The following is a 56,113-nucleotide window of genomic DNA, read 5'->3' as shown; positions in this document are numbered from 1 at the left end:
GACAAACTTGTATGCATTTCAATTGATAGCTATTAATTTTTAATTAGTTATTGATTAACTCACTGCATAAAATATGCATAAGGGTTTTCTCACCTCAACTTTTAAAATAAAAAAATTATAAAATTTAATTTAGAGAATTTTTTTCATGCCGATGTATTTAATATGCGAACGAAATACGCATTACATATTGCAAAGTGATTGCATTATTATCCATCAATACATGAGGAAGAAATTTCATGGCACAAGTCATTAATACCAACTCCCTGAGCCTGGTAGCGCAGAATAACCTGAATAAATCTCAGTCTGCACTGGGTACTGCAATTGAGCGTCTGTCTTCAGGTGTTCGTATTAACAGCGCTAAAGATGATGCCGCTGGTCAGGCAATCAGCAACCGCTTCACCGCGAACATCACCGGCCTGACTCAGGCTTCACGTAACGCCAATGACGGTATCTCCATTGCGCAGACCACTGAAGGTGCTCTGAACGAAGTTAATGATAACTTGCAGAATATCCGTCGCTTGACCGTGCAGGCGCAGAATGGCACTAACTCCGAATCTGACCGTCAGTCGATTCAGGATGAGATCGACGCACGTCTGGCAGAGATCAACCGTATCTCTGAACAGACCGAGTTTAACGGCGTAAAAGTACTGAGCAAAGAGCAGACGTTGAGCATTCAGGTGGGTTCTAACGATGGCCAGACCATTGATATCAACCTGAGCCAGATGAATGCTGAAACGCTGGGGATGCTGGATTTTGCAGTTGTCGGCGGGGAAGGCGCTGAGGTCGTGACGGTGAAACAAGTCGCTGCCGGTATGACGCTAAGCGGTACAGACAGTGGTGACGACGTTGATGTCGTACTAACCGCTGCAGACATTACCGCTATGGAAACTGAAGCATTTGGCGCTGGTGGCTCCGGTAAAGTGCATATGATTACTGCCGAGGATGGCACGACCTCATTTGTGGCTATCGGTAAAAAGGCTGATGGCACTGAAGTCAGCAATGTCTTAACTGCTGCTTTCACTGCTGAAGATACAGGTGCAGGTGATCCAGCCGAAGTCGCATTTACATTGGGTGGCGCAGCATCTGACACGCAACTGGAGCAAATAAATGGTGCAGCTGGTCAGTTGGGTACGGTTGATGACGCATTAGCTATGGTTGATAAACTGCGTTCCAGCCTGGGTGCTTCGCAGAACCGTTTTGACTCGGTTATCAGCAACCTGAACAGCACAGTCAACAACCTGACTGAATCCCGTTCACGTATTCTGGATGCCGACTTCGCTTCTGAAGTGTCTAACATGAGCCGTGCAAACATCCTGCAATCAGCCGGTATCACCGTGTTGGCTCAGGCGAACCAGGTACCACAGAACGTACTGTCTCTGCTGCGCTAATTAGCCTTAATACCCTCCAGGTTCTGTGTATGTAGTGAACCTTTTAATCCCCCCAACCTTTATCGGCTGGGGGGATTTTTATTTTGTCGGTGACCATCAAGCTAATCTCTTACTCTATTTCATAACGCCATGCGACTTGCCTATTATTTATTAATAATACTGTATAACCCTCGCTATTAAATGTATAATTTTTACACGCAGATGCTGTAAAATGATATTAATCCATTTTTATGACTAAGGTATTAAAACAACCATCGGTCTATTTACATCAAAGATAAATACAGTCTGGCGGCCAAACTCTCGCTATTGATAAAATAAGCAGCAGTGACTTATGTCACCCACCCCCTATCTCGGTAGGGAAAGACAATATCGTTTTATCCAAAACGAAACAGGCAACTATATTTAACAATCAAAGAGGAAGTCTAATGAAGGAAATAACAGATGAAAGCAAAGCCTTGCTTTATGATGTCATGACCGAGATTAAAGAAGATATCAAAACTATCGTCAATCGCTATACCGGTGAAGAACCCTGTATCGAGCTAATATTAAATAGTGAATGCGCAGCATTCCAGTTCTTGCTTGATAATAAGATTGAAATGAAAGTGACACTTTCACCCGCGCTGACTATTCTCTCACCAACGCCAACCGCTTAATGCTGCAAACCACCCAGGAATTATTGGTAGATATAAGTGAAGTGCTAGAAGTTAGCAGCCAGAACTATTAATGATTGGCAGAGGTAAATAATCAGCAGTGGATAGATATAATAAAAAGCGGCAGAAAAGTCTGCCGCTAATACTATTCCCTGATGTGGCTAACAATGGTTATCTATCGCAGGTTCGATTTAGGCCGGTTCGCGCGACTCCTCAATTTGAAACACTGACATCATCTCTTCCATGATGGCCGTCTGCTCATTCATCACTGAGGTGATGGTCGCCGACTCTTCAACTAATGCCGAGTTCTGTTGTGTCACCACATCCATTTGATTAATCGCCACCGCCACCTGGCGGATCCCCATCGTCTGCTCCTCAGAAGCCTGGGTGATATCCTGCATAATGTCGCTGACCTTGCTCACCATCGCCACAATTTCCGTCATGGTATTTTTAGCGCTATCCACACGTTTGCTACCGGCCTGAGTATCCAGCACCGAGCGCTCAATCAGATTTCTGATCTCTTTCGCGGCATCAGAACTGCGCTGTGCCAGATTGCGCACCTCGGTTGCGACTACCGCAAAACCACGCCCTTGCTCACCGGCGCGCGCCGCTTCCACCGCAGCATTCAGTGCCAGAATATTGGTCTGACCGGCAATACCGTCTATCACTTTAATAATATTGGAAATTTGGTTGGCATGGCTGGCAATGGTATCCATCGAATGCACCACATCAACCATGATAACGGAGCCACTATCGGCCATCGCTTTGGTGTCTGTCGCCAGTTTATTGGCTTCATGAGCATGGGAGGTATTATTTTCAACCGTGGTTTTAATTTGTTCCATACTGGCGGCAGTTTCCTGCAACGCACTGGCTTGCTCTTCAGTACGTGAAGACAAATCATTATTACCTTCGGCTATCTCAACCGAGCTATGCTTGATATTAATGGCTATCTCTTTAACGTCCGCAATCGTTTTCGCGAGTGAACAACGCATACTCTCAATCGCGGCAAATAACTTTCCTATTTCATTAGTTCCGCATTGTGACACTTTGCGAGAAAGTTGCCCTTTGCTGATGGCGGAAAAAATCTGCGCAGCTTCAGAAAGGCGATTGAGGATATTCTTAGTGATATATCGAATAAATGAGAGGTAGAGCAAGATATAGAGTGCAGTAATAATGACCAGAGCAATTACCAATGTGTAATGCAAATAGTCTGCTTTAACATCAAATTCTTGCATCAGATTATCAGCAATCGACGAGTACTCGGCAATTAAGGTTTCCAATTGCACGATAAGCGCATCGGCATCATCAATAACGGAGGTATTTTGTTGCAGGTTTTCAAGATAAACCATGTAATTATCCAGAACCTTGATAAAGATGGCTCCAGTTCTTTCTGACAACTCCTGAGAATAGGTTGCCATTTTTGGCTCTTTGATCCATTGCGAGACAATGCTTCGGATCTCTTTATTATTGTTATTGATAGAGTTAATGACTTGCTGATTTGGCACCTGATTGGTTAACATCGCGGTTTTCATAAAGAGAACATCACCACGCGTCTCCATCAGTTTATACAGTGCCTTATTCACCAAAGCAGAACGGTTGTGTAATTTAATGGTGTTATCAAAATTATCTCGCGAGATATCAGAGGTTCTTAAACTTAACCCTGCCAGAATAATAAAGAAAAGCACAATGACGTAAAGGTGGAATTTCACCACCTTTTTAACACTGATAGATGGGAACAAAATTATTATCCTTCTTAACTTATTATTTTAATAAAAACACCTCACAAATTATTTTCTGTATTCTGACAAATCCAACGGTAGACAGAGAAATGCCATGGATACTAAAACCCATTATGCTTGGTGTTTCATTATTTTTATATTAGTAGTATCCTTGCCCGTTACATATTACGGATACTTTATCCTTGCCACACATTTTGAAATGATGTTACTCGTAGACAGCCTCAGCAACTTGCTCAACAATCTCCATCTCTTCGCTATTGAGTAATTTCTCTATATCCACCAGGATAAGCATACGTTCATTCAGTGTACCTAAACCTAGCAAGTATTTGGTTGAAAGTGTGGTAGAAAAATCCGGTGCAGGTTTAATTTGTTCAGCATTTAATGACAGCACATCTGATACCCCGTCAACAACAATACCGACAATACGATTAGCCAGATTTAATACAATAATGACGGTATTATCATTTATATCCGCAGAGGGCAGTTGAAATTTAACCCGAAGATCAATAATAGGAACGATAACACCGCGAAGATTGGTCACCCCGGTAATAAAGTCAGGTGTATTAGCAATTCGGGTTACACGGTCATAGCCCCGAATTTCCTGAACCTTGAGGATTTCAATGCCATACTCCTCATTTCCTAAGGTGAAGACCAAATACTCCTGACCGACATTTTGATCACCAAATTGTTTTTCTATTCCCGAGAAGTTCATCAAATTACCTCATTCAATCGCTACAAATTAATGTTGTTTTTCTGCTGCGGTTTTATTTTTGCAAAGAGTGACTAACGCAACCACATCAAGAATTAATGCCACGCTGCCATCACCCAGAATTGTCGCGGCTGAGATACCCGGAACTTTGCGGTAATTAAGTTCAAGGTTCTTCACCACAACCTGATGCTGACCAATTAATTGATCGACAAGTAATGCATAGCGACAGCCAGCACTTTGCAAAATAACGGCAATACCGTCATTGGCTAGTGTGAAATCGCTCTTAATATCGAAAATCTGATGCAACTCAACCAGGGGCATATATTCTCCCCGGACTTGTAACATCAATTCATCGCCCGCCATCCGAAACAGTGCATTTTCGGAGGGCTTGAGTGACTCCATGACAGTTCCGAGTGGTAGAACATAGATCTCATCGCCGACACGCACCGACATTCCATCTAAAATAGCCAATGTGAGTGGCAAAATAATGCGGATGGTAGTGCCTTTATCTTGTTCGGAATAAATTTCAACATGACCGCCCATTGCCAGGATATTTCTGCGCACCACATCCATACCCACACCGCGTCCTGAAACATCGGTGACTTTTTCTGCCGTGGAGAAACCGGCGGCAAAAATAAGCATCCAGATATCTTCATCACTCCAGTTTTCGTTAATCGCAATCCCTTGAGATTGAGCGCGTGCCAATATTTTTTCGCGATTTAAACCTGCGCCGTCATCAATCACTTCGATAACAATACTGCCACCATGATGCTCCGCCGAAAGCGTCAAATTGCCTTTGGCGGGTTTACCTTTTGCCAAACGTGCGTCAATAGACTCAATGCCATGATCCAGACTATTGCGAACCAGGTGAGTCAGGGGATCAATAATTCGTTCAATCAGACTTTTATCAAGTTCAGCTGATCCGCCTTTTAACGTCAGCTCAACCTCTTTATCCAGTTTGCCACTCAGATCATGAACCAAACGCGGGAAGCGACTAAACACATATTCCATCGGCATCATTCGGATGGACATCACTGATTCCTGCAAATCACGCGCGTTACGCTCCATCTGACCAATACTGCTGATCAAGGTGTCATGTAAGGCGGGGTCCAGCACACCAGAAAGCTGGGAAAGCATGGCTTGAGTAATGATCAGTTCACCGACCTGATTAATAATCTGATCGACTTTTTCTACCGCAACCCGAAGACTACCTGACTCCGCAGCTGGCGCTTTTGCCGCAGGTTTTGGCCTGGCTACCGGAGTATTGGCTGATGTTTTTTGCTGATGCTGATGCTCATTCTCTCCTCTGGCAAGCTCTTCACGTATTGGCGCGATGGCGTCAACCGGTGCTGTTGGTGCATCCAGCACGGCGTTGAGCTTTGGCTCACAGGCCTTTATGGTTATCTGTTCCGGTTCGAGTATGAAACATAATACGGCGAGGATATCGTCTGCAGATGTCGTGGTCTGTAACTGGACATGTAACACATCAGCCTCTTGTTGCTGGCTGACTACCTCACCCAGATTGGCCAACTCTTCGAGTAAAACCGCTTTATCGCCCGCAGGAACCGCGCTTATCGATACCCTAAGCTGACACTGAGAAGACTCGGGTAATGGCGTGACTTGTCGCTCAGATTGAGCGACTACCGCTACGCTATTTTGTTTATCTTCTTGCGCAATTTGGCGCAAAGCATCACAAATATATTGGAAACTGTCCTGGTCAGGCTCCTGCGAGGATTTATACGCATCAAGCTGATCTTGCATAATATCTTTACTCTCCAGAAACAGATTAATGATGTTGCTATTTAGCGTCAGTTCCCCACGCCGGGCGTCATCCAGCAAGTTTTCCAGTATGTGCGTCGTTTCTTGCAATACCGTAAAACCAAAGGTCCCCGCTCCCCCCTTTATCGAGTGAGCAGCGCGAAATATCGCGTTCAGCATTTCCTTATCCGGCGAAATGAAATCAAGCTCTAAAAGATGCCTTTCCATATCAGCCAGTAATTCATCAGCTTCATCAAAAAAGGTTTGGTAAAAATCACTCACGTCCATCTTGTTCAACCTTTTCCTGTATAGAATTAGCAGGAACTGTTTCCGCCGGCGCCACCTCAATTGGTGCTATTTCACTGGCCGACATCTTTTTCAGTTCTGTTATTATTTTCTCACTACCTTGATTATCAGACGCATTCTGCAAAACTGTATCTTCTTGCAAAATGGACTTTTCCTTATCCTTGCTCAGGACCAAAATACTGATCCGCCGGTTGATAGGGTCATCCGGTTTAATATTTTCCAGGTTCATCATGTCCGCTGTGCCAATAACGCGCAGGAACTTATTATCCGCCAATCCTCCAGCGACCAAGGTACGGCGTGATGCATTGGCGCGGTCAGATGACAGCTCCCAGTTGCTATACCCCACCTCACCCCTGGCGTAAGGTAATGAATCTGTATGGCCTGTCAGACTGATTCTGTTGGGAAGATCATTAAGCACCGGAACCAATGCCTGGAGAATGCCCTGCATATAAGGCTCCAGCTCCTTGCTACCCACTTTAAACATCGGCCGCTCTTGGCTATCAATTATCTGAATAAGCAGCCCGTCATCGGTGAGGGAAAGTCGAAGATTCGATTGGAAATGACTTAAACGAGGATCGTTATTGATCAAACTTTCGAGTTTCTGGTGAGCACGCTTTAAATTGACCGTACTCTTTTGCTTATCCAGCTTATTCAACGTCTGCTTGAGAACTTCCCCATCTTGCTGGGTATAATCATCGCCGCCACCTGGAATCGGGCTGCTGCTTAAACTGTTTTTATCACCTTGTGCCACTGATAATTTCAGTGGCATTTTAAAGTAGTCCGCAATTTGCTCACGTTGCAGAGGCGTGGAAGAAGAGAGCAGCCACATCACCAGAAAGAAAGCCATCATCGCAGTCATAAAATCCGCATAAGCAATCTTCCAGGAGCCACCGTGGTGGCCGTGTTTATGTCGCTTGCGTTTACGAACGATAATTACAGGTTGCCGCTGGTTACTCATGACGGGCTATCCGTTGCGCTGCTGTTTGCCGAGGATTTCACCTCTCTGACATGTTCTTCCAGTTCAACAAAGGTTGGACGCTCAGAGGAGAAGAGTGTTTTACGACCGAATTCAACCGCGATCTGAGGTGCATAGCCATTCATACTCGACAACAAGGTAACGCGAATACATTGCAGCATTTTGAGCTGCTCACTGCTCTTTTGGCGTAGCAACGTTGCCAGTGGCAAGATAAATCCATAAGCCAGCAAAATACCCAGGAAGGTTCCCACCATGGCGTGAGCAATCAGCTCACCTAATTCAGCAGCCGGGCGATCTGCGGAAGCCAATGCATTCACCACCCCCATCACTGCGGCAACAATACCAAAAGCAGGTAAGGCATCACCGATAGCATTTAAGCTATTAGCGGGCACTTCATGTTCATGCTCACAGGTTTCAATTTCCTCATCCATTAATGCTTCTATTTCGAAAGCATTCATGCTGCCACTTATCATTAGGCGTAAATAATCAATGATAAACGTCATTAATTCACGATCTGCAAGCAAGCGTGGATAAGCGGTAAAGATAGCGCTGTTCTGCGGGTCTTCAATATCATTTTCCAGCGTCATAAGGCCATTCTGCCGACCTTTAGTCAGCAGCAAATACATCATTGCCAGAACGTCCATATAAAGCGCTTTGGTATAGTGCGAACCTCTGAATAAATGTGGCAGTGACTGCAATGTGGCTTTTATTGATTTGCCATTATTACCGACAATAAAAGCCCCTACTCCTGCGCCCCCAATAATCAAAAGCTCACTTGGTTGGTAAAGTGCACCTAGTTGCCCCCCCGCGAGACTGAATCCACCGAAAACAGTCAAAATGACAACCAAATAACCAATAATGACTAGCACATACACTCCTTAATAATTAAATACTCAAACCACACCTAAATGCTTGTAAATGCTTGGTTGTCATAAATTTTAGAAACGGGGCAGCCGTACCAAATAAAATTGATACTATTGTTTATGACTAAAATCTATTTAACGACTTATCGTTTATACGATAAGGGGGTTCTCTTCTGGTGAATCAGGCGTTTTACATTTCTTAATTGCACGAGAAGGTGGGCTGCATAAACTACAGGTAAAAGGATTTTTTGAATGTTCACTCGTTACCACAAATCCCCCACCACAAATACAACACTCTTTATGTTCTATAATTCCACAATTGATGAATCTTAATAGTGTCCACGCACGAGTTAAGCCAAGAACTTGCTTTTCACCTGGTTGAGGTGGGCATTGTTCCAGATATAATCGATAGGCTTTTACAGTTGCTTCTATAGGTCTACAAGGCTCAGTCTTTTGCAGATAAAGATGGATATTATAAAACATAGATGAGTGAATATTTTGTTCCCATGCCATAAACCAGTCTTCTGAGAAAGGTAGCATTCCTTTAGGCGGCGGGCATCCTCTGAGCTCTTTGTACAAGCGTAATAATCTTCTACGGCTCAAACTCGTTTCGCTTTCCAACATTTGCATACGAGCACCAAAAGAAATTAGCTCCATTGCAATTTGTACTTCTTTAATTTCCTGCAATATACTTTTTTCAGTCATAATCACTAACCCCGTTAAGTTGGTGTGATGCTTTGCTCAGAAAGCGAATTAAGCAGATTGGTGGACAAAATGATGCCCGTATGGATCTGCTGCAAAGCCTCAATACGAGAGTCTTTAGTCAAGTTATCAATAACAATTTCGTTATCAACACGAAGACGACAAATCAACTGGTTGGTTGATGCCAGTTTTATCAACTGAGGGAGTGACAATTCTTTTAGCGTATCAATAGTCGCTTCCGTCAATCCCAGGCGAAAGCCCGCCGCAAATTTATCTTCTCTAATTAATTGTTGAGCCAATAACAAATAGGACAAATTGATGTCATGGATTCTCTGTAACTGCTGATCGACAGCTCCTACATTACTTCCTAAAATCATTTTCGGTTACCATATTCATTTCACCGACAGCATGAATGAATGTTAATTAATCTGCTGAAATTTGATAAATAAATTAAACCTACAGTTAGAGTATCGATCACGTTAGATATAATCTTTTTAACAATAGGATAATCTTTATCGCCTTATTGGTTATATACATCATGAAAGTAAAACATGACTCTGTATCGCCACGCTCATTTATCATGTTGAAATCAAATATTGCTCTACCAGACCCTCGTCAGACTCAATACATTAATATGCCAAAAAGCAGAGACCGTTCATCGTACCTAATATTTCAAAGCAAAAGACGGTGAGAGGAACACTGTTTCAATATAATAACCACTTTATTCGGCAAGCTCAACTTTTAATTATCATGCACTCTAACAAATGAATATTTCATTGAAATAAACCCCTAATTAAACCAAGCCTTTTTATTAAACTCTGTTCTTGGTTTAATAATGATTTAAATCAATAAAAATATTATATCATTATAAATTCATTGACTTAGAGCATCTAATCTTGCGCGCAATCGTTTAATTGCCTGACTATGTAGCTGACTAACTCTCGTTTCCGTAATATCTAAAAGCACACTTATTTCTTTCATATTCAACTCTTGTTGATAATAGAGATTCAAAAGAAGTTGTTCTCTTTCTGGCAGTGCTTTTATTTCTCGACTAATTTGCTTAGTTAAATTTCCTTTCATTATTTCATGCAAGGGATTCAACATTTCATTCTGAATATCTGGCTGCTCTACACTGTCTGAGAATTCCTCTTGTAATTCATCCAGAGAATAGAGCTGACTGGTGTTAGTGTCAGCCAACATTTGTTGATATTCACGTAACGTCACCCCCATACTTGCAGCAACTTCAGCTTCGGTTGCTACCTGACCACTTTCTTGTTCTATACGTTGAATAGTGGCAGCAATTTCACGTCCATTACTACGAACCCGGCGCGGCACCCAATCACGCTCCCGCAGTTCATCTAACATCGCCCAGCGAATGCGCTGAGTAATGTAAGTGCTTAATCCTATTCCCTTCTTAGGGTCAAAATGGTCGATCGTAGTCAGTAGCCCTATGGCCCCAGCTTGAATAAGATCATCAAGCTCTACACTGGCGGGTAAACGAGCCTGTAAACGTAGAGCTTCATGCCGAACCAAAAAACCATATTTGGGCCACAACTCTTCCTTCTGCACGACACCATCATGGGTATAAATACCATTCACAATTACATTATCCAGCCTACAAAAAACGTACGATATTATTAAGGATAAATCTGAGATCAAATAGCCTGATAAGGCGATACAATATTGCGCAATCCGGAACTTAAATTTTGTCTTTATCGCGCAATATCCAACATTAATGAAATTATCACCTGCGATACTGATTAACACCGCTAAATGAAACTACCGTCTCATTTAGAAGGTTTCCCACTGCCCTTCCGCTGTATTTTTGTTCATTTCAGGTTCATTTTTAGTGGATGTAGAACTAAAACGTGGGGCCTTTGTTTCGCGTTCCCGTTCCACTCGTTTTTCAGCGGTAGATTGGTGGATAATAAATTTAGACACAATGCCATCCAGCGCTTCTGACTGCACTTCCAGATTATTGGCTGCCATTGCGGCCTCTTCAACCATCGCAGCATTTTGTTGCGTCACCTGGTCCATCTCATTTACGGCTTGAGCAATCTGATTAATACCGGCGCTTTGCTCATCAGAGGCTGAGGTTATTTCACCCATAATATCAGTTACTTGAGTTACAGAATTCACAATATCCTTCATCACCATTCCCGCCTGATCAACCTGCTGAGAACCGGTGCTGATATTGGATACGCTGGTGGTGATGAGCTGGTTAATTTCTTTGGCTGCATCAGCACTGCGTTTCGCCAGATTGCGAACTTCTTCTGCGACAACGGCAAACCCGCGACCTTGCTCACCCGCTCTGGCAGCTTCAACTGCTGCATTCAACGCCAGAATATTCGTCTGATTTGCGATACTGTCGATGACACTGTTGATATCAGCAATCTGACGCGAACTCTGGGTGATTTGCTGCATAATATTTTCGAGGTTAGTCATGACATTGCCGCCATTACCCGCATTAAGACTGGCGCTTTCTGCTAACTGACGTGCGGTATGGGCATTATCGGCATTCTGGCGCACCGTTGTTTTTAACTCTTCCATGCTGGCTGCAGTTTGCTGCAATGCCGAGGCTTGTTCTTCTGTTCGTGCTGACAGGTCAGTATTACCCTGTGCTATTTCCTGCGCATTGCTATAAATACGGGTCACGCCATCACGGATACCCGCAACAGTGCCAGTCAGCGATACACGCATTTTTTCCAGTTCAATTAACATCAGGCCGAGTTCATTTTCGTCCCCAACATCAATAGCTTCACTCAAATCGCCACTGGCGATCTTTTTGATAGATTGCGACGTTTGTACCATGCGCATAACCAGGGCGCGCTTTAACCAAAGACGAACCAGCAGCAATAAGATAATTGAGGTGATCGGCACCACTACCGCCATGAAGATCATCTCGTGGTAATCTTCTTCTGCCTGATTGGTAAATTGGTTGTTCAGTTTATTGGCAGCAACTTCAAAAATATCTATTTTCTCTCGTAGGACAACGCGTTCATGCATTTCGCTATCCAGGGTGTCCGGCATACTGCTGGGATTGGCAATGTAATTCAGTTTTTCAATTGAGAAATTTAATACTTTCGCAAACTGTTGATTCAACTCGGCAGCGGCATGTTCAGTTTCAGACGAATTAAACGGCGTTGACATAAATGTCGCCATTGCCTCTTTGGATCTGGCGAGAATACTTTTAGCATTCTCAATCGATGCTGGCTCAACAACTCGGTTAAGATTTGTTTGTAGCATCAAGGCATTAACATGCGCTAACCCACTATAAAGGTTAAAAACAGAGTCACGCATACCGTTCATATTATCTGCTGCGATAAAAGTACGATTAAAGTTATCTTTACTCGAAATAGAATTCAGCAAACTGTATGCCGTTACCAGCATCAAGAACACAACGAAGACACTAAGAATACAAGTAATACCTGTCGATATTTTCAATTTTTTAAACATGATTAACCTTAATCACAACAGATAACTGCTGCTGACATTTCGCAGAGATAAAGAATCAGTAAATTATTACAACAATAACCTTCACAAATAAGTTAAATAATAAGAACAATAATTTTAACAATGTAAAGTTTTGAAAATTAATATCACATATTAAATATCGACATTTTTTGCATGCTCTGAAATACCATAAAGGAAGAGCTAAGAGCGAATTCAGTCATTTTAGATTGGGATATTAGTGTAATAATTGAATCGTAATCTGAACCCACGGTTTCTTGCAGCCGTGACTCCAGATTAATTTTTTGTGTCGCCGAGCTAAGATCAAGAGAATCTATTTGTTGGAGACTGGTCCCCACTTGTGCCTGCACCTTACCGAGATTATCAATCCCTTTCTTGATAGAAATATTGACGCTATCCAGAGTTTGTTGCAGCGCTTCACGATCAGCATCAGTGTCTACAGGTGTATTCAATGCCGCGATGGCTTTATCTAACTGAACAAACAGATCGTCAGCAGACCCACTCATAAAGACGTCACGCCCGGTATGCCCGACTTGCATTTCAGTGCTATCAGCCACAATTTGGGTCATGGGTGAGTCACCACCGACATAGGAACCATCTGGCAGGAAAGGCCGGGTTCCGGTATTAAAGCCGGCAAAAATAAAGCGGCCGCTACTGTTGGTACTGTTAGCCAAATCCAACATGTTATCGCGAATGCCCTGTAATTCTGTCGCCAGCGCCTGCCGGTCAGCATCAGAATGGACACCGTTGCCACCCGCAACAATTTTTTCACTCAAATTTTTGGTTAAAATATTGCCCAAAGAAGTGAGAACATTATCTTCGAGTTGCAACGCATCTTTAGCATAAAGACGAGCGGTATCGAATTGATTCATATTTGACAGCGCATTTTGATAAATGACAGCCTGAGAAGCCCCAGCGGGATCATCAGAAGGCGTCAATAAATTTCGCTGGGCGGATAAGCGCATATAAATATCATTGCCGCTTGTCATCGCCTTCGACAAACTATCGATATTATGCTGATACATATACTGGGTGCTAAGACGCATCGAAATTTCCTTAATCTATTATCAAACTACTCGTGCCGCAGTAAACAATGAGGGGCTACCTAATACTCAATAGTGTGTCGAAGAGCGTTGTCGCCGTCTGGAGCACTTGCGCATTCGCCTGATAATATTGGGTATACAGTTGTAAATTCATGTATTCCTCATTCAGGTCAACGCCAGAAACGGATTGCTGCTGAAGAATAACAGCGTCTAAAACTTTCCCTGTCGTTGCCGCATCTGCTTTAAGTGCCGTCATTGATGAACCAACTGAACTCACCAAACTGGCATAAGCCTCGGTCAAAGTTGCATTGCCAACCAAGTTTTCACTTTTGATGGCAATCATATCTTTGATATTTTCGTTATTACTTTGCTCATCAGGATCGGATGAACTTGAGGCCGCTATTTTATCCACATCAGTAATAGCAACGCTAAGTGACCCTGCGACACCCGCTACCGGGTTTAAAACAAAGCTATCATTAGGTTCTGGTGTTCCCTGAGGCATAATGGAAATACCATCAAACTCTAATTCACCATTGGCACCAATAGTTGGCGTAATCGTTCTGCCAGCGCTGGTTTGTACTTCCCAATCATTCGCGCCGGGGCCTTTATAGGTTAAGGTATAGTCCTCAGCCTTCACCTGACTGATATCGGTAAAGCTGACGTCTAATGTGGAATCACTGGTATTATTTCGGTTCGCAATGGCAACAGGGTCAGCAATATTAAAGAGATCTCCGCCCGGCAGCCCTTCGCGATCAAAACCTGCCGCATTAACCTCGTTGAATTTATTGGCCATCTGCAATGCCAGTTGGTTTAACTGGTTGCGGGCATCAACTAAGTCCTCATTACGGAATTTAAACAACCCACCCAATCTGCCGGAGCTCATTTGCTCCTCGTCCAGTTGCATCTTATTACCCGATGCATCTACATATGAGACGATAGTTTTAGATGGGTCTTCTGGCGAAGCTGATGCTTCAAGCTGATAAGAGCGATCACCATTAACCAATGGCATGCCATTCGCCATAGTGACATCAACCCGGCCAGTGGTTGGATTCTCATTGACCCGAATCCCCACCTGCGCACTGATTTGCTCCAACACTAAATCACGCTGGTCAAGTAAATCAGCGGGTAGCTCACCAGTCTGACCGTAGATCTTAGCAATCTCTTCATTCAGTTTTGCGAGCTGTTTTGCCCCGGCATTGATGTCAGATACACTTTGGCTAATCTGCGTATTGGTGCTTTTTTCCAATCCGTTAAGAGTATTGCTATTGCTATTAAACTGATAAGAAATGGCTTTGAATTGGGATAATACGCCTTGGCGGGCAGCCTGGCTTACCGGGTCACTACTCACTTTCTCCAGCGCGCCAAAGATATTATTCATGGTGACTGAGATATTATTCGTATCATCTCCCAGCATGTTATCAATTTGGCTAAGCTGCTGGTAACGCCCATTTAATGCAGAAAATTCTGTGGTCGCGCTTCGTAATTGATTATTGATAAATCCATCATAAGCACGCCGAACACCGTCAACCTGAACACCATAGCCAAAGAAGCCAGCATTCGTGGTTTTGCCACCGGCCTGGCCTAGCATAATACTTTGTCGGCTATACCCTACTGTTACAGCATTATTCAAGTTATTGCCGACGACATTAAGTGCCGCTTGTGCTGAACTAAGCCCACTCTGGGCCAAATTAATAAGATTCATAAATCACCGACATTGTATTCTCTGCAAATTCTTTAGCGAGTTTCACCAGGATTATTCCGTAGGAAAATTCGCACCTATATAATCTATCGGTTGTTCAAAAATAAACTAAACCTTCATTTGCTAAAATAATGAAGAAAGATCGGTTTTATAGGCATTCAGGCCCTGATCAATATTCCCTTTCACTTGCTGAATGATACTTATTAATTTCTTGGCATAACTTGGATCGGTGGCATATCCCCCAGACTGTAATGCCCGAGCAGCATGTTCTGGTGAAGCAGATTGTGCAACATTTTGATAACGGGGATTATTCATTAACAGCGAGGTATAATCTGACAGAGCTTCAGAATAAGATGGATATACTCTAAATGCCGCTTTCACCTTTTGTGGCGCGCCATTTATATATTCTGTTGTCATTATTTCCGTGGTATCCCCTTTCCAATCCGGCGTCGCTTTTATGCCAAATAAGTTATGACTAGGTTTACCACTTGTTGTTGCAATTTCCTTATTTCCCCAACCAGATTCAAGTGCTGCCTGAGCAATAATAAGCTGGTGAGGAATCCCGCTTTTTTGTGCTGCGGCAATAGCTGGGCCTAACATGCGGGAAATAAAACTGGTATTTTTCTCGCCTTTACCCGTATAGCGTATCGCTTCACCTTCATCTTGCGACTGAGCCGGTGGCGATGGCGCTGCATATTGCCGCTTGAGTAAATCCAGGTTCAGGCTATAAGGAGCCGGGGAGGCGCCGGGCGTATTATGTACCGCTGTCGTTTCCCCCCCCATTTGCTTAACCATCAAGTCAGCAAATCCCATCTTACTTTGATCGGCAATATTTTGTGATATCTGTTGATCGTACATCGAGGTAAACATATCCGATGCCTGACTATGTAGCAGACCATCTTTAAAAGAAGCATCTCGCATACTTTTGAGCATCATCTGAATAAACATGCCCTCCATTTGCTTCGCCGCTTCTTTTATTCCTTCCGAAGAGTTGCTTTTTACCTCGCGTTTCAGAGCATCCAAGCTGCGAACATCAAACGCCGCCCCTGAAGAGAGTGCTGAACTGCTCATCAGTTAGTCTCCAGTTTGGCGCGCAGGCAACCGGCACTTTTCATTGATTGCAGGATCGACATCAGATCATTTGGTGTTGCGCCCAGGCTATTAAGCGCTCGCACTACGCTATTCAGATCCGCACTGGTATTCACGCGTTGCAGATGACCATTTTGCTCACGAATTGATATCTGCGTGTTTGGTGTCACGACAGTTTGTCCACCGGCCAATGGGGTGTCTGGCTGACTGACCTCATTGGTCTGGGAGACTTCCACGGTTAAATCCCCCTGCGCCACGGCGCAAGCATCCAGAGAAACATAGCGGTTCATCACCACAGAACCGGTGCGGGAGTTAACAATCACTTTGGCGTCCATCACCCCAATTCGAACCGGAATATCTTGTACTGCGGCCAAAAAGCGCACTTTTGCCGCACTGTCCGTGGGCGTGAACAGCTTGATGGTACGAGAGTCTTCAGCAATGGCGGCCCCGCTGAAACGCCGGTTTATCTCATCACTCATTTGCTGAGCAACAGAAAAATCCTCTTCGTTAAGCTGTAATCTCAGGATGCTCTCGTTAGCAAAACTAACCGGCACTTCGCGTTCAACAGTCGCACCACCACTGATCCGCGCTCCGTTTAGCTGATTCACTTGCACCCGGCTACCGCCACTTTGCGCACCTGCGCCAGATACCAGCAAGTTCCCCTGAGCCAGCGCATAAATTTGGTTATCCACCCCTTTCATCGGCGTCATCAGTAAGGTACCGCCGCGTAGGCTCTTCGCATTCCCCAGCGAAGAGACAACAACGTCGATTTTCTCACCTGGCCGGGCAAACGGAGGCAAATCGGTAGTGACCATCACCGCCGCCACATTCTTTAGCTGCATATTGGTACCGGCAGGTACCGTGATCCCTAACTGGGACAACATGTTATTCAGGCTTTGTGTGGTGAACGGCGTTTGCATGGTCTGATCCCCGGTGCCATCCAGTCCAACCACCAGCCCGTAGCCCATCAGAGAATTGCTTCGAATCCCCTGAATAGACGTTAAATCGCGAATGCGCTCTGCCTGAGCGTTGTGTGGCATCCAAACAATCAAGCCCGTACAAAATAGGCTCAAACATAATGTGAGAAATGAAGTTTTCATTAGCTGTTCATTAATAAGGAGAAAGGTTGAGGAACAGACGTTGCAACCAACCCATCTGTTGCGCTTCGTTGATGTATCCATTACCGACATATTCGATACGCGCATCGGATACTTGGGTAGAAATGACCGAGTTGCTGCTACTGATGGTTCGGGGGTTTACCACCCCAGAGAAACGGATGAATTCAGTCCCCTGATTGATGGCAATCTGCTTCTCGCCCACCACTTTGAGGTTGCCGTTTTCCAGCAGTTGCTGCACGGTAACAGTGATGGTTCCACTAAAGGTATTTCTCGCGGCGGCACCGCCCTTACCTGAGAAATCATTGCTGCCACTGATAGCCGCATTGGCTTTATCACCGCCAAATAACCCGTTCAACGCATGAGGCACGGTATCGAATGAGATGCCGGTTGAGCCGTTACGGTTGGCATTGGCAGAGGAACTTTTACTGGCACTGACATTTTCTTGCAGCACAATCGTTAATGTGTCACCTACATTACGCGGTCTACGATCTTCGAACATGGGCTGATAGCCATAGTTCATCGCCTGTCCGGTCTGAAAAACTGACCCGTTAGCGACCACCATTGCCGGTGACGACGGGCTGGCAGTGGTGGCACCATCGACCAACGGCTTGTGAGGGAGATAAGCGCACCCCGTCAACAATAACGTCAGTACTACAGAGGTCGACAACAGCCCCAGGCCACGTTTAAGACTTGGGGATGTAAGAGGTGTATTCATTTCGGATATGGCGGAACAAGGCTGGTTTTTCATTTCATCCACTACGGGCAAAAACAACCGTAAATCGGCCCCTGCTTGCAAGGCAGAGGCCAGACTTATGGCTGCTATCAAAGTTGTGTCAGGCGTTGCAACATCTGATCCGATGTCGATACCGCTTTACTGTTAATTTCATAGGCGCGCTGAGTCTGGATCATATTCACCAGCTCTTCCGCCACATTAACGTTGGAGGTTTCGACATAACCTTGTCGAAGGCTACCGCCACCATTCAGGCCGGGCGTGGTTTCATTGGGCGCACCGGAAGCCTGGGTTTCGCGGTAGAGGTTTTCACCAATGCTTTCCAGACCGGAATCGTTAATGAAGGTGCTTAACGTGAGCTGCCCCACCTGCTGCGGTGCAGTTTGCCCCGGCACGGTGACACTCACGATGCCGTCATTACCCACGGTCAAAGTATCCGCATCCTGCGGGATAGTGATGGCCGGTTGTACCGGATAACCGCTCGCGGTCACCAGTTGACCATTCTGGTCAAACTGGAAAGAACCGTCGCGGGTATAAGCGGTGGTGCCATCGGCCAATTGGATCTGGAAGAACCCGTGCCCTTCAATTGCCAGGTCTTTGCTGTTATTGGTTTGCGTCAATCCCCCTTGGCTATGGATGCGCTCGGTTGCCACCGGACGTACCCCGGTTCCCAACTGCAATCCGGACGGGATAGTCGTCTGCTCTGAAGACTGCGCACCGGGTTGACGTAACGTTTGATAAAGTAAATCTTCAAATACCGCACGCTGTCTTTTAAACCCATTAGTACTGACGTTTGCCAGGTTATTGGAGATAACGTCCATATTGGTCTGTTGTGCTTCAAGACCGGTTTTGGCAATCCATAAAGAACGGATCATACTGAAATTCCTCTTTGCCCGGGCTTACCCCATGGCCAGTAACTGGTTAGCTTTCTTTTCGTTATCATCCACCGCACTGATGACTTTCATATTCATGTCAAATCCACGTGCGGTGGCTATCATGTCGACCATTGATTTCACGGGACTAACATTGCTGCTTTCCAGCGCGCCGGGAATTAACAGCAGATCCTGATCTGCCGGTAACTCAGGCAACCCGGCATTGGGTGAGGTATCAGCGATATGAAATAGGCCATCGTCACCGTGGTGTAGATCCTGAAGTTGGGCATTCACCATTTTCAGCCTCCCCACCTGAGCCAGTGCTGAAGGCTCTTCCCCTGCGCCACGGGCGGTAATAGTGCCGTCAGGAGCAATCGTCAATTCTGACTGCGGCGGGACATTGATTGCTCCGCCATCGCCGATGACCGGCAGCCCTCTGACCGTCAATAAGCCTTCACTATCGACTTCAATATTGCCGGCACGGGTGTAAGCCTCACCGCCATCCGGCAGTTCCACTGCCAGCCAGCCATCCTGAGGTAACGCCACATCCAAATTACGGCCAGTCTGGTTGATCGTTCCCATCGAATCATCGTGGTAAGGCGTCGACTCTGTCACCAGTGTTCGGGTTTCGACAGAAGGGCCATTAATCGGAACCGCGCGATAAGCCGAAAGCTGTGCACGAAAGCCGGTCGTTGAAGCATTGGCCAGGTTGTTTGACACCACACCCTGACGGTTGAGGGCGGCATTAGCCGCACCCATTGCGGTATATATTGCGCGATCCATAGGAGTCTGCCGTTAACCGAGGTTAGCCAGGATCTGAAGGAGTTCAGATTGGGTTTTAATGGTCTGTGAGTTGGACTGGTAGTTACGTTGATAGACGATCATGTTGACCATCTCTTTACTCAGATCGACGTTAGAGGCTTCAAGCCGATTACCGTACAGCGTCCCCAGATTCCCCGTACCGGAAACACCAGTAACGGGTTGCCCTGATTCCGGCGTCTCCGACCAGCAGTTATCGCCTTGAGAAGACAATCCACCCGGATTGGTGAAATTCGACAGCACAACCTGACCCAGCAACTGCTGTTGTCCATTACTGTAAGAGGCCACAATCTGGCCATTATCCCCAACAACATAACCATTCATTAAGCCGGGAGCATAACCGGTAGTGGTCGGGCTATTCATTGACGTATCGGATGCCTGTTGGGTCATGCCCGCCATATCCAGATCAAAGTTCAAGGCTTCGCCACCATTAAAGGCCGCACCCTGTATGTTTAATCTCGCCGGATTGGTGGTCAGTTGCCCTGAGGTATCAAAATTCAGTTCAAGTTCTTGATAAACCGGATCACCACTACCATCCAACAGCGGTGAAGTGGTATTACTGGAATAGGCTTTCCATTCGTTGTCACCGGTTTTCACATAATAAATATTGATAGTATGCTTATTGCCGAGGCTATCGAAAGCATCGACCTGACTTACCGAGTTGTAGCTTTTGTTGTCTGCCGGATCAAAAGGATTAGCGGTTTGATCGATTGCTGTAGTGCCGGAGTCCAGATTACCGTTGAGAGTACCGCCATCAGAAGCGCGTGCTACCATCTGCCCTGATGGGATTTGAATCGGCCCTATCGCCGCACCGGGTTGGATTGTTGGCGGATTACCTGTGGCCTGATAACCGGTCAAAAACATCCCTTGGTTATTCATGATATTGCCGTTTTCATCACTTTTGAATTGACCATTGCGGCTATAAAACACGCGACCGGCTTCATTCACCAAACGGAAAAAACCATTGCCCTGGATGCCCATATCTAGGCTGCTACTGCCACTCCCCAAAACGCCATCGCTGAAATTTTGGTTAACCGCAGAGACCTGCACCCCCATCCCGATTTGTGAGCCGGCAAATACATCGGCAAAGGCAATGGAACCTGATTTGAATCCCACTGTTTGGGAGTTGGCAATATTGTTACCGACGACATCGAGGGCTTGTGAAGCTGCACTTAATCCACTAAGGCCTTGTGAAAAACTCATGGTTAATCTTCCTGAATACTAAAAATGAAATACTAAAATTGGATCATTCAATGAAATAAATATCGCCTAACGTCGCGCTACCATTTAATCCCAACTGCAACACCGCACCGCTAGGAGAGAATGAAACGCCATCTACTTTGGCTTGTTTCAGTGCAACGATATTCGGCACGCCACCTTCACTATTTGCGGCAGAGAATGAAACTTTATATCCGCCCTCAATATCCGGTGGCGGCTCGGAGGGTTGGAAACCACTCAGGTCATCAAGACTGAATTTATTCACACCCGCTTTGACATTCTTTAATTCGGCAGCATAGGCATTGCCCTGCGAATCCGTTAACGTGACCGTAACCTTGTCGGCATCGTTATCCAGCGAGAATGCAAACTCTTGATTCCCACCTTCGGTCAGGGAAACAACCGAGTCGCCCTCAATCCACACGCGACGCCCAACCCAATCTGCGGCATTCATCTGCTGCATACTGGTGACCAGTGAACCGACTGCATTCAATGTGGTATTGAGTTGCTGAACCCCTGATGCGGTATTAAATTGTGCCAACTGGGAAGTTAACTGGTTATTATCCATCGGGTTGGTTGGGTCCTGATTTTGCATCTGAGCAACCAGCAATGTCATAAAACTATCGGTTAAATCCTCAACACTATTACCACCGCTTTTGGATTCGTTAGCGGATGTATTACTACTACTCATTACTGGTGAAACAGCCATTTCCCCGTCCCTTATTGACCCAGAGTCAATGTTTTTAACATCATTGATTTAGCCGTATTCATAACTTCGACATTGGCCTGATAACTGCGAGACGCCGAGATGGTGTTGACCATCTCATTGACGACATTGACATTCGGCATGCGAACATAGCCATTCTCGTCTGCAAGTGGATTTCCCGGTTCATAGAGCATGCGATCGGGTTCGTTGCTTTCTACCAACTCGCTCACCCGGACACCGCCGATTTCTTGCCCTGGTGCATTGTTAACTTGAAAAATAACCTGCCGCGCACGATAGGGCTGACCATCAGGCCCCACAGCGCTGTCGGCATTGGCCATATTACTGGCACTGACATTAAGCCGTTTAGATTGGGCCGCCATCGCGGACCCCGAAATATCAAATATGCTGAATGTTGACATGGCACTCATTAACCCTAATTGATGACACTCATCATGCTTTTAATTTGTGTGCTGAGAATGGTTAGACTGGATTGATATTTCATACTGTTATCAGCAAAACTGACACGCTCACGATCCATATCAACGGTATTACCATCCGCACTAGGCTGATCCGGAATACGATAAAGTAGTTGATTGTTATTAATTGCAGGTGCTAAACCTGCAATATGCGTTCCGGAGGTTAATGCCAGGGTGAGAGGGCCTTTTTCAGGCGCACTTCTTTCCACAGCGTTTTTTAATTGCTGTGAAAAATCTATATCTCTGGCTAAATACCCTGGCGTATCGACATTGGCGATATTCGAGGCCAATATATCCTGACGTTGGGTCAATAAACTGAGTGATTCTTGTTGGAAACGTAATGCATTATCAAGTTTATCAAGCATGAAAAACCGGCCCCTGCCTTATGTAGATTAACGCTTATATTCTAGGGGCGAAAGTTTCTATTTTATACGGCAAGGATCAGTCAAAAGTATCCCCTTTTAAAAGGATGAATTATTCAGTCAAGGTAAAATATCATTATCCGAAGAATTGGCGTCATAAATTGCAGTATTTAACACGTTAATAAAGTTAACTCCTGACATATAATTCCAGCCCCAGAAAGTCGATAACAAATAGTTTACTCTACATTAAATAATACTAAGGCCAGACAATAGCATGTTACCCTCACGCAATATCTTCGTCACTTTATTACTGTTTATTTTCTGCCTTAAAATATTTGATGCTACTGCAACCCCCTATTCCCCTGGTAATTCACTCACTGAGAAAATAACCGCATTAGTGAATGCGCAAAGTAGTATAGCGGCTAGTGCTGAGTTGAATCGCACCATAAAAATTCTGACCTCTGCCGACCAACTAAACTCGCTGTGCCCTGATCCGGAACTCTCTATTGCCGGTAATAACACCCGACTGACCGGCAATAAAAGTGTGATCGCACAGTGTGGTAATAAGCGAAAATTTATTCAGATCGCGGTTCTGGCGCAAGGCACATGGTGGACAGCCCGCCACACCATTAAGCCAGGAGCACTCATCCAACCTGAAGATATTATCTCTCGCAGTGGTTCACTTGAGCGCCTACCGGCAGGGCTGGTGTTTAATAAAGACAATATTATTGGCCAGACCGCGGCACGCTCTATCAGTCATGGACAGCCTATCGTGCAAAATCAATTACGTGAAGGTTGGGCGATTACTTCCGGACGAGAAGTCGAGGTTGTCGCCTCTGGAGCAGGGTTTCGCATACGCGCGAAAGGTAAAGCCATGGACAATGCCGCGGTAGGAGAAACGCTAAGAGTAACAATGCGTTCAGGGCAAATTATGACGGGAACCGTCGCCCCTGACGGGAAAGTGAATATTAATCTTAAAGAATAATTTTAGTTTTTTTGATAACCACCGATATTATATTTATACCGCCAAGCCACGATGCCAACAAATTGCCGAGGATTATTATGAGTATAGACCGAACACAACAACCCCTACCCGTGACGGTTGTTAATGCTCAGCAGGATTTAATCATGCGTCCAAGAACAGGAGACGTCAGTTCGCAACAAATTGAGAACAGCGAAAACTCCGGTACGCAGGTTAAATTAAGTCAGTTAACCCAGCAGATACAAACCGACAGTTCTGACGATATCGACTACGACCGCCTTGCTAAAATTCAGGCATCTATGGACGCGGGTACACTGGATCTCGATACTGATATAATCGCCAATGCCTTAGTGCAAGATATCTTTCAACTATCATAAGCTGTAATAAATAAATGAAAATGGAAAACCTACGATCCATTCTGCTCAAATTGGAGGGATCTCTCGAAGAACTTGAAGCGATTCTTATCGAAGAGGCGAATCAATTAAGACGGACACAGATAAATCCAGTGTCATTACAAATAGTCTCTGATAGTAAAAGCCAATTGTTATCAACAATCAGTCATTATGATGAACAGCGCAAACAGCAGGAAATTATATTAAAGCTGGTTGCGCCTTATCATCAAAATTCACGTCTGGCGTCTTACTGGAGCCATATCATCCAGAAAGTGACTGTTGCTAACGAGTTAAATAAAAAAATATCTGTATTGCTCGAACTGCATATGCAGAAAACAAATGATCTAAAGAGTGTTGTCAACAAGGCTGGGTCAAACTCATCATTGTATAGCCCTGATGGTCAATCGAACAATTCCCTTTCTGGCAAGGTTTATAACATTAGTGTTTAATCCTCCGCTAAGAATGAATTTATCAAATTAAGCTTCCTTTATTTAGTGAGGAAGTTTAATTCGGATAAACAATCGTTTTATTAGCCAACACTTTTGTCCACTCTTCGGCCATTCTCTTTGCCGTTTTTTTGTCGCTAAAGCCGTTAAAATAGACAGTTCATCGTTAGTTGACCACAGCGTTAATTAACAAGCAGATCTATAAGGCAAGGTTGATGAAGTGGCAAAAATAATATTGCGCAGCGGATATCTGGATGATTTCATCGCGCTGGGTGAAAATGGACAGACAATATTTGATAGCGCGTTACAAATACGCGAGACACTGCGCTTGCGCAAGCAACAGCATATTCTCGATTGTCTGGCGATCCCTCAGCACAATGATGTAGAAGATAAAGTCGACTGGTATTCACCACTCAATGGCATTGTCACGCCTTGGGTATCTGCCAGCGAAGAACAACGCGAACAGGCACTGTGCTATTTAGACAATTGTCTGGTCACCGCTTCAGCAATAAGTCAGCGTTGTTTGCAAGCCGAAAAGACCTCACTTCAGTTATTTGGCTCTTTGTTGACCAAGGTGTTCCAGTTTCCGGCCAGCTCACATATTTATCTGATTGATGACAAACCGGTAATCACCTTTTGGGGATTTGTGAATCTGCATCACTCAGCACGGGAAGATGTATTTGAGTGCCTGCGCCAATCTGCTCCACTTGAGCCAGATATCGCACAGTTAGCAGAACAACCCACTGAAACAGAAAAAGAAGACGACGACGATACTCTTGGTGATCCTGAACCCGTTATTGTCACATTGAGCAAATCACGAATCTCACAGCCGCAGCCAGTGGCACCAATTGTGGCGGATGAGGCCGCGCCAGAGGTTACCCCACCTCAGCCACAAAAATCGCTCCCTGCCTGGCCGCGTACTCTGCGCAAAGTCAGGCTGGTTATCATGCTGATGGTCATATTATTTGTTGCTATCCCGGTGGTATATCCGTATTTAACAAAAATGCTGCCGTCACTGTTTTCCCAGCAGCAAATCCCCCCAATTCCGATTATCGAACAGCCTCCTCGAAAACCAATGATCGCCCTCACACACTCATTACCCTTACAACCTGCACAGGTTATTCCTGCTCCGGTAGTGATTCCGGTGACCATCACCAAAGCGCCAGAGGTGCCGAAAGAAGCAATAAAAAATGCACTGGTACTCCCGCCCAACGCGGTCAAAGCTGGCTCAACCAAATTTCTAACCGGTATCTGGCGGGCAACCATCGACGTCAAAAACCCGATAACCGGTAAGCCACCCAGCCTACGCTATCAGATAAACAGTAATAATACCGGCACCGTTCGCACCATGCATGGCGACAGCATTACCTGTAAATCAGATATTGAAGTGGGATTGATGCAATCCGGAAACCTGATAATCAAAAGTCGTGGTCAGGCCAAGTGTAGCGATGGCAGTCGCTATCCACTACCAGAGATCACCTGCACCCAAGGCCTTAGCGGCCCGGCACAGTGCACCGGCCGCTATGACGGCGATACTGTGGTTCCTGTCACGTTGATAAAAGTGAGTAAATAATCCCATGCTGGCAAACCTTATCGACTATAAATCTAGTGTGACTCTGGTCAAAAACAGTAGCATCCAGTTTTTGGATTTTGGTCTTACTCCTGTGACCACCCATCCACATCGCGGTCGTTTCGTGCGCCAAAGTGTCAACGGCCCGTTGTTGCGCCTTGACTACGATGCTCACTCAGACCGGTTTGTGCTACCTGGAGAGAATGGCAGTGCCCCCGAAATCCTCAAACCGGAAAGTACCATCACACTCGAACATTCGCTGAAAGTGCTGGATGGCGTCTGGTTGCCTCTGCCTTTTATGCGTTTTGGCCCGGCGCGTAGCTTTAGTCATAGCCCCGAAAACTGGGCGCGCGTTCATATTAAAAGCCTGCAACACCCCGATCCATCTGGCTATACCTGGCGTATTTGCATCGCGTTTGACACCAAAATATCTGCCGAGGGCGATTCGACTCGTCAGTTGATGCCCACTGAAGATGATATCCGCAATGGTGCGTATTTTGCTCTTGCCTGGCAGAACAATGAAATCGGTGAATTTCTCGATCAAACCTGGGTCGATGGCTGGCTACGTGAAGTCTTTGTCCATTACGCCAGGCAACAGGAAGCGCGCAGCGAGCATGAGCTTAATGGTGCGCTGAAAGCATTTGAGTATCAGGCGCATTTTCTCAATATTCTTGAGATGCTCGGTAGCCAGCTTGCCATACCCGAAGTACAAATCGTTACACAAACACTGAGCGCACCGACCATTGCCGTCGATCTGATTCTGGATGTCGGAAACACCCACACCTGTGGGGTCATACTGGAAGACCACGGCGAAAAGAATGCTGGATTGCAGCAAAGCTCAGAATTGCAAATCCGTTCACTCGGTGAACCACAATTTATCAGCGAACCCTTGTTCACCAGCCGCCTTGAGTTCAATGAAGCCAGGTTTGGCAAACACCACTTCTCCATGGAAAGTGGCCGCGATGATGCGTTTATCTGGCCGTCGATGGTACGTGTCGGCGATGAGGCTCGCCAACTGGCGATGCAGCGTCAGGGGACTGATGGAACCAGCGGAATTTCCAGCCCACGCCGTTATCTATGGGATGATACTCCGGCATCTCAAATCTGGCGTTTCAGCCAACTCAGTGGCAAAAAAAGTAGTGAGCCACGCGCCATTGCACTGCCATTGATGAACCTGATGAATGACGATGGGCAACCATTAGATAGCCTGCCGTTGGATGAGCAACTGCCGGTATTTTCACCGAATTATAGCCGCAGCTCTCTTATGACAATGATGCTATGTGAAGTGTTGGCACAGGCGTTGGTGCAAATAAACAGTGTCAGTCACCGCCAGAATATGGGGCTGCCGCAGGCACCGCGTCAGCTACGTCACCTGATCCTGACCCTGCCTTCGGCGATGCCAAAACAGGAACGTGAAATTTTTCGTTTGCGGATGCAGGAAGCGACAAAATTGGTCTGGCAAGCGTTCGGCTGGCATCCGGATGACGAAATGCGCCCCCTTTCCTGTGCACAAAAAAACGAGATGATTGCGCTGCCAACCGTGCATATGGAATGGGATGAAGCGACATGCGGCCAATTAGTGTGGCTGTATAACGAGGCAATGAATAATTATGCCGGACACTCTCACGAATTTTTCCAGAGTCTGGCTCGCCCCGATCGCTTGCCAGAGCCAGATGCCCCAGCGGGAAGCTCTCTGCGGGTAGCCTCGATTGATATTGGTGGTGGCACAACCGATATGGCTATTACCCAGTATCAGTTGGATGAGGGTATCGGTTGTAATGTGAAAATCACTCCGCGCCTGCTGTTCCGTGAGGGGTTTAAAGTCGCAGGGGACGATATCCTACTGGATGTGATCCAATGCTGCGTTTTACCCGCGTTACAACAGGCGTTACATCAAGCCGGCGTTACCGATTCGGCAGGCGTAATGGCTAAGCTGTTCGGTACTACTGATCTTGACAGCAACCGTGCCACACTGCGTCAACAAACAACCTTACAGTTATTTATACCGCTGGGACACGCCATTCTGGCCAGTTGGGAGCACTGCTCCCCTCACGACCATGATGCGCTGTTTGACGGGCGATTTGGTGAACTGTTAGTCCAGCAGCCAACTCAGAATGTCATGAATTATATTCATCAGGCGATTCAGCCGTTGCTCCCTGCGGATGCAACTCCATTTAATGTGCTGGATACTCCGCTACGGGTGGAACTGGCAACACTCAAACAAGCCCTGTTGACGGGACGATTTACTCTTACTGCTCCGCTGCAATCTTTATGTGAAGTCGTCAGCCATTACTGTTGTGATGTGTTATTGATAACCGGGCGGCCATCCCGACTGCCAGGAATCCAGGCACTACTGCGCCACCTGCAACCCGTACCGGTGAACCGCCTGGTCTGGCTGGATAATTACCCGATCCATGAGCGTTTTCCTTTTGGTCGTCATGGGCGCGTGGTCAATCCAAAATCAACCGCAGCGCTGGGGGCAATGCTCTGCTGTTTGGCAATGGATCTACGCCTGCCGGGCTTCAATTTTAAAGCCGCCGATATTCAGGCCTATTCCACTATTCGCTATCTTGGTGTGCTTGATGGTAGCCACAGGCTAAACGAAGAAAATATCTGGTATCGCGATATTGACCTTGATAATCCCAATTCGCGATTGGATGAAAACCTCAACTTCCCGCTACGGGGAGATGCCTGCCTTGGCTTTCGTCAATTAGCCGACGAGCGTTGGCCTGCAACCCCACTCTATCTGCTGAAAATAAACTCCCCGCAACTGGCAAAGAGTATCGCCGGCGATGGTGTATTACACGTTCGGCTACAACAGGATCCACGCAGCGGGGGCTTTTCCCTGGTGGGAGCCAGAATGCAGGATGGTACACCAGTGCCGCTCAATGAACTGAAGCTAAAACTTAACACCCTTGCCAACAGCTATAACGGTGTCAATCACTATTGGATAGACAGCGGGAGTGTATACCCAAAATGAATCAACCTGACACGATGCTAAACCAACTCACGAGTTGGGTGGAAACGACCCGTACACATTCTGCACATCTGCACCTTGAAGCTGACAGCTATCTGGCACGCTTAACACAGCTGCGCCATCGCCAGCAGCAAATTGATGCTCTAAATCAAGTTCCTCTGACCCTGGGATTATATGGCGGCTGCATTGAAGGGAAACATCATTTACTCAAAATGATTGCCGCCGATGGCCGTGATGAAATTTATGTTCAGTTAGGCGAAAAAACGCTTAACTATCTGACGCATATCAACCCCGATAACGCGCCTACATCGATAGCTGTTCGCTTCACCGATTCGCCCCCCGCCGTCGTGGAAGAACATCATCCGTTGTTACTGACACTATTCAATGAAAGCGAACTGGCGCAGCGGTTAATACGCCAATATCAGACGGGTCAGGCACCGCGCCGGGTACCAAACAGCGTTATTGCCTCGATACTCAGCGAGCTGCAAATGTGTCGTCAAGTTGACCTCAGCACCAGTATGACCCGTGAACAATTTTCAGCGCTCGCCCATAGCTATCAGCAGGGCGTCCGTGGCCCACATCAACTCGATGATGCGCTGTTACATCAGATGGCAGAATTGGCTCCGTGGCTGAACCTTTCAGACCGTGCTGTTTTGCTATCTCTCTTGTGGGGAGAGGATTCCACGCTTACGGCACAATGGCAGCAACAGGCACAAACATTACACCACTTGGGTAATGTGTCGCAGCTACTGGCTCCGGCCAGTTTGGTGGTAGATGGTTTTCTACTTCCCGGCAAAGGATTCCTGTTTCCCGCACCGCCACAACACACTGAGCACAATACCGATATCATCGTTTGCCCGTTGCATCATGGCAAAAGTCAGGCACGCCAGAGCATTGCACAACATGAACTGACCCCGGTTTGCGCAGAAATAACCTTCACACTCAGCCGTCAATCATCACTCCCGGGTGTTGATCTGCTCGATATCCCAGACCACCAGTTGAACTATTATCAAGACAGCTTGCAACCCGATACCCTGTTGATTTGTTATTCCCAGACTGATAACCAACATCCAACACCGGTCGCAAAACGTCTGGTGCGCTGGGTTGAACAGACCCAAACCCCCCAGCACAGCAAACTACCGCGACTGGTCTGGGCCATTACACCATTCGATATACGCTTTACGCAAAGTGGCCCTGCTGATAATACCGTTCAGCGCTTTGTGACTCAGTCGGGTAAACGTTGGGGGACATTGCAGGCTGTGGATAATCGCAATAGAGCCAGCCTACAGGAATGGCTGGCGGCAGCATTGAGTAACTCAAATCGGCAGCAGCGTCTGACCACATTGCAGGATGCATTATTCGCGCAGGTTCTCAGCCAATTTGGCACTATTGCCCCTGACCGTGAGAATAGCGTGCAAGCAACCCGACAGCACACCGAAGCACTGATTCGTACACTGCAATCGAAAGCGACACAGCATGGCGAGCTTATCGATAACCTTATGCTGCCCCGCGATACCTTGCAGCAATGCTGGCAGCAATATCATCAGACAATCATCAATAAACCAGCAGAGTTGATGCTCAATATCGATCTATTTGCCGATATAACCCCGACGCCCCCCGCAGTTTGCCCACCTAGCGACTTTGCCTCACAGGTATATGCGTTATGGTTGAATCACTTACGTCAGTTGGTGTCCCGTCAAACTGTGGCTCCCGCACTGGGACTTGAAACAGCACAACTTCAAACATTATGCGACATTCTCATTACTACCAGTTATCGGCTTGAACTGCTGGCGACCTTGAAAAAAGTGTTGGCACAAAATGGCGATGATGCAGCCATGGCGGTTACCCGCGCCGCTAATGTCATCAGTGATTTCGTCAGTTGGCTGGGATACCATCAAGTGGCTATTGCCGAACGCCCATTAAGTCGAATTGATAAAGGATCCGTTATCTTTGCACCACCACCGCAGGCAAGTACAAATACACGTTTGACACATCTGGGTGAACAAGCCACCTATGGTAATGCCAGATATATTTACGACTGGTTGGTGGCCTTATTAAACCGTGCCAGTGAGAATGTCAATGACATCAGTGTTGACGATATAGGTGATGCATCACGAGAAACACTGCGCGCTATTTTATTATCGGTAATAAAAATCCAGCAGCGTGAAATAATAAAAACAACCTGATGCGATAAAACTAAATATATTCCGACAAAGTGGAATGAAGGGGAAAGGTGCTGTTGGGATCACTCTTAGTTTTAAATACAAGTGCCACAAGCCACTGGAGTGCCCTTATATCTAGGTACGGTAAATCCTTCACTCACTGAGTTATCGATCGCTTTGTCATGAACCACACACCTGCTGTTACCAGCAGATGTGTGCTCAGAGTAGATAAGACATTTAATATTTAAGCAGGGACTGCCAAAGCAGATACGGATGTTTTCGGACTCTCTGCATTATCGTCTATCTGGAACACCGCAACCGTCGCTGACAGTTCTTTCGCTTGATTATTAAGTGTTCGCGTATTTCGAGCTGATTCCTCTACCAATAAAGTATTTTGCTGTGTCATGTTATCTAACTGGTTAATGGCGACAGTAATCAGATTGATACCTGCACTTTGTTGTTCGGAAGCAACGGCAATTTCCTGCATAATATCACTGACATTAGTGATGGAATGGACAATTTCATTCATGCTGTCACCGGCATTAGCCACCAGTTTAGAGCCGTGTGAAATATTGCCAACCGCATCATTGATCAATACATGAATTTCTCTGGCGGCATTGCTGCTGCGCGAGGCCAAATTTCTCACTTCAGAGGCAACAACGGCAAACCCGCGACCTTGCTCACCGGCCCGCGCTGCTTCTACTGCTGCATTCAGTGCCAGAATATTAGTCTGACTGGCAATACTGTTAATAACGCTGGTAATTTCTGCAATTTTTTTGGCGCTCTCTTCAATACTTGTCATGGTGGAGACAACATTATGCATAATATCAGCACCGTTTCTGGCAGCCTCACTCGCAGTATGGGATAGCTGGTTAGTCTGTTGTGCATTTTGGGCATTGCTGGCAACAGTGGTTTTTATTTCCTCCATACTGGCGGCGGTTTCCTGTAGTGCACCGGCCTGTTGTTCAATGCGAGAAGATAAATTGAAATTAGCGTCAGCAATTTCTGTCGAGCCATGTGTAATAATAACAGTGCTCTCTTTTACCACAGAGATGGTCTGTTTCAGTGCTATCTGCATATCTTCCAGACGAGTAAATAGAAGACCTATCTCATTTTTACTTTTGTATAAAATCTTGGAGGTCAAATCCCCTTTGCTTATTTTGTCAAAAATATCACAAGCAAGCCTGATTTTGAGGATGATATTTTTGTTAAACCAGACTCCAGCCATTAACATAATTAACAGATAGAGTGATAACAGCATCATAGCAATAACATAAGATTGTGACTTCACACTTTCCGCAGCGGCAAGCACATTATTATAGGCATTAGAATTTATTGCGGAAAATTCTTTAACATCGTCGCCAATTTTTTTAAAAATATCTCCCATACGGTTTTCCTGGTCATTTCTATATGTTCCTGCAATAACGTCATTTATTGCATTATCGTAGTAATCCAGGACATAAGAAATATCCTTATGAATCTCGATAGAAACAGCATCATAGATGTTATTGTTTTTAACTGTATTGTTATAAGATATGAGTAATTTTCTTGATGCCGTAATTAACTCTTGAATATATTTAACCCACTCATCATTTATTGGTTTATTTAATGCTCCGTTCAAAGCCTGTTCATTAAACATCCCACGGATGATGGCGACGTTATAGTTAAGTTCATCAATTTCGTCTCTTTGTAATTTTGTTTTTTCTGCAAATAACGTTTGTTCATGACCTTGATTGGATGAGTATATGTCATGTGCAGCAAATAAAATCATCATTACCAGTAGTAATGACATAATAATTTTAACCGCTTTTAATAAAGGAATATTATTCATAATACAGGCTAAACTTCCTGGCAGGGTTTATTTTCAAGTGACGCCATGATTAGTCACAACATCTAACTAATATAAAAACACCGTTGTTAAGATTAACGGTGTTTTTGGCGTCTTATTTTAAATAAGAGCATGGAAAGGTTTTGTGGCTGTTCTTTTACTCAACACAAAGCCACTCTTTTACCTTCTTATCTAGTTCAGTACTGTGCTGGTGTTGGGCTTAATACGAAAAATAGAGACAGCTTCAGTCAAATTACCGGCTTGTGATTCCAAGACAGCAGCAGCAGCAGCCGACTCTTCAACCTGCGCAGCATTTTGCTGAGTGACCTGATCCATTTCCGTCACCGCCATTCCCACCTGCACAATGCCACGACTTTGCTCGTCAGATGCAGAAGCTATTTCACTCATAATAGCGGTCACTCGCGTTACCGCATCCACAATTTCCGCCATGGTTTCGCCAGCATTGGTGACTAAACCTGAGCCAACGTTGACTTTTTGTGCCGAATCTTCAATGAGTTTTTTGATATCCTTCGCGGCCTCTGCACTGCGTTGTGCCAGGTTACGGACTTCACTGGCGACCACGGCAAATCCCCGCCCTTGTTCACCGGCACGGGCAGCTTCAACCGCAGCATTCAATGCCAGGATGTTGGTTTGAAAAGCGATACTGTCGATAACATTGGTGATATGCGTAATCTGCCGCGAACCCTCGGCTATTTCGCTCATGGTATGCACCACCTCATCCATGACGCTGCCGCCACGTTGTGCCGTTTTAGAGGTATTTAATGCCAACAAGCTGGCCTGAGAGGCATTTTCTGCATTCTGTTTGACGGTCGCAGTCAGCTCTTCCATGCTGGCCGCCGTTTCTTCCAATGCCGCGGCCTGTTGTTCTGTGCGCGAGGAGAGATCATTATTATTGGCGGAAATTTCACTGGCTCCGGTTAAAATAACATCCGCGCGCGTACGAATTTCATCTACAGTCTGCCCCAGACGATCCTGCATACTGCGCAGTAATACTGCCAACTGCCCCATTTCATTGGTGCCATGCACATCAATATTCTGCGCCAAATCGCCACTGGAAATATGACGGATACTCGCGGCAATCTTATTCAGCGGAGAGATCAGTGTAAAGCGAACTCCTGACCACGCGCCAATAACCACCAACAGGAGAATAACCAGCACGCCGACACTGGCCCAGATGGCCAAATTATAAGATTGCAGACTGTGGTTAATCACCTGCTGATTAAAAGTATTCATATCTGCAATGACGAGGTTATATGCCTTTTCAAAATCAACCTGACTTTTCTGGACTTGCAGTTCATATGCTGCCTGAGTATTACCCGTATCGATAAATTTAATGAGTTCAGTCAGTGCATTATCCAACATGCTGTAATTATTCTTTAGTTCCTGAAAAAGCAACTCATTATGATGAGGGATAGATTCATAGGTAGCCCAATATTTTTTGGCATCACTAAAGCGTTCTTTTGCCGCTGCCAATTGTTCATTGAACTCTTTCCGGCCTTCCGCTGTGCTGCTATCTTCCATAAGATAGCTGAGTATCGCTCTGTTAGCCTGAAGACGAGTCCGAAGCAAATAGGCCCAAGCACCCGTCAATTCAGTTCGTTGATTGCTGATCTCTTGCTGATTAACAAAATTTTCTCTGTCGTTACTCAATATCGGAAAAAATACGGCAACGGTACTGAGTTGGAGCAAACAAAATACTATCAATAAAACAATCAAACCATTAACAACTTTAAAACTATTTAGCATCTTACTTTCTCCTTGTATGCTTTATATAAATCGGCCCACAAGAAAAAAACATAATAGTTAAAACTTATCATTTTTAATTTATTGATCGTCACCATCGATCAATTATGAAGTTATTATTCATGAGCATGGCTCATAGCACTTATCCCGCTAAACACCATTATCAATGGACATAATCCCGATAACATAAGCTGTATTACTTATGCTTAGACGGATGGCTATGCTCAATTCTCAGGCAAGTTCAGCTAAAACGACAGGACTGCTTTTTGTCGTAATACTTAGTGCATTGATGGCGTTTACTTCCCTATCTACCGATATCTATTTACCCGCCATGCCCGTTATGGCGAAAGAGTTACAGGGCGATGCAGAACTGACTATCACTGGTTTTTTAATTGGCTTTTGTATCGCTCAATTGATCTGGGGACCGATTAGCGACCACCTGGGGCGGCGCTTACCCCTGGTCATTGGTATGATCTTGTTCATCATCGGTTCTCTGGGTTGTGCCTTATCAACGAATATCGGGCAGATTGTTTTCTCGCGGGTATTTCAGGCTCTGGGAGCTTGTACGGGGCCTATGCTGGCACGAGCGATGATCCGCGATCTGTTTAGCCGTACCCGTGCAGCTCAGATGCTCTCTACCCTGATGATTATTATGGCTATCGCACCGATTGCCGGGCCTCTGCTTGGCGGGCAAATGATTAAAAATACATCGTGGCATGCTATTTTTTGGCTACTGGCAATCATCGGTGTGTTAATGCTTATCTCATTACGATGGTTAACAGAAACATTACCTGAAGAAAAACGGGTTAAAGCCTCTTTATCCAGTGCTTTTCATAACTATTACAGATTACTGACTAATGCAAAGTTCATGCGTTTCACGTTATGCCTGACGTTCTACTATGTTGCGGCCTATGCATTTATTACCGGATCCCCTTTTGTCTACATCACTTACTTTGGTGTCGATCCACAACATTACGGCTGGCTATTTGCGCTGAATATCGTCGGGTTGATGGCAGTTAGCATGGTAAACAGACGCATGGTGCATCGATATCCGCTTGAATCTTTACTCAAGTTCGCTATCTCTGTCGCCACCCTCGCCGCAGTGGTACTCGCTGTTGCTACCGGATTAAGCATCGGCGGAATTAGCCTGATTGTAGGGACGGTGTTTATCTTCTTTTCCATGAACGGAATAATTGCAGCAACCTCCACTGCCGCCGCATTGGATGCGGTGCCAGATGTTGCCGGTTCGGCTTCAGCACTGATGGGTTCGTTGCAATACGGAAGTGGTATTATCTCTTCCTTGCTTCTGGCACTGCTTAGCGATGGGACCCCCTGGACAATGGGCTGGATAATTGCCGTATTTACAGTGGCCAGTGCATTGATAGCACTGACCACCGGGATGACAAAACGCTGAGTTAAATATTTTTATCAAAGAAATTATCTAGCTTGCTCATCGCCTGATCGACATAACGAGGTACCCAATAGGTTTCGATATGCGTCGCGCCATCAATCAGGAACAGCTCTTTATTCTGCGTGCCGGTGGCCTTTTTGAATGCACTTTCGGTCATATAGAGCGAATCTGCTTTGGTGCCCGCCATCATCAGCAGCGGTTGATTGATTAAGTCCATATTGCTTTGCGCATCAAAACTCATCAAATCAAGTAGACTGCTCAGGGTATAGCGGAAGGTTGAATTTGGGTGTGCATGGGTTTTGCCGTAATACTCAAAGCCCTGGCGATAGAGATCAAAAGGCAGTTTGGCAATTTGCTCATCGGTTAATTGAGCATCGCCGGTATAGGTAATTTCACCAGTGGCGACCTCTTTTGCACGCGCATCCGAGGCTTGCTTCAAGCGTTCCTGAATGGTGGAAAGCTGGGAATCCTGATACCCGTTACGGCGTACCAGTCCGGAGTCAAACATACTCAGTGTCGCCAATGCTTTAAACCGTTTGTCGGTCTGGGCGGCTTTCAGTGAATAACCGCCGCCGCCACAGATACCCAGCAAGCCAATGCGGGTGCTATCAACACCGGGATACTGGCTAATGTAATCAGCCATACCGTGAATATCTTCAATGCGATTGGCGGGTTTATCTACATTGCGCGGCATACCACCACTGGCTCCCTGATAAGCAGCATCAGCGGTGATAGTGATGTATCCGTGTTCTGCCAAACGCTGAGCATACAATCCGGCAACCTGCTCTTTAACACCGCCATTAGGATGAGCAACCACCACCGCAGGGTATTTTTTGGCTGGATCGTAGTTAGCCGGTGTGTAGACATTTGCAGCAATTTGAATGCCATGAAGATCATATTTCACCGGGTGAATATTAACCTTGCCCTTAACATTCTCGGTAATGGCACCGTCGTATACCAAAGTAAATGGATTCTGTTTGTAATCTGCGGCATGAACTGAAGTAATGCCGGCCATTGCCGTAAGTAGCATTGCACTTAACAAGTTGAGTTTCATGGTCATCTCCCGAAATAAGTTATAGCCCGATGCGTGGGGCATCTATCGTGGATATTGCAGGTTTAGCTTAAGGAGACGGGGCTGACAACATCATGACGGGCAAATAACAATTTTGTCAGTTAGCAAGACGCGCGAAACTGACAGAAATGACAGGAAGTTGTCAGCAAGATGTTGGCGTGAGTGGGCTAACATCAGCGTGGCCGCGTATAGCAGACAAGTAACAGAGGAGATAGTGGATGCGACTGTTATTAGTGGAAGATGAAGAAAAAACCTCGTCCTATTTAAACCGGGCGCTGGGGGAATCGGGTTTTAGCGTGGATATATCGGCTGATGGTGCAGAGGGGCTGCATTATGCGCTGGAATATGATTACGATGCCATAATACTTGATGTCATGTTGCCCGGCATGGATGGCTATCGGGTGCTGGAGGGCATTCGTGCCAATAAACAAACACCGGTATTGATGCTTTCTGCTCGAGGTTCGGTGGATGAGCGCGTCAAAGGCCTGCGTCTTGGTGCCGATGATTATCTGCCTAAACCTTTTTCACTAATTGAACTGGTAGCTCGTATTCAAGCGCTGGTGCGTCGCCGCTCGACAGATGGCGCAGATATCACACAGCTACAGATCCATGATCTGCATCTGGATCTGCTGGCTCGTCGCGTGTTTCGAGCCGGAACCCGACTGGAGCTAACAGCAAAAGAATTCTCCTTGCTCAGCCTGTTGGCGCGTCACCAGGGGGAAATCCTGTCAAAAATGATGATCGCCGAGCAGGTGTGGGATATGAATTTTGACAGCGACGCCAACGTGGTTGAGGTTGCGATTAAACGTCTGCGCGCCAAGATTGATGCGCCATTTGAGGTCAAGTTACTGCATACCGTGCGTGGTATGGGCTATGTCCTTGAAGTCAGACCCGACACACTGAATTAAGTGCAGGAGAAACGCATGTTCAGGCGATCCATATCCCTACATCTGGCATTAATGTTTGCCTTATCCGCCTTACTGATAGTCTCGGCGATCGGCATTCTGCTCAGAAGCTCACTACATGAATCATTGCAAAAGCAGATGCATAACGAGCTGCTTTTTCGCGAATCATTGATGAGTCCATGGATCATTGCGCGAACCTCGGCTGAGGGCTGGTCGACACTGGCGAATAAATTTACCGTCTTGGCCAGTTCAGAGGGGGAACGGGTACGTTATTGGATAGTCAGTGACAACCCCCGTTTTAGCGTGGGCGGCCCCCCACCCGTGGGCGTCGACTGGTCAGCGCTGAAAGAGGGCTTTAACAAGTTACCCGGCACGTCCGAGGGAGCTTGTTCGTTGTTTCTGCTGGTAAAAACGATTCCAGCTAATGGAGAAAGGCCGGCACTGCGCTATGTCGTGGCTATCGATTCCACACCTTATATGGGCACGCTGGATGCATTCACACAGACATTGCTTATTATTACTGCCTTAGGTGTGTTTATTGTTGCGTTACTGGGTTATGCCGTTTCCCGCATCGGCCTGCGTCCAGTAGGCGCATTGAGTCAGCAGGCGCAGCAACTGGCGCCGGGAGATCACGGCCAACGACTGGATAGCAGCGCATTACCGCAAGAGCTTCAGCAGTTGGCGACCTCATTCAATGGTGTACTTGAGCGCCAAGAAATCGCCTGGCGGCAGCTTGAGAGCTTTAACGCCGATGTCGCTCATGAATTACGTACTCCCCTCACCAATCTGATAGGTCAAACACAACTGGGCCTGTCACGCCGGCGTTCGCCGGAGGAACTTGAAGAGTTGCTGGGTTCAAATCTGGAAGAACTGGAGCGAATGACGTCCATCGTTAACGATATGCTGTTCCTGTCACACGCTCACGCCGGTGATCATGCCGCTCAGTTAACACGCGTCTCACTGCGCGAAGAAACGCTTAAAACGGCGGAATATGTTGAACCCTCGTTCGCTGAAAAGCAGCTTTCACTGGATGTACAAGGCGATGTAATTGCTCACATTGACCGGCGTTTATTTCACCGTTCACTTGCCAATCTGCTGGAAAACAGCGCAAGGCATTCACCGCCTGAAAGCACCATTACAGTACGGTTAAGCAAAAGTGGCAATCTGGCCAGTGTTGCAGTATCAAACCCTGGTGATCCTATTGCAGCGACACATTTGCATCGCCTGTTTGAGCGTTTTTATCGGGTGGATTCTTCACGAACCAAAAGTGACACTCACCACGGTCTGGGGCTGTCGATTGTACGCGCCGTCGCGATTATGCATCGTGGTGATGTGTTTGCCCGTAGCGAGAACGGCATCAATACCTTTGGGCTGACGTTTGCACTATCTACTGACGGCGAACCTTGCGCGGAACAAAGCCAGCGCTCGGCGCAAGCACCTGAAAGTGCATTTTCGGCGTCAACTGACAACATTGTCAGGCAGCCGTCAGCCTGACGACATTTGACTCTGGTTAGAATCAAACCGACAAAGCATGAGCTTTTTAACTAAAAGGACGCATTGCATGATCGGAAAAATCGGCTATCTCGGGCTATTAGTCCCGCTTATCACCTTCTCCGCTGTCACGTTGGCCCAAAGCACCACAGCACAGATTGCTCCTGCCGGAAGCCAGAAAGCCATTTTTGGCGCAGAGGAAAACTTTACCGGCCGTGTACGTGTCGACCCCCTCTTTACTGCGGATAAAGACATAGCCGTTTCCGCAGCTTACGTCACATTCGAACCGGGCGCTCGCTCGGCCTGGCACACCCACCCCGCCGGACAGCGGCTTATCGTCACATCCGGCGTTGGCTTGACTCAAGCAGAAGGTCAGCCGGTGCAAATAATCCGACCAGGAGATGTGGTGTCGTGCCCCGCAGGGGTTAAGCATTGGCATGGCGCAGCACCTGACAGCGCGATGACACATCTGGCAGTGACCGGGATCGTTGATGGAAAGAGTGTTAATTGGATGGAGAAAGTGACCGATGAACAATACCACGCAGATTAAAGTTCTCACCGCCGCGGCTTTACTGGTTTTCAGCGTGAGTCTGACAGCACATGCCGCCCCCGTAACGACAGGAGCATCAGAAATGAATCAGCAACAAACCGTTTCCGACACGCTATCCGCGCGCCAGCAAGCTATTCCCCTGATTGCGTCTTATATGGCCAGCAGCCAGATGGAAAAACTCAATGCGGCACTTAATCAAGGGCTGGATGCCGGGTTGACAGTGAATGAAGCTAAAGAAATCCTTGTTCAGCTTTATGCTTATACCGGTTTTCCTCGCAGTCTCAATGCATTGAATGAATTAATGAAAGTTGTTAATGAGCGCAAGCAACGCGGTATTAACGATGTTCAAGGCAAAGAGCCGGTTAGCCCGATTCCGGTCGGTGATGAACTCCGCCGTGTGGGGACAGCTAATCAGACCAAAATATCCGGCGCGCCGGTACAAGGCCCGGTTTTTGAATTTGCCCCAGTGATTAATCAATTCCTGCAAACACATTTATTTGGCGATATTTTTGCCCGTGACAATCTGGACTGGCAAAGCCGCGAGCTGGCAACAGTCGGTGCGCTAGCCGCCACTCCGGGTGTGGAAGCGCAATTGCTGTCACATACGCGAGCCAGTCTGCGTGTCGGGCTAACAGCAGCACAACTGCGCCAGCTTGCACAAGTGCTGCGTGAGCATGGTGAGGGCGATGCCGCAACACGGGTTGAACAGGCACTGCAACAAGCGTTGGCTACGGCAAAGTAAGCAATGACTTATTGGTTTGAGACTGCTTGTAGTTAAGTCATCAAGCTGAACAATTCAGATCATATCGACTCAAAACCGACATAGAGGAAGTCACCTTGAAGATGCTGTTAAAAACACTGGTATTTTGCATGCTGGCAGGGGGCGTGACCGCCTCGTCAGTTTATGCGGAACCGTTGGTTATTCAGGAGCAAGGAAGTTTTTCTGTTGGTGGCACCGTCATGACGGCAGCGGGGAAATTCGACGCCAAAAAGCCACTGGATTCTGCCGGGCAGACTTATCATGGCGATCATGCTTATGTGTTTTATCAAATCCCAGAAAATCCGCATAAATATCCGTTAATAATGCTGCATGGTGCCGGGCAGTCTTCTCATACCTGGGAAAGCACACCAGATGGTCGAGAAGGCTTCCAGAATATATTCCTGCGGCGGGGGTTTTCGACTTATCTGGTGGACCAACCGCGTCGCGGCAAAGCAGGACGCACCACGGTTGAAGGAACGGTCACGCCCAAACCGGATGAACAGATGTGGTTCAATCAGTTCCGTGTCGGTGTCTGGCCGGACTATTTTAACGGCGTTCAGTTCTCTCACGATAAAGAGGCGTTGAATCAGTATTTCCGCCAGATGACCCCCAACACCGGGCCTTTTGATCTCAACGTTATTTCCGATGCTATGTCGGCGCTGGTGGATAAAACCGGCCCGGCTATCCTGTTCACCCATTCTCAGGGCGGTGGGCCGGGCTGGTACACCGCAATGAAAAATAACAAAGTGAAAGCTATCGTTGCCTTTGAACCGGGTAGTAGCTTTGTCTTCCCGGAGAATGAATTACCGGCACCGATGCCAAGCGCGTTCGATACCCTGAAAGGCGAACCGGTGCCGCTAGATCAATTTATGGCGCTCACCAAAATTCCTATTGTGATCTTTTATGGCGATAACATTCCAGATAAACCAACCGCCATGCCCGCACAGGATAGCTGGCGAGTACGTCTGGCAATGGCTCGCGAGTGGCGTGACGTGGTGAATAAGCACGGTGGCGATGTCACGGTCATCCATTTGCCAGAGGTGGGTATAAAGGGCAACACGCACTTCCCTTTTTCTGATCTGAATAATGTCGCAATTGCCGATCAGGTCAGTCAGTTCCTGAAAGAAAAAGATTTGCAGTAACACTCAACAACGCAGGATGTATCGCTAATTAATGAATCCTGCTCATTAAGCTTATCTAATTACGACCTATAATCAGATAAAAAACTCTGCGCTATGCTTATCTCAAGCACAATACTCAAGGATAACGTCATGCAAACAGTAAAACTGAATAATGGGATTGATATGCCCTTGCTGGGCTTTGGGGTCTTCCAGATGACGGACGCAACAGAATGCGAGCGCGCCGTGGTCGATGCCATTGAGACAGGTTATCGCCTAATTGATACAGCGGCTTCCTACCAGAATGAAACGCAGGTAGGGAATGCAATTAGGCAAAGTGGCATTGCGCGAGATGAACTGTTTATCACCACAAAATTGTGGTTGCAGGGTGCGAACTATGAAGGGGCGAAAGCACAGTTTGAACGCTCATTAAATCGCTTGCAGCTGGATTATGTTGATTTGTATCTGATTCACCAGCCCTATGGCGATGTGCATGGCGCATGGCGTGCGATGGAAGAATTGCATCAGGCGGGTAAAATCCGTGCCATTGGCGTCAGTAACTTTCAGCCAGATCGGCTGGCAGATCTCATGGCATTTAACAAGATAGTCCCAGCAGTAAACCAGATTGAAGTAAACCCGTTCAATCAGCAACTGCATGCCGTGCCGTGGATGCTGAGCCGTGGTATTCAACCGGAAGCCTGGGCGCCGTTTGCTGAAGGGAGAAATGGCCTCTTCCAGAATCCGGTATTAACTGCCATCGGCGAAAAATATGGCAAAAGCGTAGGACAGGTTGTCTTACGCTGGATTTTCCAGCGCGGTATTGTTTCGCTGGCTAAATCGGTGCGTAAAGAGCGGATGGTCGAAAATATCAACGTGCTGGACTTCGAGCTTAACCATGAGGAAATGCTCCAGATCACTGCTCTGGATACCGCGACCAGCGCTTTCTTCTCTCACCGTGACCCTGCCATGGTGGAATGGCTGACCGGCCGTAAACTCGATGTCTGATATTGTTAGCCAACTCAGCATAATGTCTTAACTCACAATCAGCGACTCCAGTAAGGTGTCGCTGATGTTTTATTCAGAATATCGCGGTGGCCGTGCTATTTTCGCGTCATCCCATCCAACGTCTTATTTATAAATAATCACTTCACAGCTTTTTAATTTCGGTGACATAAGTGACTGCCACTGCATCGACAAAATTAGGTACGTCGATAAATGCAGCTTTTCCTATCGGGGAATCAAACGCAGCAACGGCATCTTCCAGCGAGTCGAACCATAATTCCGAAAAACCATCAATGGGTGAGTCGGGATAGACGCGCCGGTCGATTGGATTCAGTACGTAAGCACGAAGACCGGGTAATTTAAGAGTGATAGCCGTGTGTATCTCCTGCCAGTATTCGACAAAATCGTCGAAGCTCTGATCTTTTTTCTTTGTCAGCAAACCTACATGTTTAAAGCCTTTAACTTCGGTCATGGTTATCTCCAGTATCCAGAGTGAGCGTTGTCGCCCCAAGGCGAAACATTAATTCTGGTGCATACTATGATTGATTCCATTTAGACTATAAATATGGTTTTGCTATCATCTTTATAGACATAAATTCTACAATTGAATGCCCTGAAGAACGCTATCGTTATATTTTTTGATGATATCCGGCGGGTATTCCATTGAGAAAAACACCGTCAACAATCTGAACAGACTAGTGAATATATGAGAAAAACAGATCATCTCGGCGGTATTACTGCCTTTGTCACAACAGCTCAACACGGCAGTTTTACTGCGGCTGCGGAACGGCTCGGGCTAACAAAATCAGCGGTAGGAAAGAGTGTGAGTCGTCTGGAGGATCGGTTGGGGCTTAAACTTTTTCAGCGGTCGACACGAAGATTGAGTCTCACGCCTGATGGTGAAAAGTTTCTTGCCAGTTGTCAGAGTGCAATCGATATTCTGGAACTTGCTGAAGCAGAATTGACCGCTCATATTACCCACCCCGCCGGGCGCTTACGGGTAGATTTACCGGCTGCATTTGGCAGACAGCGTATCTTGCCTATTCTGCTTGATATTACCCGTCAGTATCCCGAACTGGCATTGACCGTGACATTCAGCGAGCGATTTGTTGATCCTATTGAAGAAGGTATTGATCTGGTTATACGTATCGGCGAACTCGCGGATAGTAGTGGTCTGGTTGCCCGCAGATTGACAACTCAAAAGCTGGTAATTTGTGCTTCACCGGATTACCTCTTATCTCACGCAGAGCCGGCCCAACCAGAAGAGTTGAGCCAGCATAAGTGTGTGGTTGGTTTTCGACGTAACCAACCTATATCCTGGTTGCTGAAAGACAATACCGGACAAATTCGCCGTTATACCCCGACGCCAACACATGAGTTTGCTGATGGTGATGCGATGCTGGCCGCCACGCTGGCGGGATGTGGTCTATGTCAGTTACCGCTCTGGCTCGTCGGCAAATATTTGCAAAGTGGGGAATTAAAAGAAGTTCTTATCGGGCATTCCGGTGGTGAAATGCCCATCAGCGCGTTGTGGCCAAAAAATCGTCAGTTACTACCCAAAATCCGTTATGTAGTGGATGAATTGGTCAGAGCCGCAGAAACGGGTTTACTGGACTGATTTTATTGATTATCCAATTGTGTTGAATAGAACGGATAATCTGTATAGCCAACTTCTGTACCACCATAGAACGTCGCGCGATCAGGTTCAGTTAACGGCCAGTCATTTTTCATTCTTTCCACCAAATCAGGGTTAGAAATGTAGGGGCGACCGAAACCAATTAGATCAGCACATCCAGCTTGGAGGTACTTTTCTGCCAGCTGTTTATCAAACCCACCGGCAATAATCAAAATACCTTGATATACGGCTCTGAATTTTTGAATGAATCCATCAGGAATAGCTTGCTGACCCAGGGTTTGCTGATCACTGAGATGCACATACGCCAACGAGCGAGTATTTAGTTCATCAGCAAGTTGTAGCCATGTCTGCTCCTCACCTTCAAAAGCGTGCATATCGAAAAGACGGCCAAAAGGTGCCAACCGGATGCCCGTTTTATCACTTCCGATCGCTTTTGATACAGCATCGGTCACTTCAAGCGTGAAGCGAATACGATTGCTATGGCTTTCACCACCATATTCATCATTGCGAGTATTCAGTCCACCATTAATAAACTGTTCCAACAGATAACCATTTGCAGCATGAATTTCGACGCCATCAAAACCCGCCTCAATCGCATTCTCCGCCGCCATAACATAATCATTGATAATGTCTTTAATGCCATCAATCGTCAGAGCTTGTGGCGTTGAAACGGGTACTTGGCCTGGGTTACCGTTTTGATCTCGTGCATAACAGTGACTGTTTTCGGCTTTTACTGCGACGCTGCTGACCGGAGCAGCACCGTTATTCTGTAGGCTGGTATGGGAAATGCGACCGACATGCCACAATTGCAGGAAAATTCTCCCACCTTTTTCATGCACGGCCTGAGTCGTTAAAGACCATCCCTTTACTTGTTCTTGACTGTAAATACCCGGAGTAAACAGATAGCCCTGCCCCTGCACAGAAATTTGAGCGCCTTCAGTGACAATTAACCCGGCAGATGCCCGTTGTGCGTAATATTCTGCCGTCAACTCATCTGCAATATCACCTTTTCTGGCTCTTGAACGCGTCATCGGTGCCATCACGACGCGATTATTCAGAGTAATATTACCGACTTTAAGTGGTGTAAATAGCTTTTCCATTTTTATCTACCTGTATGCAGAAGTTTTATCTATGTTCACTGTATGAGATATCAATGTGAATAGCGTTTTGTTCCGAATATTTGGTCCATAAACTCTACAATATTTTTAGAGAGGTAAAGTTAAAATACCTTGAACGGCATGGAGATCGGAGCAGATAAGCAATTGGGGTTGAGTCGGGGTAATATGCTGGTCGGGGTATTTACTGGCTACAGTTCATCCGATGTTAAAGCTACTCATAGTGCAGGAGCCAATGGGGATATTCGCAGTTACAGTGGTGGCCTCTACCTGACCTATCTGGATCAAAGTGGACTCTATATTGATACGGTATTGAAAGCTAACCGTTTTAATAATGAATTGAATACTCAAGGCGCGCGAGCGGAATACAGTCAAAATGCCCTTACCGCCTCGCTGGAAAGTGGTTATCAATTACCGGTTTATACCAATCTGGTACTGGAACCGTATGGCGAAGTGAGTTAGGGACAATATTGGCGGCCTCTTATACCCTGAATAAAATAGCAATAAAACCATACATTAAACTGGCTATTGCCCGTGAGTTTATCAAAACCAATACAGTCGCCATTATGCACCGGGGAGATGTTTTGCCCATAGCGAGAACGGTATCAATACATTTGGGCTGACGTTTGCTAAACAGCTTGATGCTATCCGAACAGAAAGACTGATTTCAGAGACAAAATCCGGACGCCAACTCTCTAAGCCTTCTGACAAAATTGTCAGAGAGCCGTCAGTCTGATGTCAGCCTACCTGCGCCAGAATTACTGCTAAGACTAACCACTGCTGATTGAAGGAATGAAACAGTGAGAATAAAAAAGGTATTTAGCGGGTTTCTGGCGATGATTGTCATGGGGCTTCTGGGACAGCCCGCGTTCGCATCAGAGGATTCATCCGCACAATCCCGCACGCTGATTATCTATTTTTCCCAGCCCGAGGAAATGAAACCTGATGCCGTAGACGGTTTTTCCGGGGCCAGCGTATTACAAAAAAACACGCCGAAGGCCGGCAGCACTCAGTTTATTGCACAGCTAATTCAGGAGCAGACTCACGGCGATCTGTTTCGCATTGAAACCGCCACTCCCTACCCTCGCCAGCATGATGCACTTTTACGCGTTGCCGAAAAGGAACAGCAAACTAAAGCCAGGCCCTCACTAAAAACGCCGCTCCCCGACCTGAGCGATTACGACATCATTTACGTTGGCTATCCCATCTGGTGGTATACCATGCCAATGGTGATATATGGCCTCTTTGAGCAACATGACTTTGCCGGTAAAACGGTCATTCCCTTTACCACCCATGGAGGCAGCCGTTTAGCCGACTCCCTGCGAGAAATTGCCCGCATGCAACCACAGGCCAAATTAGTCACTCGTGCGCTCTCGATCTCACGCAATGATATTTCAGGCCCTGACGTACCCGCGCAGGTTGAGCAATGGGTAAAACAAGTCCAGCCACAGCGTTAATCCATCGACATGAAGAAAATTTATATTTTCCAGGTCATGCAGGATACGCTGATGACTTTACTTCTACTGGTACTGATGGGGTTTCACCTTCACGGGGAAATCGTACATGAATGGGTGGGTATTATTTTTACGCTGCTCATCATTTTGCATTTATACCTTAACAGGCATCGCTTGTGGTCACTGTCGCCAAATATTCCTTTAACGATGCAAGTAGTTAACAGAGTCATTAATGCAGTGACATTCGTTGTCATCCTGACCACTATTGTCTCTGGCATGATGCTGTCCCGACATATCCTTCTGAACCTGCCGTTCCACAACCCGGCGAGCTGGGTCAGAAAAGTACACATGACGTCGGTCCACTGGGGAATGCTCATTCTGGCGCTGCATATCGGGTTGCACTGGAAAATGCTGGCAACGTTTCTCTGCCGGATCCTGAACATCCCCGACAACTCACACTTTGCAAATGTCATTATGCCGGGGATTTTTTCGATAATCGCATTACTGGGATTGTACTGGTTACTGAACCAGGACTATCTCGATTATTTGCTGATGAAGGTAGATTTCTCCTTTTTCGATTACGATGAATCTGCCCTTCTTTTTTATTTACGCTACCTATCCATTATTGTTTTATTTTCATTAATTACGCGCTTTTTACTTTGGTTTCTTATTTTTAGAAAATGCAAAGCGATGTCGCCACAATAGGGGTTCACTGACAGAATTGTCAGGCTGGCGTCAGTCTGACGACATGTCACCCTTATTAGAATCATTTGCAAACCCTCCCCATCATCGTAGATAAGGACGCTTTGCATGATCAGACATTTACGTTACCTCGGGCTGTTACTGCCCCTCTTCACATTTTCATCCTGGGCAGCGGAGCAAAATCCCGCTGTCCATATCTCCCTCGCCGGAAGTCAGAGCGTGGTGTATGGGCCAGCGGAGAACTTTACCGGTCGCGTTCGGGTTGATCCTCTCTTTAAACCGGATAACAACATCCGTGTTCGCCAACTGGCACAGGTTCTGCGTGAACATAGTGAAAATGATGCGGCTACGCGGGCAGAAAAGGCGCTGCAACAGGCGCTCGCAAACAATTAGGAGTTGATTATGGAACATGATCCCACTCGCAGAATGTTGATTACCGCACTTGCCGGGCTCACTCTGGCGAACGTTTCCCTGGCATCAGCGACCACCGGAAACGCAAACGTGCAGGGTAAAATCCGTATTCTGGTGGCGTACTTTTCTCGCAGCGGTAACACTCGGGTGATTGCGGGCGTCATTCACCGCAGCCTGAACACCGATCTGTTTGAAATCGAACCGACCGCGCCTTATCCGGAAGACTATTTTCAGACTGTTGAACAGGCAAAAAATGAGCGTAAACGGGGAATAAAACCCGCATTAAAAAATAGCGTCGCAGATATCTCACGTTATGAGACCGTATATTTAGGCTTTCCGATCTGGGGGACCAGCGTGCCGCCCGTAGTGCAAACATTTCTCAGCAGCCACAACCTTGCGGGCAAATTACTCATCCCCTTCATTACCCACGGTGGCTACGGTAAAGGAGACAGCGACGACATCCTTGCCAGTCTCGCCCCAACAGCCCGCCGGGAAAAACCGCTGGTCATTGAATGCGACCAGGAGCGAAGAACCACAGAAACGGTCACCAGTTGGTTAGAGACGATACGCAGCTAGAACGCTTGGGGTATTTCCCTGACGTGCATTTGACCCTACAGGAGCGAAATTAAACACCTAATACATTGTTAAATAATATTATTTTCCTCATCCAATTTTCTATATACCCCCAATAATACCCCCAAATTATTTTGTGTCTCTCAGCGCAGCTAAAGAAACATGCAAATCACGGGAACATCCGGCCATTCTTATCATGTACTCAACCATCAAAATCATCATTTCCAGACAACTATTTTACCCATGAATCAAAGGTAGATAACGTGCTGACACCATGAGATATCAGTAGAAGCTGGTGGACGTCAGGCCTCTTTGCGCTTAAACTATAACCACTTAATTCTCACTGTTTGGGGCCTGAATATGATCACACATTCGCCACATACTATTGCTAACAGAACCGAGCGTATTGGGTGTTTTACCGTACCTGGTGTTTTGGGTGGCTTTGAAGTGAGAAGCATGAAGAATCGTAAAGAACGTCCCCTATTGATGGTCGTTCGTACCGGCTGGGAAAAAGCCGCTGCCTATGAACAAATACGCCCAGTATCTGAAATCGTTATTGAGAAAAACGGTAAGTCTCGTCCAGTTAACCAAGCTTTTTTCTGGAATGATTTGCAGGATACCTCTATCGATTTCTCACAAAAAGCGGTTGATTTGTTCTTCAGTAAGAAAGGGACTCTATCTGCATGTCACCCAATTTAATTGCTGAACACGATAAAATATTAAAATGGCCGGAAGTTAATGATTTAGCTCCCGGCCATTTTTTATGGCTCCCTGAATTTAAAACCCCGAATGGTGACCTCTTTCAAGCATTACTTGAAGATGATGGGAGTAATATGGCCCATCTTCATATCAAAGAGATACTTTCAGGTGAGCATATAGCAAGCTATGTTTTGACTTTCGACCTCACCCCACCAGTGGATTTAGGCCAACGTTTACCCCAAGTTGAATCAGCTTATGTCTCACAAGAATATCAAGGTGGGGGCGTGTCTACTGCCACCTATAAAGCCATTATTGACCATTACGGTGCTGTAATAAGTGATACTTATCAGACTGAGGGCGGGATGGTGCTTTGGCTGTTTGGTCTGTCTAAAGATGACAGCATCCAGTTAACCATTCTAAATGTGGATGGTCATACATTGGATTATAAAATTAACGAGCACGGCGAAAGGATCAGTTTTCAGGGTGATAGAAAATCTTTGCTGGAAATTGCTGATACTATTTGGGGAAACCCAGATAATGTCGAACTGAGCAATCTGGAGACATTGGGCTTTACACCATCATGGCGTAATCACAATAATCACGTTTTGGCCGCAACCAAATCTATTATCTAAATCCCCCGATTTAATACGCCTGATTACGCTAACTCGGGCGTTTCTATTACTCAAATGCTCGTTTATTATTGCTTGATAAAAACTCTGGGTATAGATTTTTGTTAACCCTATAAATCCCAATTCACATCCTAAATCAGCACCATCCCCCTACTACTTTCACTTTGAACCATTATGTTCGGTATCATTCAAAGCAGGGCCAACCAGAGATAACAGGAGTAATCTCATGATAAACCCAGCGGAAAAGCTCAAGGCAAAGCAGCAGGAATTTATCAGTATCAGGGAGTTGATTCAGCGAATTTCGCGTCTCCACCCCGCAATGAGTCAGGCACAGATAGCCAACTGGCTGCTGATAGAATTGACGGATGCCCGGCCAGTTTCACCGCCGTTACTGATTCAGGACGCGCTCGGTATTATCCGCTCCCCCAGCTTTGATGACCCCCAATTTTGCTATTTTGATCTGCTCTCGGCAGCGATGGCCAACCCTAAAATGGATGGAGCGCCTTGTGATGGATGGATACCTGAAAGTTATAAACCTAGCGAATTTAATCACCGACCCGATGAGGAGGATGATCACGAACTTCCCTTCTAAGGTATTAACAGCATGAATTGTTATGATTACATCGGATTTAACCGCACTGAAATAGAACAGCTTTTGCAGATTAACCTGCGTGACAGTGACGAAGAATATCAAAACATTCTTAAAGATAAATTGCCAGGATGGCTAACGCCATTTCTATCCAGAATTAATATCACAATAAAAGAAACTGCGGCATTAATTGTCGGGGTGATACCTTATTCTATTCAAACTGATGATATAGGAATTGTAATAATTAATTATGAGAAATCATTATGGGATGCAGTGGATTGCAACCTATTAAGTTGTCGGGATATTAGTTATACCAATGCTAATAAAGATATTCGCTATGACGGTTATTTATTAAAAGCAGAAGTAGAGAGCTAGCTTAAGGTGAATGGCTTTCACTGGCCGCTGCCGCCGGGCGCTGTACGGGTGCCGGAGCAGCGGCAAGCGGAAGAGAACTGGGGTGGTTTTGCCGGTAAAGAAACCGCGCTGGCGTTTATTGCCGGTATGGCAATCGCGTTAGCCAGGAACAACCCGCAGTGCCGGCGCGGCGTCAAAATGAATAAAACTGCCATTGCCCGTGTGGCGACTCAGGCCATGCTCAACGCGGGTTTCAGCGGAGAAATGGTGACCGAAAAGCAAATGAGCAACTTGATCAGCGAGGCGCTGCTCGTTTCTCTGCCCGAGGCCGATAATCCTTAGACGAGTGGAAGTTTATTTCCAACTCGCCGCTATGGGTTTCCAACTAACATATTCGCGTTACGGATTGACCTAAAACAACCGGAATAAAGGTTCCTTTTATTTATTTGCCACTTCCCCCTATTACGGCCTGATTTTGTTTCAATTAATTCAGTAGCCACCGAGAGATAACAGGAGTCATGGAATGACCTATTCATCATTAATCCGATTGCCAGAAGTATTAAAACGTACCGGTTTTAGCCGGCCTTGGGTTTATAAACTCTTAAAACAAAAGCGCTTCCCACCACCGATAAAAATAGGCGGGCGGGCCATCGCTTTTGTTGAAAGTGAGGTGAATGACTGGATTGAACAGCAAATTGCACATTCACGGGAAAATAAACAATGAATGCGCCTAAACATTATTCGGAATGTATTTCCTTAAGCGTCTCATCAATGATGGCGAAATCCTGGCGCTCCAGCCGTTCGTATTCTGCCCTCACCGCCGGTTTCTTTAGCATTAGGGCGACCACTTGTTCATGGGACAGGCTGGGTGGTTGGCGTTTATTATCCAAATCGCAACTCCTTCATTCGTTTGGCGGCTTTGCCCTTTTCTCTCCACGGCATATAAGCCGTTTTTTGCACCACAATATGCAAAATAACAATCTGCCAGTCTATTTGCGCCATAAAAATGACGCGATTCCAGCCTTTTGGCTCAAAAAAACACAGCTCAAACACCTCTTCGTAATGCTTCGGGGTGGCATCAACCATCCTAACGCCGTAGCGCTTCATGCGCTGAGCCAGGCTAATAAAATTGGCCTGCAAGCTGATGGGTTGGGCAAGAAGCTGGGTGATGACGTCGTCATCGTAATATTCAATGGTGTAGTTCATAGGCTAAAAAATAACAGAAACGTTATTTTCCTCCGGCTGCGGATATATCGAAAGGAACGCCCCGACAAGCCTCAATGCCATCGGGGCGTTTATCCACCACGGAGCAAGGTTGGCGTGGTGGATACAGCGAGTCTACGAATATTTCTGCCGGGTTCAACTACTGGACAGCAGAATCAGATTATCTGCATCTAATTGATATATAAATTGTATTTATAAAATTTAAAACATTTCCATGGGTGTTAAAAATGGCCCGAAAATGGATTTTATCCGCCGGAAACCGGGCGTAAAAAGGAAGAGTCATGAATCAATTTATTGCTGGGGTCGCGACTCAGGCGCGCGGAAAATGGGACTGTATTCTGGATGCGCTGGCGATCTGTCACAGCAAACAGCACTCCCCCTGTCCGGCCTGTGGCGGCAAAGACCGCTTTCGTTTTGATGACCGTCAGGGCGCGGGAACGTGGTTTTGTAATCAGTGCGAACCCCGATCCGGCGACGGTTTGGATCTGGTGAAAAATGTCCGGCAATGTTCGCTGACAGAAGCCGCGCAGCTGGTGGCCGATATTCTCGGTATCTTGCCCAAACCTAAAGCGCCGGATCTGGCCTCTCTCATGGCGAAAACCACGCCAGGAGAATCTCGCTATTTAATTAATAAAGGTCTGAGCGGCCATAAATTACCTATTCTGCCGGATGGTTCGTTATTGCTGATATTGCAGAATATGGCGGGTGACAGCACCGGCGCACAGATTATCCGGCCCGACGGCACGAAAAAACTGATCGCCGGTAGCCGCAAAAAAGGCGCGTTTATCCCACTCAAACCGCTGCCGGAACAGGCTGAAACCGTGGTGCTGGCCGAGGGTTACGCCACGGCGCAAAGTCTGGGGTTGTTGCTACCGGCCGCCGTGATTATCGCTACCATCGATGCCGGTAATCTGCTGTCGGTGGCGCAGGCATGTCGTACCCGTTGGCCTGCCGCGAAAATCATCATTGCCGCTGATAATGATGTTAACCCGCAAGGTGCTGCCAATACCGGCCAATTGGCCGCAGAAAAAGTGGCCAGCGTGGTCGATGGTTGGGTGACACTGCCGCCGACTCCGTATAAAGCCGATTGGGATGATTACCGCCAGCAAGCCGGTACCGGGCAGGCGCGTAACAGCTTTTATCATGGTTTGTATCAGCCGCCGCCGGTGAGCCAGGTGGCTGAAAACAAAGGGTTACATCCGGCTTTATCGCAAATGGCCGCCAGCCAGCGCGGGCAGTTATTGGCCGAACATTATGGTCAGATTGCGGTACATGCTGAGAGTGAAACGGTGTATCACTATGATGGCGAGCGCTGGGGCAAGCTGCCCGATGGTGTGTTGCGGCGCGAGCTGGTGATGATTTTCAACGCCAACGACACGCCGTATTCACCGGCCGGTATCCGCAATGCCATTGAAGCGATGAAGCTGCAAATCCCGATCATGGCCGAGCCGCCGCGCCACTTGATCGGCTTTCAGAATGGGGTTTATGACCTGAAAGCCAGACAGTTCCGGCCGCATCGCGCCAATGATTGGTTGCAGCATCATAACGACATCATATTCACCGAACCGCAGCCAGACGAAAATCTGGCACACCACGCCCCGCATTTCACCAAGTGGCTGGCCCATGCGGCCAATGACGAATGGCCCAAAATGGCCCGTATCAGAGCTGCGCTGTTTACCATCCTGTCTAACCGCTTCGACTGGCAATTGTTCCTCGAGGTCACTGGCGAGGGCGGCAGCGGGAAATCGGTATTTACCCACATCGCCACTTTGCTGGCGGGCCGCCAGAACACCGCCTCCGGCAATATGGCGGCGCTTGATCAGGCCAGAGGGCGCGCGCAGTTTGTCGGCAAAAGCCTGATTACGCTGCCCGATCAGGTGAAATATGTCGGCGAGGGGGCGGGCATCAAAGCCATCACCGGCGGGGATTTAGTGGAAATCGACGGCAAATATGAGAAACAATTCAGCACTTTGATAACCGCCGTGGTGCTGGCGACCAATAACGAGCCGATGAGTTTCACTGAGCGACAAGGCGGTATTGCCCGACGGCGGGTGATTTTCGCGTTCAACCATCCAGTGAAAGAGGCGGATAAAGATCCGCGAATCGGCGAGAAAATCGCGGCCGAGCTGCCGGTGGTGATCCGCTGCCTGCTGGCTGAATTTGCCGATCAGGACAAGGCGCGAAAGTTGCTACTTGAGCAGCGAGATTCACGGGAGGCGATGGGGGTTAAGCGGGATGCCGATCCGCTTTATGGCTTCTGTGCGCACATTGTCGAGCTGGGCGAGGCGGTCGGTATGTATATGGGAACGCTGGCAATTTCCCCTCGCGCCCCACGCATTTATCTGTATCACGCTTATCTGGCTTATATGGAGGCTTACGGCCATCAGCGTTCATTATCATTGACCAAATTTGGCAAAGACTTTCCCAAAGTAATGAAAGAGTTCGGCGCAGAATACAAAAAAGCCAGAACTGACAAAGGGTTCCGCTACAACATGGATTTATCCGATACCGCCAATGACTGGCTCCCCGCCCTGGCACTGCCCCACCATCCGCAACCGGAAGAGCCACCCCACTAATTATTTCTTCCCTCTGGCTTGTTCAGCGTGTTCAGGAATAGATTTAATTAATTGAAATACAAAGATAAAAACCGGCTGAATAGTTTACTAATAACTGTTCAGTCAGTATTCAGATGTGTTCATTAGTTCATGGATGGCAGCTATTAAAAACTGAACACCTGAACAGTTGCTGAAGAGTCTGAGGGAAAGTGTTCAGAGGGGCCGAAGCCAGAGTGGGTGCGGGTTATGGGGGTGATCTTGTAGGTTGGTGAATGGGGTGAATAGTGTGGGGGTGGGGGAGTGAGGATATAGGGGGAGTCAATTTAGCCCGACCACAATTATCTTAGGAAGGGCCTATACACTAATGAATAACAACAGAATTATTCATCATTATCCGTAGCTTCAAATACCTTAGTCATGATAGTTGAATCAGCCATCAAATAAGAAATCTCGTCCGAATCAGCCGCTTCTAACACTCTCGTTTCCATTGTTGAAAATAACAAACACTCATCAGTATCAGAATTCTCAATGACCGCAGTGACCATCGTGCCAGCACAGGAAATCTCATCTCTATCACTATTTTCAACTGTATGTGTTTGAAAAGTAGAATATGCACTGATTTCGTCACTATCTGAGTTTTCAATCCGCTCAGTAATTATTGTTGCAAGCCCTAAAATTTCATCGTGATCATCAGTCTCAATAGTGAATGTCCTTGTGGTAACATCTAAAATATTTGTATTTTGGATCGCAACAGACTGTTTCATAGTGATCGTTTCACTATAATTCATAATGTATGGCTTCATCTTATCTAACCCCTGTTATGTTGTCATGCTAACTACTAAAATTAACTTTGGTTGTATTGACAAAATTATAATCAATTTCTGTATGGAAATATTTTTCGGACTCATGCCAACCAAAGTTGGATATGAAAAACACACAAACCCAAGTCACAATACATATAGCAATTAGCCGATAAAGATATTTTTCAATATTTCTGACTAGACTAGAGATATATCTGACTGCATCTTTTATATCATACCAATCCCTATAA

The 56,113-nt window shown here is 46.5% G+C and carries 52 protein-coding genes and 6 pseudogenes; 29 read left to right on the top strand and 29 right to left on the bottom strand.

Translation table 11 applies throughout. The features are described 5' to 3' along the window. The first annotated feature begins 236 nt into the window (after positions 1 to 236). Both HU019_RS12560 and HU019_RS12555 read left to right on the top strand, forming a co-directional pair. Positions 237 to 1,388 (top strand): FliC/FljB family flagellin, encoded by a 1,152-nt coding sequence (locus HU019_RS12560; protein WP_174848054.1) that lies wholly within the window; start codon positions 237 to 239, stop codon positions 1,386 to 1,388. Positions 1,389 to 1,813: 425 nt separating this feature from the next. Continuing rightward, positions 1,814 to 2,041 carry a hypothetical protein gene (locus HU019_RS12555; RefSeq protein ID WP_076707241.1) on the top strand — a complete coding sequence of 76 codons (228 nt, stop codon included), beginning with the start codon at positions 1,814 to 1,816 and terminating at the stop codon, positions 2,039 to 2,041. Positions 2,042 to 2,229: 188 nt separating this feature from the next. On the opposite strand, the gene HU019_RS12550 is transcribed toward HU019_RS12555, so the two are convergent. From HU019_RS12550 to flgB, 20 genes are all read right to left on the bottom strand, one after another. After that, on the bottom strand, positions 2,230 to 3,777 hold the full coding sequence (locus HU019_RS12550; protein ID WP_174848055.1) for a methyl-accepting chemotaxis protein: 1,548 nt from the start codon (positions 3,775 to 3,777) through the stop codon (positions 2,230 to 2,232). A 205-nt stretch (positions 3,778 to 3,982) separates the two neighbouring features. Next, positions 3,983 to 4,489, bottom strand: coding sequence for a chemotaxis protein CheW (gene cheW / locus HU019_RS12545; RefSeq protein ID WP_077174439.1), 507 nt, complete (start codon positions 4,487 to 4,489; stop codon positions 3,983 to 3,985). Positions 4,490 to 4,516: 27 nt separating this feature from the next. Then, positions 4,517 to 6,532 carry a chemotaxis protein CheA gene (gene cheA, locus HU019_RS12540; RefSeq protein ID WP_174848056.1) on the bottom strand — a complete coding sequence of 672 codons (2,016 nt, stop codon included), beginning with the start codon at positions 6,530 to 6,532 and terminating at the stop codon, positions 4,517 to 4,519. After that, the gene (gene motB, locus HU019_RS12535) at positions 6,519 to 7,508 is read right to left on the bottom strand and encodes a flagellar motor protein MotB (RefSeq protein ID WP_174848057.1); all 990 of its coding nucleotides are present in this window, start codon (positions 7,506 to 7,508) and stop codon (positions 6,519 to 6,521) included. Before motB ends, cheA begins: the two co-directional genes overlap by 14 nt. Next, a complete protein-coding gene (gene motA, locus HU019_RS12530) occupies positions 7,505 to 8,395 on the bottom strand; it encodes a flagellar motor stator protein MotA (protein ID WP_174848058.1) in 891 nt (296 codons plus the stop codon). Before motA ends, motB begins: the two co-directional genes overlap by 4 nt. 144 nt (positions 8,396 to 8,539) lie before the next feature. Then, positions 8,540 to 9,094 carry a flagellar transcriptional regulator FlhC gene (gene flhC, locus HU019_RS12525; protein WP_077174443.1) on the bottom strand — a complete coding sequence of 185 codons (555 nt, stop codon included), beginning with the start codon at positions 9,092 to 9,094 and terminating at the stop codon, positions 8,540 to 8,542. A 14-nt stretch (positions 9,095 to 9,108) separates the two neighbouring features. Next, on the bottom strand, positions 9,109 to 9,468 hold the full coding sequence (flhD, locus tag HU019_RS12520; protein ID WP_077174444.1) for a flagellar transcriptional regulator FlhD: 360 nt from the start codon (positions 9,466 to 9,468) through the stop codon (positions 9,109 to 9,111). 496 nt (positions 9,469 to 9,964) lie between these two features. Continuing rightward, entirely contained in the window at positions 9,965 to 10,690 is a 726-nt protein-coding gene (locus HU019_RS12515) for an RNA polymerase sigma factor FliA (RefSeq protein ID WP_174848059.1), read from the bottom strand. Between the two features lie 192 nt (positions 10,691 to 10,882). Beyond that, positions 10,883 to 12,547, bottom strand: coding sequence for a methyl-accepting chemotaxis protein (locus tag HU019_RS12510; RefSeq protein ID WP_174848060.1), 1,665 nt, complete (start codon positions 12,545 to 12,547; stop codon positions 10,883 to 10,885). A gap of 143 nt (positions 12,548 to 12,690) precedes the next feature. Continuing rightward, positions 12,691 to 13,608 (bottom strand): flagellar hook-associated protein FlgL, encoded by a 918-nt coding sequence (flgL, locus tag HU019_RS12505; RefSeq protein ID WP_174848061.1) that lies wholly within the window; start codon positions 13,606 to 13,608, stop codon positions 12,691 to 12,693. A gap of 55 nt (positions 13,609 to 13,663) precedes the next feature. Continuing rightward, a complete protein-coding gene (flgK, locus tag HU019_RS12500; protein WP_174848062.1) occupies positions 13,664 to 15,307 on the bottom strand; it encodes a flagellar hook-associated protein FlgK in 1,644 nt (547 codons plus the stop codon). Positions 15,308 to 15,427: 120 nt separating this feature from the next. Next, positions 15,428 to 16,375, bottom strand: coding sequence for a flagellar assembly peptidoglycan hydrolase FlgJ (flgJ, locus tag HU019_RS12495; protein ID WP_174848063.1), 948 nt, complete (start codon positions 16,373 to 16,375; stop codon positions 15,428 to 15,430). Continuing rightward, positions 16,375 to 17,433, bottom strand: coding sequence for a flagellar basal body P-ring protein FlgI (locus HU019_RS12490; RefSeq protein WP_235921110.1), 1,059 nt, complete (start codon positions 17,431 to 17,433; stop codon positions 16,375 to 16,377). Before HU019_RS12490 ends, flgJ begins: the two co-directional genes overlap by 1 nt. Before the next feature lie 70 nt (positions 17,434 to 17,503). Next, positions 17,504 to 18,226, bottom strand: coding sequence for a flagellar basal body L-ring protein FlgH (locus HU019_RS12485; protein WP_077174605.1), 723 nt, complete (start codon positions 18,224 to 18,226; stop codon positions 17,504 to 17,506). Positions 18,227 to 18,333: 107 nt separating this feature from the next. Beyond that, positions 18,334 to 19,116, bottom strand: a complete 783-nt coding sequence (gene flgG / locus HU019_RS12480) for a flagellar basal-body rod protein FlgG (RefSeq protein ID WP_076707228.1) — start codon at positions 19,114 to 19,116, stop codon at positions 18,334 to 18,336. Positions 19,117 to 19,140: 24 nt separating this feature from the next. Next, positions 19,141 to 19,896, bottom strand: coding sequence for a flagellar basal body rod protein FlgF (locus HU019_RS12475; protein ID WP_077174450.1), 756 nt, complete (start codon positions 19,894 to 19,896; stop codon positions 19,141 to 19,143). Positions 19,897 to 19,908: 12 nt separating this feature from the next. Continuing rightward, entirely contained in the window at positions 19,909 to 21,135 is a 1,227-nt protein-coding gene (gene flgE / locus HU019_RS12470; RefSeq protein WP_174848064.1) for a flagellar hook protein FlgE, read from the bottom strand. Between the two features lie 43 nt (positions 21,136 to 21,178). Next, positions 21,179 to 21,856, bottom strand: a complete 678-nt coding sequence (locus tag HU019_RS12465) for a flagellar hook assembly protein FlgD (protein ID WP_077174452.1) — start codon at positions 21,854 to 21,856, stop codon at positions 21,179 to 21,181. Between the two features lie 11 nt (positions 21,857 to 21,867). Then, entirely contained in the window at positions 21,868 to 22,272 is a 405-nt protein-coding gene (gene flgC / locus HU019_RS12460; protein ID WP_077174606.1) for a flagellar basal body rod protein FlgC, read from the bottom strand. Positions 22,273 to 22,286: 14 nt separating this feature from the next. Continuing rightward, positions 22,287 to 22,694, bottom strand: coding sequence for a flagellar basal body rod protein FlgB (gene flgB, locus HU019_RS12455; protein ID WP_076707224.1), 408 nt, complete (start codon positions 22,692 to 22,694; stop codon positions 22,287 to 22,289). Positions 22,695 to 22,965: 271 nt separating this feature from the next. Between flgB and flgA the strand changes: the two genes are divergently transcribed. The 6 genes from flgA (at position 22,966) to HU019_RS12425 (ending at position 31,244) form a co-directional block, all read left to right on the top strand. Beyond that, positions 22,966 to 23,676: a flagellar basal body P-ring formation chaperone FlgA gene (gene flgA / locus HU019_RS12450; RefSeq protein WP_174848065.1), complete on the top strand. Its 711-nt coding sequence runs from the start codon at positions 22,966 to 22,968 to the stop codon at positions 23,674 to 23,676. A 77-nt stretch (positions 23,677 to 23,753) separates the two neighbouring features. Next, positions 23,754 to 24,050 carry a flagellar biosynthesis anti-sigma factor FlgM gene (flgM, locus tag HU019_RS12445; protein WP_227739399.1) on the top strand — a complete coding sequence of 99 codons (297 nt, stop codon included), beginning with the start codon at positions 23,754 to 23,756 and terminating at the stop codon, positions 24,048 to 24,050. 14 nt (positions 24,051 to 24,064) lie between these two features. Continuing rightward, positions 24,065 to 24,514: a flagella synthesis protein FlgN gene (locus HU019_RS12440; protein ID WP_174848066.1), complete on the top strand. Its 450-nt coding sequence runs from the start codon at positions 24,065 to 24,067 to the stop codon at positions 24,512 to 24,514. A gap of 217 nt (positions 24,515 to 24,731) precedes the next feature. Continuing rightward, the gene (locus tag HU019_RS12435) at positions 24,732 to 26,084 is read left to right on the top strand and encodes an SrfA family protein (protein ID WP_174848067.1); all 1,353 of its coding nucleotides are present in this window, start codon (positions 24,732 to 24,734) and stop codon (positions 26,082 to 26,084) included. 4 nt (positions 26,085 to 26,088) lie between these two features. Further along, positions 26,089 to 29,061: a virulence factor SrfB gene (locus HU019_RS12430; protein ID WP_174848068.1), complete on the top strand. Its 2,973-nt coding sequence runs from the start codon at positions 26,089 to 26,091 to the stop codon at positions 29,059 to 29,061. Further along, entirely contained in the window at positions 29,058 to 31,244 is a 2,187-nt protein-coding gene (locus HU019_RS12425) for a virulence factor SrfC family protein (protein WP_174848069.1), read from the top strand. The genes HU019_RS12430 and HU019_RS12425 overlap by 4 nt, the downstream gene beginning before the upstream one ends. 220 nt (positions 31,245 to 31,464) lie before the next feature. On the opposite strand, the gene HU019_RS12420 is transcribed toward HU019_RS12425, so the two are convergent. After that, complete coding sequence (locus HU019_RS12420; protein ID WP_174848070.1) at positions 31,465 to 33,051, bottom strand: methyl-accepting chemotaxis protein; 1,587 nt, start codon at positions 33,049 to 33,051, stop codon at positions 31,465 to 31,467. Positions 33,052 to 33,267: 216 nt separating this feature from the next. Then, positions 33,268 to 34,815 (bottom strand): annotated as a pseudogene (locus HU019_RS20455) (methyl-accepting chemotaxis protein); the annotation flags it as partial. 217 nt (positions 34,816 to 35,032) lie between these two features. On the opposite strand from HU019_RS20455, the gene HU019_RS12410 reads away from it, so the two are divergent. Next, on the top strand, positions 35,033 to 36,226 hold the full coding sequence (locus tag HU019_RS12410; RefSeq protein WP_174848071.1) for a multidrug effflux MFS transporter: 1,194 nt from the start codon (positions 35,033 to 35,035) through the stop codon (positions 36,224 to 36,226). A 1-nt stretch (position 36,227) separates the two neighbouring features. Here HU019_RS12410 and HU019_RS12405 read toward each other — a convergent pair whose 3' ends face one another. After that, positions 36,228 to 37,277: an alpha/beta hydrolase gene (locus HU019_RS12405; protein WP_174848072.1), complete on the bottom strand. Its 1,050-nt coding sequence runs from the start codon at positions 37,275 to 37,277 to the stop codon at positions 36,228 to 36,230. Positions 37,278 to 37,513: 236 nt separating this feature from the next. Between HU019_RS12405 and HU019_RS12400 the strand changes: the two genes are divergently transcribed. From HU019_RS12400 to HU019_RS12375, 6 genes are all read left to right on the top strand, one after another. Then, positions 37,514 to 38,203: a heavy metal response regulator transcription factor gene (locus tag HU019_RS12400; RefSeq protein ID WP_174848073.1), complete on the top strand. Its 690-nt coding sequence runs from the start codon at positions 37,514 to 37,516 to the stop codon at positions 38,201 to 38,203. A gap of 15 nt (positions 38,204 to 38,218) precedes the next feature. Next, positions 38,219 to 39,694: a heavy metal sensor histidine kinase gene (locus HU019_RS12395; protein ID WP_174848074.1), complete on the top strand. Its 1,476-nt coding sequence runs from the start codon at positions 38,219 to 38,221 to the stop codon at positions 39,692 to 39,694. 67 nt (positions 39,695 to 39,761) lie between these two features. Further along, positions 39,762 to 40,241 (top strand): (R)-mandelonitrile lyase, encoded by a 480-nt coding sequence (locus tag HU019_RS12390; protein ID WP_174848075.1) that lies wholly within the window; start codon positions 39,762 to 39,764, stop codon positions 40,239 to 40,241. Beyond that, complete coding sequence (locus tag HU019_RS12385) at positions 40,219 to 40,983, top strand: carboxymuconolactone decarboxylase family protein (protein WP_174848076.1); 765 nt, start codon at positions 40,219 to 40,221, stop codon at positions 40,981 to 40,983. Before HU019_RS12390 ends, HU019_RS12385 begins: the two co-directional genes overlap by 23 nt. A 95-nt stretch (positions 40,984 to 41,078) precedes the next feature. After that, complete coding sequence (locus HU019_RS12380; protein WP_174848077.1) at positions 41,079 to 42,143, top strand: alpha/beta hydrolase; 1,065 nt, start codon at positions 41,079 to 41,081, stop codon at positions 42,141 to 42,143. A gap of 129 nt (positions 42,144 to 42,272) precedes the next feature. Beyond that, a complete protein-coding gene (locus tag HU019_RS12375) occupies positions 42,273 to 43,124 on the top strand; it encodes an aldo/keto reductase (protein ID WP_174848078.1) in 852 nt (283 codons plus the stop codon). 142 nt (positions 43,125 to 43,266) lie between these two features. Here the strand turns inward: HU019_RS12375 and HU019_RS12370 are convergent, their stop codons facing one another. After that, the gene (locus tag HU019_RS12370; protein ID WP_174848079.1) at positions 43,267 to 43,593 is read right to left on the bottom strand and encodes an EthD family reductase; all 327 of its coding nucleotides are present in this window, start codon (positions 43,591 to 43,593) and stop codon (positions 43,267 to 43,269) included. A 234-nt stretch (positions 43,594 to 43,827) separates the two neighbouring features. On the opposite strand from HU019_RS12370, the gene HU019_RS12365 reads away from it, so the two are divergent. Next, positions 43,828 to 44,739, top strand: coding sequence for a LysR family transcriptional regulator (locus HU019_RS12365; RefSeq protein WP_174848080.1), 912 nt, complete (start codon positions 43,828 to 43,830; stop codon positions 44,737 to 44,739). 2 nt (positions 44,740 to 44,741) lie between these two features. On the opposite strand, the gene HU019_RS12360 is transcribed toward HU019_RS12365, so the two are convergent. Then, positions 44,742 to 45,857: an alkene reductase gene (locus HU019_RS12360; RefSeq protein ID WP_174848081.1), complete on the bottom strand. Its 1,116-nt coding sequence runs from the start codon at positions 45,855 to 45,857 to the stop codon at positions 44,742 to 44,744. A gap of 123 nt (positions 45,858 to 45,980) precedes the next feature. Between HU019_RS12360 and HU019_RS20305 the strand changes: the two are divergent. The 12 genes and pseudogenes from HU019_RS20305 to HU019_RS12305 form a co-directional block, all read left to right on the top strand. Beyond that, positions 45,981 to 46,608 (top strand): annotated as a pseudogene (locus HU019_RS20305) (hypothetical protein); the annotation flags it as partial. Between the two features lie 100 nt (positions 46,609 to 46,708). Next, positions 46,709 to 47,329, top strand: a complete 621-nt coding sequence (locus HU019_RS12350; RefSeq protein WP_174848096.1) for a flavodoxin — start codon at positions 46,709 to 46,711, stop codon at positions 47,327 to 47,329. A 51-nt stretch (positions 47,330 to 47,380) separates the two neighbouring features. Continuing rightward, a complete protein-coding gene (locus HU019_RS12345; protein WP_174848083.1) occupies positions 47,381 to 48,031 on the top strand; it encodes a DUF4405 domain-containing protein in 651 nt (216 codons plus the stop codon). A 105-nt stretch (positions 48,032 to 48,136) separates the two neighbouring features. After that, a pseudogene (locus tag HU019_RS12340) lies at positions 48,137 to 48,328 on the top strand ((R)-mandelonitrile lyase); the annotation flags it as partial. After that, positions 48,323 to 48,421, top strand: a pseudogene (locus HU019_RS12335) (carboxymuconolactone decarboxylase family protein); the annotation flags it as partial. The pseudogenes HU019_RS12340 and HU019_RS12335, both read left to right, overlap by 6 nt. 9 nt (positions 48,422 to 48,430) lie before the next feature. Further along, complete coding sequence (locus HU019_RS12330; RefSeq protein ID WP_174848084.1) at positions 48,431 to 49,015, top strand: flavodoxin; 585 nt, start codon at positions 48,431 to 48,433, stop codon at positions 49,013 to 49,015. A 357-nt stretch (positions 49,016 to 49,372) separates the two neighbouring features. Beyond that, entirely contained in the window at positions 49,373 to 49,711 is a 339-nt protein-coding gene (locus HU019_RS12325) for a hypothetical protein (protein ID WP_042819905.1), read from the top strand. Positions 49,712 to 49,845: 134 nt separating this feature from the next. Next, positions 49,846 to 50,343 carry a hypothetical protein gene (locus HU019_RS12320; protein WP_227507647.1) on the top strand — a complete coding sequence of 166 codons (498 nt, stop codon included), beginning with the start codon at positions 49,846 to 49,848 and terminating at the stop codon, positions 50,341 to 50,343. Positions 50,344 to 50,566: 223 nt separating this feature from the next. Beyond that, positions 50,567 to 50,932 carry a hypothetical protein gene (locus HU019_RS12315; protein ID WP_174848085.1) on the top strand — a complete coding sequence of 122 codons (366 nt, stop codon included), beginning with the start codon at positions 50,567 to 50,569 and terminating at the stop codon, positions 50,930 to 50,932. A 12-nt stretch (positions 50,933 to 50,944) separates the two neighbouring features. Further along, positions 50,945 to 51,178, top strand: a pseudogene (locus HU019_RS20300) (hypothetical protein); the annotation flags it as partial. A gap of 132 nt (positions 51,179 to 51,310) precedes the next feature. Beyond that, positions 51,311 to 51,625 carry a hypothetical protein gene (locus tag HU019_RS20295; protein WP_227739400.1) on the top strand — a complete coding sequence of 105 codons (315 nt, stop codon included), beginning with the start codon at positions 51,311 to 51,313 and terminating at the stop codon, positions 51,623 to 51,625. A 181-nt stretch (positions 51,626 to 51,806) separates the two neighbouring features. Continuing rightward, a complete protein-coding gene (locus tag HU019_RS12305) occupies positions 51,807 to 52,007 on the top strand; it encodes a helix-turn-helix transcriptional regulator (protein ID WP_049604475.1) in 201 nt (66 codons plus the stop codon). Between the two features lie 13 nt (positions 52,008 to 52,020). Here the strand turns inward: HU019_RS12305 and HU019_RS12300 are convergent, their stop codons facing one another. Beyond that, positions 52,021 to 52,173, bottom strand: coding sequence for a hypothetical protein (locus tag HU019_RS12300; RefSeq protein WP_174848086.1), 153 nt, complete (start codon positions 52,171 to 52,173; stop codon positions 52,021 to 52,023). Then, entirely contained in the window at positions 52,166 to 52,489 is a 324-nt protein-coding gene (locus HU019_RS12295) for a type II toxin-antitoxin system RelE/ParE family toxin (RefSeq protein ID WP_005158305.1), read from the bottom strand. The genes HU019_RS12300 and HU019_RS12295 overlap by 8 nt, the downstream gene beginning before the upstream one ends. 299 nt (positions 52,490 to 52,788) lie before the next feature. Between HU019_RS12295 and HU019_RS12290 the strand changes: the two genes are divergently transcribed. Continuing rightward, entirely contained in the window at positions 52,789 to 55,083 is a 2,295-nt protein-coding gene (locus HU019_RS12290) for a primase-like DNA-binding domain-containing protein (RefSeq protein ID WP_174848087.1), read from the top strand. A 359-nt stretch (positions 55,084 to 55,442) separates the two neighbouring features. Here HU019_RS12290 and HU019_RS12285 read toward each other — a convergent pair whose 3' ends face one another. Together HU019_RS12285 and HU019_RS20170 are read right to left on the bottom strand one after the other, a co-directional pair. Next, entirely contained in the window at positions 55,443 to 55,865 is a 423-nt protein-coding gene (locus HU019_RS12285) for a hypothetical protein (RefSeq protein WP_174850491.1), read from the bottom strand. Between the two features lie 28 nt (positions 55,866 to 55,893). Further along, positions 55,894 to 56,113: pseudogene (locus HU019_RS20170) on the bottom strand (hypothetical protein); the annotation flags it as partial.

The organism is Yersinia artesiana, assembly GCF_902726545.1.
Lineage (GTDB): Bacteria > Pseudomonadota > Gammaproteobacteria > Enterobacterales > Enterobacteriaceae > Yersinia > Yersinia artesiana.
Note: the sequence above shows the minus strand (reverse complement) of the source record. Positions and strands in the feature narration are given on the sequence as shown.

What these genes read in the sequence shown, in the direction of transcription:
- HU019_RS12560 (WP_174848054.1), top strand. Translation starts at nt 237, where the DNA reads ATGGCACAAGTCATTAATACCAACTCCCTGAGCCTGGTAGCGCAGAAT.
- HU019_RS12555 (WP_076707241.1), top strand. Translation starts at nt 1,814, where the DNA reads ATGAAGGAAATAACAGATGAAAGCAAAGCCTTGCTTTATGATGTCATG.
- cheW (WP_077174439.1), bottom strand. Translation starts at nt 4,489, where the DNA reads ATGAACTTCTCGGGAATAGAAAAACAATTTGGTGATCAAAATGTCGGT.
- cheA (WP_174848056.1), bottom strand. Translation starts at nt 6,532, where the DNA reads ATGGACGTGAGTGATTTTTACCAAACCTTTTTTGATGAAGCTGATGAA.
- motB (WP_174848057.1), bottom strand. Translation starts at nt 7,508, where the DNA reads ATGAGTAACCAGCGGCAACCTGTAATTATCGTTCGTAAACGCAAGCGA.
- flhC (WP_077174443.1), bottom strand. Translation starts at nt 9,094, where the DNA reads ATGACTGAAAAAAGTATATTGCAGGAAATTAAAGAAGTACAAATTGCA.
- flhD (WP_077174444.1), bottom strand. Translation starts at nt 9,468, where the DNA reads ATGATTTTAGGAAGTAATGTAGGAGCTGTCGATCAGCAGTTACAGAGA.
- HU019_RS12510 (WP_174848060.1), bottom strand. Translation starts at nt 12,547, where the DNA reads ATGTTTAAAAAATTGAAAATATCGACAGGTATTACTTGTATTCTTAGT.
- flgL (WP_174848061.1), bottom strand. Translation starts at nt 13,608, where the DNA reads ATGCGTCTTAGCACCCAGTATATGTATCAGCATAATATCGATAGTTTG.
- flgK (WP_174848062.1), bottom strand. Translation starts at nt 15,307, where the DNA reads ATGAATCTTATTAATTTGGCCCAGAGTGGGCTTAGTTCAGCACAAGCG.
- flgJ (WP_174848063.1), bottom strand. Translation starts at nt 16,375, where the DNA reads ATGAGCAGTTCAGCACTCTCTTCAGGGGCGGCGTTTGATGTTCGCAGC.
- HU019_RS12490 (WP_235921110.1), bottom strand. Translation starts at nt 17,433, where the DNA reads ATGCCACACAACGCTCAGGCAGAGCGCATTCGCGATTTAACGTCTATT.
- HU019_RS12485 (WP_077174605.1), bottom strand. Translation starts at nt 18,226, where the DNA reads ATGAATACACCTCTTACATCCCCAAGTCTTAAACGTGGCCTGGGGCTG.
- flgG (WP_076707228.1), bottom strand. Translation starts at nt 19,116, where the DNA reads ATGATCCGTTCTTTATGGATTGCCAAAACCGGTCTTGAAGCACAACAG.
- HU019_RS12475 (WP_077174450.1), bottom strand. Translation starts at nt 19,896, where the DNA reads ATGGATCGCGCAATATATACCGCAATGGGTGCGGCTAATGCCGCCCTC.
- flgE (WP_174848064.1), bottom strand. Translation starts at nt 21,135, where the DNA reads ATGAGTTTTTCACAAGGCCTTAGTGGATTAAGTGCAGCTTCACAAGCC.
- HU019_RS12465 (WP_077174452.1), bottom strand. Translation starts at nt 21,856, where the DNA reads ATGGCTGTTTCACCAGTAATGAGTAGTAGTAATACATCCGCTAACGAA.
- flgC (WP_077174606.1), bottom strand. Translation starts at nt 22,272, where the DNA reads ATGTCAACATTCAGCATATTTGATATTTCGGGGTCCGCGATGGCGGCC.
- flgB (WP_076707224.1), bottom strand. Translation starts at nt 22,694, where the DNA reads ATGCTTGATAAACTTGATAATGCATTACGTTTCCAACAAGAATCACTC.
- flgA (WP_174848065.1), top strand. Translation starts at nt 22,966, where the DNA reads ATGTTACCCTCACGCAATATCTTCGTCACTTTATTACTGTTTATTTTC.
- flgM (WP_227739399.1), top strand. Translation starts at nt 23,754, where the DNA reads ATGAGTATAGACCGAACACAACAACCCCTACCCGTGACGGTTGTTAAT.
- HU019_RS12440 (WP_174848066.1), top strand. Translation starts at nt 24,065, where the DNA reads ATGAAAATGGAAAACCTACGATCCATTCTGCTCAAATTGGAGGGATCT.
- HU019_RS12430 (WP_174848068.1), top strand. Translation starts at nt 26,089, where the DNA reads ATGCTGGCAAACCTTATCGACTATAAATCTAGTGTGACTCTGGTCAAA.
- HU019_RS12425 (WP_174848069.1), top strand. Translation starts at nt 29,058, where the DNA reads ATGAATCAACCTGACACGATGCTAAACCAACTCACGAGTTGGGTGGAA.
- HU019_RS12420 (WP_174848070.1), bottom strand. Translation starts at nt 33,051, where the DNA reads ATGAATAATATTCCTTTATTAAAAGCGGTTAAAATTATTATGTCATTA.
- HU019_RS12410 (WP_174848071.1), top strand. Translation starts at nt 35,033, where the DNA reads ATGCTCAATTCTCAGGCAAGTTCAGCTAAAACGACAGGACTGCTTTTT.
- HU019_RS12405 (WP_174848072.1), bottom strand. Translation starts at nt 37,277, where the DNA reads ATGAAACTCAACTTGTTAAGTGCAATGCTACTTACGGCAATGGCCGGC.
- HU019_RS12400 (WP_174848073.1), top strand. Translation starts at nt 37,514, where the DNA reads ATGCGACTGTTATTAGTGGAAGATGAAGAAAAAACCTCGTCCTATTTA.
- HU019_RS12395 (WP_174848074.1), top strand. Translation starts at nt 38,219, where the DNA reads ATGTTCAGGCGATCCATATCCCTACATCTGGCATTAATGTTTGCCTTA.
- HU019_RS12390 (WP_174848075.1), top strand. Translation starts at nt 39,762, where the DNA reads ATGATCGGAAAAATCGGCTATCTCGGGCTATTAGTCCCGCTTATCACC.
- HU019_RS12385 (WP_174848076.1), top strand. Translation starts at nt 40,219, where the DNA reads ATGAACAATACCACGCAGATTAAAGTTCTCACCGCCGCGGCTTTACTG.
- HU019_RS12375 (WP_174848078.1), top strand. Translation starts at nt 42,273, where the DNA reads ATGCAAACAGTAAAACTGAATAATGGGATTGATATGCCCTTGCTGGGC.
- HU019_RS12370 (WP_174848079.1), bottom strand. Translation starts at nt 43,593, where the DNA reads ATGACCGAAGTTAAAGGCTTTAAACATGTAGGTTTGCTGACAAAGAAA.
- HU019_RS12365 (WP_174848080.1), top strand. Translation starts at nt 43,828, where the DNA reads ATGAGAAAAACAGATCATCTCGGCGGTATTACTGCCTTTGTCACAACA.
- HU019_RS12360 (WP_174848081.1), bottom strand. Translation starts at nt 45,857, where the DNA reads ATGGAAAAGCTATTTACACCACTTAAAGTCGGTAATATTACTCTGAAT.
- HU019_RS12350 (WP_174848096.1), top strand. Translation starts at nt 46,709, where the DNA reads ATGATTGTCATGGGGCTTCTGGGACAGCCCGCGTTCGCATCAGAGGAT.
- HU019_RS12345 (WP_174848083.1), top strand. Translation starts at nt 47,381, where the DNA reads ATGACTTTACTTCTACTGGTACTGATGGGGTTTCACCTTCACGGGGAA.
- HU019_RS12330 (WP_174848084.1), top strand. Translation starts at nt 48,431, where the DNA reads ATGGAACATGATCCCACTCGCAGAATGTTGATTACCGCACTTGCCGGG.
- HU019_RS12325 (WP_042819905.1), top strand. Translation starts at nt 49,373, where the DNA reads ATGATCACACATTCGCCACATACTATTGCTAACAGAACCGAGCGTATT.
- HU019_RS12320 (WP_227507647.1), top strand. Translation starts at nt 49,846, where the DNA reads ATGGCCCATCTTCATATCAAAGAGATACTTTCAGGTGAGCATATAGCA.
- HU019_RS12315 (WP_174848085.1), top strand. Translation starts at nt 50,567, where the DNA reads ATGATAAACCCAGCGGAAAAGCTCAAGGCAAAGCAGCAGGAATTTATC.
- HU019_RS12305 (WP_049604475.1), top strand. Translation starts at nt 51,807, where the DNA reads ATGACCTATTCATCATTAATCCGATTGCCAGAAGTATTAAAACGTACC.
- HU019_RS12295 (WP_005158305.1), bottom strand. Translation starts at nt 52,489, where the DNA reads ATGAACTACACCATTGAATATTACGATGACGACGTCATCACCCAGCTT.
- HU019_RS12290 (WP_174848087.1), top strand. Translation starts at nt 52,789, where the DNA reads ATGAATCAATTTATTGCTGGGGTCGCGACTCAGGCGCGCGGAAAATGG.
- HU019_RS12285 (WP_174850491.1), bottom strand. Translation starts at nt 55,865, where the DNA reads ATGAAGCCATACATTATGAATTATAGTGAAACGATCACTATGAAACAG.